The 55,404-nt window shown below is 41.1% G+C and carries 64 protein-coding genes, 1 pseudogene, 6 riboswitches and 1 other annotated feature (2 of these 72 running past the window's edge); of the genes and pseudogenes, 49 read left to right on the top strand and 16 right to left on the bottom strand.

Features of this window, described 5'->3' with window-relative positions:
* The 5 genes from V6Z54_RS01220 to V6Z54_RS01200 all read left to right on the top strand — a co-directional run.
* Nucleotides 1–444, top strand: partial view of a peptide ABC transporter substrate-binding protein gene (locus V6Z54_RS01220; protein WP_338527614.1) — the end only. It extends 1,179 nt beyond the left edge of the window; 444 of the gene's 1,623 nt are visible here — the last part of the coding sequence; its start codon lies beyond the left edge, outside the window; its stop codon occupies nt 442–444.
* Nucleotides 445–554: 110 nt separating this feature from the next.
* Entirely contained in the window at nt 555–1,496 is a 942-nt protein-coding gene (locus V6Z54_RS01215) for an LD-carboxypeptidase (RefSeq protein ID WP_041085070.1), read from the top strand.
* The gene (locus tag V6Z54_RS01210) at nt 1,493–2,572 is read left to right on the top strand and encodes a dipeptide epimerase (protein WP_073979383.1); all 1,080 of its coding nucleotides are present in this window, start codon (nt 1,493–1,495) and stop codon (nt 2,570–2,572) included. Before V6Z54_RS01215 ends, V6Z54_RS01210 begins: the two co-directional genes overlap by 4 nt.
* Nucleotides 2,572–3,489 carry a C40 family peptidase gene (locus V6Z54_RS01205; RefSeq protein WP_073979384.1) on the top strand — a complete coding sequence of 306 codons (918 nt, stop codon included), beginning with the start codon at nt 2,572–2,574 and terminating at the stop codon, nt 3,487–3,489. Before V6Z54_RS01210 ends, V6Z54_RS01205 begins: the two co-directional genes overlap by 1 nt.
* Nucleotides 3,479–4,447, top strand: coding sequence for an oligopeptide/dipeptide ABC transporter ATP-binding protein (locus tag V6Z54_RS01200; RefSeq protein WP_073979385.1), 969 nt, complete (start codon nt 3,479–3,481; stop codon nt 4,445–4,447). Before V6Z54_RS01205 ends, V6Z54_RS01200 begins: the two co-directional genes overlap by 11 nt.
* A gap of 39 nt (nt 4,448–4,486) precedes the next feature.
* On the opposite strand, the gene V6Z54_RS01195 is transcribed toward V6Z54_RS01200, so the two are convergent.
* Nucleotides 4,487–5,368 carry a dimethylarginine dimethylaminohydrolase family protein gene (locus V6Z54_RS01195; protein WP_073979386.1) on the bottom strand — a complete coding sequence of 294 codons (882 nt, stop codon included), beginning with the start codon at nt 5,366–5,368 and terminating at the stop codon, nt 4,487–4,489.
* Nucleotides 5,369–5,547: 179 nt separating this feature from the next.
* On the opposite strand from V6Z54_RS01195, the gene V6Z54_RS01190 reads away from it, so the two are divergent.
* The 5 genes from V6Z54_RS01190 to V6Z54_RS01170 all read left to right on the top strand — a co-directional run bounded on the left by V6Z54_RS01190 (nt 5,548) and on the right by V6Z54_RS01170 (nt 8,431).
* Nucleotides 5,548–6,069 carry an acyl-CoA thioesterase gene (locus V6Z54_RS01190; protein WP_008346212.1) on the top strand — a complete coding sequence of 174 codons (522 nt, stop codon included), beginning with the start codon at nt 5,548–5,550 and terminating at the stop codon, nt 6,067–6,069.
* Nucleotides 6,070–6,183: 114 nt separating this feature from the next.
* Nucleotides 6,184–6,510, top strand: a complete 327-nt coding sequence (locus tag V6Z54_RS01185; protein WP_073979387.1) for a PadR family transcriptional regulator — start codon at nt 6,184–6,186, stop codon at nt 6,508–6,510.
* A gap of 4 nt (nt 6,511–6,514) precedes the next feature.
* Nucleotides 6,515–7,273 carry an NADH dehydrogenase gene (locus V6Z54_RS01180; RefSeq protein ID WP_073979388.1) on the top strand — a complete coding sequence of 253 codons (759 nt, stop codon included), beginning with the start codon at nt 6,515–6,517 and terminating at the stop codon, nt 7,271–7,273.
* 105 nt (nt 7,274–7,378) lie between these two features.
* Complete coding sequence (locus V6Z54_RS01175) at nt 7,379–7,867, top strand: small multi-drug export protein (protein ID WP_041085062.1); 489 nt, start codon at nt 7,379–7,381, stop codon at nt 7,865–7,867.
* A gap of 18 nt (nt 7,868–7,885) precedes the next feature.
* The gene (locus tag V6Z54_RS01170; RefSeq protein WP_041085061.1) at nt 7,886–8,431 is read left to right on the top strand and encodes a GNAT family N-acetyltransferase; all 546 of its coding nucleotides are present in this window, start codon (nt 7,886–7,888) and stop codon (nt 8,429–8,431) included.
* Between the two features lie 19 nt (nt 8,432–8,450).
* Here the strand turns inward: V6Z54_RS01170 and V6Z54_RS01165 are convergent, their stop codons facing one another.
* Both V6Z54_RS01165 and V6Z54_RS01160 read right to left on the bottom strand, forming a co-directional pair.
* Complete coding sequence (locus tag V6Z54_RS01165) at nt 8,451–9,494, bottom strand: trifunctional transcriptional activator/DNA repair protein Ada/methylated-DNA--[protein]-cysteine S-methyltransferase (protein ID WP_338527613.1); 1,044 nt, start codon at nt 9,492–9,494, stop codon at nt 8,451–8,453.
* Nucleotides 9,495–9,695: 201 nt separating this feature from the next.
* Complete coding sequence (locus tag V6Z54_RS01160) at nt 9,696–9,812, bottom strand: YrzI family small protein (protein WP_075611302.1); 117 nt, start codon at nt 9,810–9,812, stop codon at nt 9,696–9,698.
* A gap of 222 nt (nt 9,813–10,034) precedes the next feature.
* Nucleotides 10,035–10,143, top strand: a riboswitch (guanidine-I (ykkC/yxkD leader).
* Between the two features lie 67 nt (nt 10,144–10,210).
* Here V6Z54_RS01160 and V6Z54_RS01155 point away from each other — a divergent pair.
* Complete coding sequence (locus tag V6Z54_RS01155) at nt 10,211–10,540, top strand: multidrug efflux SMR transporter (RefSeq protein ID WP_041085059.1); 330 nt, start codon at nt 10,211–10,213, stop codon at nt 10,538–10,540.
* Complete coding sequence (locus tag V6Z54_RS01150; protein ID WP_024424636.1) at nt 10,537–10,851, top strand: multidrug efflux SMR transporter; 315 nt, start codon at nt 10,537–10,539, stop codon at nt 10,849–10,851. The genes V6Z54_RS01155 and V6Z54_RS01150 overlap by 4 nt, the downstream gene beginning before the upstream one ends.
* Before the next feature lie 32 nt (nt 10,852–10,883).
* On the opposite strand, the gene V6Z54_RS01145 is transcribed toward V6Z54_RS01150, so the two are convergent.
* Nucleotides 10,884–11,069 carry a hypothetical protein gene (locus V6Z54_RS01145; protein ID WP_024424637.1) on the bottom strand — a complete coding sequence of 62 codons (186 nt, stop codon included), beginning with the start codon at nt 11,067–11,069 and terminating at the stop codon, nt 10,884–10,886.
* 161 nt (nt 11,070–11,230) lie between these two features.
* On the opposite strand from V6Z54_RS01145, the gene purU reads away from it, so the two are divergent.
* From purU to V6Z54_RS01115, 6 genes are all read left to right on the top strand, one after another.
* Nucleotides 11,231–12,133 (top strand): formyltetrahydrofolate deformylase, encoded by a 903-nt coding sequence (gene purU, locus V6Z54_RS01140; RefSeq protein WP_075611304.1) that lies wholly within the window; start codon nt 11,231–11,233, stop codon nt 12,131–12,133.
* A gap of 43 nt (nt 12,134–12,176) precedes the next feature.
* Nucleotides 12,177–12,395, top strand: a binding site (T-box leader).
* A 55-nt stretch (nt 12,396–12,450) separates the two neighbouring features.
* Nucleotides 12,451–13,548: a glutamate 5-kinase gene (gene proB, locus V6Z54_RS01135; protein WP_041085058.1), complete on the top strand. Its 1,098-nt coding sequence runs from the start codon at nt 12,451–12,453 to the stop codon at nt 13,546–13,548.
* Between the two features lie 12 nt (nt 13,549–13,560).
* Nucleotides 13,561–14,808, top strand: coding sequence for a glutamate-5-semialdehyde dehydrogenase (locus tag V6Z54_RS01130; RefSeq protein WP_041085057.1), 1,248 nt, complete (start codon nt 13,561–13,563; stop codon nt 14,806–14,808).
* Between the two features lie 124 nt (nt 14,809–14,932).
* Nucleotides 14,933–16,069 carry a Rap family tetratricopeptide repeat protein gene (locus V6Z54_RS01125; protein WP_024426809.1) on the top strand — a complete coding sequence of 379 codons (1,137 nt, stop codon included), beginning with the start codon at nt 14,933–14,935 and terminating at the stop codon, nt 16,067–16,069.
* Complete coding sequence (locus tag V6Z54_RS01120; protein ID WP_041085055.1) at nt 16,059–16,193, top strand: hypothetical protein; 135 nt, start codon at nt 16,059–16,061, stop codon at nt 16,191–16,193. Before V6Z54_RS01125 ends, V6Z54_RS01120 begins: the two co-directional genes overlap by 11 nt.
* Before the next feature lie 170 nt (nt 16,194–16,363).
* Nucleotides 16,364–16,792 carry an organic hydroperoxide resistance protein gene (locus V6Z54_RS01115; protein WP_024424643.1) on the top strand — a complete coding sequence of 143 codons (429 nt, stop codon included), beginning with the start codon at nt 16,364–16,366 and terminating at the stop codon, nt 16,790–16,792.
* Nucleotides 16,793–16,825: 33 nt separating this feature from the next.
* On the opposite strand, the gene V6Z54_RS01110 is transcribed toward V6Z54_RS01115, so the two are convergent.
* Nucleotides 16,826–17,272, bottom strand: coding sequence for a MarR family transcriptional regulator (locus V6Z54_RS01110; protein ID WP_041085053.1), 447 nt, complete (start codon nt 17,270–17,272; stop codon nt 16,826–16,828).
* 161 nt (nt 17,273–17,433) lie between these two features.
* On the opposite strand from V6Z54_RS01110, the gene V6Z54_RS01105 reads away from it, so the two are divergent.
* Complete coding sequence (locus V6Z54_RS01105; RefSeq protein ID WP_034281509.1) at nt 17,434–17,850, top strand: organic hydroperoxide resistance protein; 417 nt, start codon at nt 17,434–17,436, stop codon at nt 17,848–17,850.
* A gap of 206 nt (nt 17,851–18,056) precedes the next feature.
* Here the strand turns inward: V6Z54_RS01105 and V6Z54_RS01100 are convergent, their stop codons facing one another.
* From V6Z54_RS01100 to V6Z54_RS01090, 3 genes are all read right to left on the bottom strand, one after another.
* Nucleotides 18,057–18,527: a nucleoside deaminase gene (locus V6Z54_RS01100; RefSeq protein WP_041085051.1), complete on the bottom strand. Its 471-nt coding sequence runs from the start codon at nt 18,525–18,527 to the stop codon at nt 18,057–18,059.
* A 138-nt stretch (nt 18,528–18,665) separates the two neighbouring features.
* Entirely contained in the window at nt 18,666–20,954 is a 2,289-nt protein-coding gene (gene metE / locus V6Z54_RS01095) for a 5-methyltetrahydropteroyltriglutamate--homocysteine S-methyltransferase (protein WP_338527612.1), read from the bottom strand.
* Between the two features lie 149 nt (nt 20,955–21,103).
* Nucleotides 21,104–21,295: riboswitch (cobalamin riboswitch) on the bottom strand.
* A 113-nt stretch (nt 21,296–21,408) separates the two neighbouring features.
* Nucleotides 21,409–22,368, bottom strand: a complete 960-nt coding sequence (locus V6Z54_RS01090) for a S8 family peptidase (protein ID WP_041085049.1) — start codon at nt 22,366–22,368, stop codon at nt 21,409–21,411.
* 451 nt (nt 22,369–22,819) lie between these two features.
* On the opposite strand from V6Z54_RS01090, the gene V6Z54_RS01085 reads away from it, so the two are divergent.
* The 9 genes from V6Z54_RS01085 to V6Z54_RS01045 all read left to right on the top strand — a co-directional run bounded on the left by V6Z54_RS01085 (nt 22,820) and on the right by V6Z54_RS01045 (nt 29,573).
* On the top strand, nt 22,820–23,119 hold the full coding sequence (locus V6Z54_RS01085) for a hypothetical protein (protein WP_075611308.1): 300 nt from the start codon (nt 22,820–22,822) through the stop codon (nt 23,117–23,119).
* Nucleotides 23,120–23,323, top strand: a complete 204-nt coding sequence (locus V6Z54_RS01080) for a helix-turn-helix transcriptional regulator (protein ID WP_039178022.1) — start codon at nt 23,120–23,122, stop codon at nt 23,321–23,323.
* Nucleotides 23,324–23,536: 213 nt separating this feature from the next.
* Nucleotides 23,537–24,223, top strand: a complete 687-nt coding sequence (locus V6Z54_RS01075; RefSeq protein ID WP_073979401.1) for a response regulator transcription factor — start codon at nt 23,537–23,539, stop codon at nt 24,221–24,223.
* 3 nt (nt 24,224–24,226) lie between these two features.
* Nucleotides 24,227–25,576, top strand: coding sequence for an ATP-binding protein (locus V6Z54_RS01070; protein WP_073204928.1), 1,350 nt, complete (start codon nt 24,227–24,229; stop codon nt 25,574–25,576).
* Nucleotides 25,577–25,642: 66 nt separating this feature from the next.
* Nucleotides 25,643–26,332 carry a PepSY domain-containing protein gene (locus V6Z54_RS01065; protein WP_073204932.1) on the top strand — a complete coding sequence of 230 codons (690 nt, stop codon included), beginning with the start codon at nt 25,643–25,645 and terminating at the stop codon, nt 26,330–26,332.
* A 93-nt stretch (nt 26,333–26,425) separates the two neighbouring features.
* Nucleotides 26,426–26,944, top strand: a complete 519-nt coding sequence (locus tag V6Z54_RS01060; protein WP_039178030.1) for a PepSY domain-containing protein — start codon at nt 26,426–26,428, stop codon at nt 26,942–26,944.
* A gap of 76 nt (nt 26,945–27,020) precedes the next feature.
* Entirely contained in the window at nt 27,021–27,161 is a 141-nt protein-coding gene (locus V6Z54_RS01055) for a hypothetical protein (protein WP_003212346.1), read from the top strand.
* Nucleotides 27,162–27,294: 133 nt separating this feature from the next.
* Nucleotides 27,295–27,459: riboswitch (M-box (ykoK) riboswitch) on the top strand.
* Between the two features lie 208 nt (nt 27,460–27,667).
* A complete protein-coding gene (gene mgtE, locus V6Z54_RS01050; RefSeq protein ID WP_039178033.1) occupies nt 27,668–29,026 on the top strand; it encodes a magnesium transporter in 1,359 nt (452 codons plus the stop codon).
* Between the two features lie 148 nt (nt 29,027–29,174).
* Nucleotides 29,175–29,573: a hypothetical protein gene (locus V6Z54_RS01045; RefSeq protein ID WP_041085044.1), complete on the top strand. Its 399-nt coding sequence runs from the start codon at nt 29,175–29,177 to the stop codon at nt 29,571–29,573.
* Between the two features lie 34 nt (nt 29,574–29,607).
* On the opposite strand, the gene V6Z54_RS01040 is transcribed toward V6Z54_RS01045, so the two are convergent.
* Nucleotides 29,608–29,937, bottom strand: coding sequence for a MerR family transcriptional regulator (locus V6Z54_RS01040; RefSeq protein WP_024424656.1), 330 nt, complete (start codon nt 29,935–29,937; stop codon nt 29,608–29,610).
* A 192-nt stretch (nt 29,938–30,129) separates the two neighbouring features.
* Here V6Z54_RS01040 and V6Z54_RS01035 point away from each other — a divergent pair, with 192 nt between their 5' ends.
* From V6Z54_RS01035 to V6Z54_RS01025, 3 genes are all read left to right on the top strand, one after another.
* The gene (locus V6Z54_RS01035) at nt 30,130–30,285 is read left to right on the top strand and encodes a hypothetical protein (RefSeq protein WP_099663201.1); all 156 of its coding nucleotides are present in this window, start codon (nt 30,130–30,132) and stop codon (nt 30,283–30,285) included.
* A 38-nt stretch (nt 30,286–30,323) separates the two neighbouring features.
* Nucleotides 30,324–30,488: a hypothetical protein gene (locus V6Z54_RS01030; protein WP_024426818.1), complete on the top strand. Its 165-nt coding sequence runs from the start codon at nt 30,324–30,326 to the stop codon at nt 30,486–30,488.
* A 356-nt stretch (nt 30,489–30,844) separates the two neighbouring features.
* Nucleotides 30,845–31,309 carry a MarR family transcriptional regulator gene (locus tag V6Z54_RS01025; protein ID WP_095408317.1) on the top strand — a complete coding sequence of 155 codons (465 nt, stop codon included), beginning with the start codon at nt 30,845–30,847 and terminating at the stop codon, nt 31,307–31,309.
* A 234-nt stretch (nt 31,310–31,543) separates the two neighbouring features.
* Here V6Z54_RS01025 and V6Z54_RS01020 read toward each other — a convergent pair whose 3' ends face one another.
* Nucleotides 31,544–33,964: an EAL domain-containing protein gene (locus V6Z54_RS01020; protein ID WP_305960395.1), complete on the bottom strand. Its 2,421-nt coding sequence runs from the start codon at nt 33,962–33,964 to the stop codon at nt 31,544–31,546.
* A gap of 246 nt (nt 33,965–34,210) precedes the next feature.
* Here V6Z54_RS01020 and V6Z54_RS01015 point away from each other — a divergent pair, with 246 nt between their 5' ends.
* The 4 genes and pseudogenes from V6Z54_RS01015 (at nt 34,211) to V6Z54_RS01000 (ending at nt 38,042) form a co-directional block, all read left to right on the top strand.
* Nucleotides 34,211–34,825: a DedA family protein gene (locus tag V6Z54_RS01015; protein WP_041085042.1), complete on the top strand. Its 615-nt coding sequence runs from the start codon at nt 34,211–34,213 to the stop codon at nt 34,823–34,825.
* Nucleotides 34,826–34,902: 77 nt separating this feature from the next.
* A riboswitch (yybP-ykoY riboswitch) is annotated at nt 34,903–35,009 on the top strand.
* Nucleotides 35,005–35,896 (top strand): annotated as a pseudogene (locus V6Z54_RS01010) (TerC family protein). Its footprint overlaps the riboswitch before it by 5 nt.
* Nucleotides 35,897–36,111: 215 nt before the next feature.
* Nucleotides 36,112–36,867, top strand: coding sequence for an RNA polymerase sigma factor SigI (gene sigI / locus V6Z54_RS01005; protein WP_305960396.1), 756 nt, complete (start codon nt 36,112–36,114; stop codon nt 36,865–36,867).
* On the top strand, nt 36,864–38,042 hold the full coding sequence (locus V6Z54_RS01000) for an anti-sigma factor domain-containing protein (protein WP_338527611.1): 1,179 nt from the start codon (nt 36,864–36,866) through the stop codon (nt 38,040–38,042). Before sigI ends, V6Z54_RS01000 begins: the two co-directional genes overlap by 4 nt.
* A 36-nt stretch (nt 38,043–38,078) precedes the next feature.
* Here V6Z54_RS01000 and V6Z54_RS00995 read toward each other — a convergent pair whose 3' ends face one another.
* Both V6Z54_RS00995 and V6Z54_RS00990 read right to left on the bottom strand, forming a co-directional pair.
* Nucleotides 38,079–38,276, bottom strand: coding sequence for an alpha/beta-type small acid-soluble spore protein (locus V6Z54_RS00995; protein ID WP_034281522.1), 198 nt, complete (start codon nt 38,274–38,276; stop codon nt 38,079–38,081).
* 124 nt (nt 38,277–38,400) lie between these two features.
* Nucleotides 38,401–39,114, bottom strand: coding sequence for a DUF1836 domain-containing protein (locus tag V6Z54_RS00990; RefSeq protein ID WP_269103726.1), 714 nt, complete (start codon nt 39,112–39,114; stop codon nt 38,401–38,403).
* Between the two features lie 278 nt (nt 39,115–39,392).
* Here V6Z54_RS00990 and htpX point away from each other — a divergent pair, with 278 nt between their 5' ends.
* From htpX to V6Z54_RS00965, 5 genes are all read left to right on the top strand, one after another.
* A complete protein-coding gene (htpX, locus tag V6Z54_RS00985; RefSeq protein ID WP_024424664.1) occupies nt 39,393–40,292 on the top strand; it encodes a protease HtpX in 900 nt (299 codons plus the stop codon).
* A gap of 147 nt (nt 40,293–40,439) precedes the next feature.
* Entirely contained in the window at nt 40,440–41,786 is a 1,347-nt protein-coding gene (locus tag V6Z54_RS00980; protein WP_041085038.1) for a TrkH family potassium uptake protein, read from the top strand.
* Nucleotides 41,787–41,890: 104 nt separating this feature from the next.
* Nucleotides 41,891–42,409 carry a YetF domain-containing protein gene (locus tag V6Z54_RS00975; RefSeq protein WP_041085037.1) on the top strand — a complete coding sequence of 173 codons (519 nt, stop codon included), beginning with the start codon at nt 41,891–41,893 and terminating at the stop codon, nt 42,407–42,409.
* 6 nt (nt 42,410–42,415) lie between these two features.
* Nucleotides 42,416–42,580, top strand: a complete 165-nt coding sequence (locus V6Z54_RS00970) for a hypothetical protein (RefSeq protein WP_087975542.1) — start codon at nt 42,416–42,418, stop codon at nt 42,578–42,580.
* Nucleotides 42,573–42,746, top strand: coding sequence for a hypothetical protein (locus V6Z54_RS00965; protein WP_175297136.1), 174 nt, complete (start codon nt 42,573–42,575; stop codon nt 42,744–42,746). The genes V6Z54_RS00970 and V6Z54_RS00965 overlap by 8 nt, the downstream gene beginning before the upstream one ends.
* A 226-nt stretch (nt 42,747–42,972) precedes the next feature.
* Here the strand turns inward: V6Z54_RS00965 and V6Z54_RS00960 are convergent, their stop codons facing one another.
* Complete coding sequence (locus V6Z54_RS00960; RefSeq protein WP_338527610.1) at nt 42,973–43,992, bottom strand: acyltransferase family protein; 1,020 nt, start codon at nt 43,990–43,992, stop codon at nt 42,973–42,975.
* Nucleotides 43,993–44,285: 293 nt separating this feature from the next.
* On the opposite strand from V6Z54_RS00960, the gene V6Z54_RS00955 reads away from it, so the two are divergent.
* The 3 genes from V6Z54_RS00955 to V6Z54_RS00945 all read left to right on the top strand — a co-directional run bounded on the left by V6Z54_RS00955 (nt 44,286) and on the right by V6Z54_RS00945 (nt 47,216).
* Nucleotides 44,286–46,496, top strand: coding sequence for a PAS domain-containing sensor histidine kinase (locus V6Z54_RS00955; protein WP_041085035.1), 2,211 nt, complete (start codon nt 44,286–44,288; stop codon nt 46,494–46,496).
* A 1-nt stretch (nt 46,497) separates the two neighbouring features.
* Complete coding sequence (locus V6Z54_RS00950) at nt 46,498–46,989, top strand: methylated-DNA--[protein]-cysteine S-methyltransferase (RefSeq protein ID WP_041085034.1); 492 nt, start codon at nt 46,498–46,500, stop codon at nt 46,987–46,989.
* A gap of 89 nt (nt 46,990–47,078) precedes the next feature.
* Nucleotides 47,079–47,216 carry a hypothetical protein gene (locus V6Z54_RS00945; RefSeq protein ID WP_162860203.1) on the top strand — a complete coding sequence of 46 codons (138 nt, stop codon included), beginning with the start codon at nt 47,079–47,081 and terminating at the stop codon, nt 47,214–47,216.
* Between the two features lie 25 nt (nt 47,217–47,241).
* On the opposite strand, the gene mtnA is transcribed toward V6Z54_RS00945, so the two are convergent.
* Both mtnA and mtnK read right to left on the bottom strand, forming a co-directional pair.
* Nucleotides 47,242–48,303 (bottom strand): S-methyl-5-thioribose-1-phosphate isomerase, encoded by a 1,062-nt coding sequence (gene mtnA / locus V6Z54_RS00940; RefSeq protein ID WP_073979408.1) that lies wholly within the window; start codon nt 48,301–48,303, stop codon nt 47,242–47,244.
* A gap of 6 nt (nt 48,304–48,309) precedes the next feature.
* Nucleotides 48,310–49,503, bottom strand: a complete 1,194-nt coding sequence (gene mtnK / locus V6Z54_RS00935) for an S-methyl-5-thioribose kinase (protein WP_338527609.1) — start codon at nt 49,501–49,503, stop codon at nt 48,310–48,312.
* Between the two features lie 79 nt (nt 49,504–49,582).
* Nucleotides 49,583–49,742, bottom strand: a riboswitch (SAM riboswitch).
* A gap of 163 nt (nt 49,743–49,905) precedes the next feature.
* On the opposite strand from mtnK, the gene V6Z54_RS00930 reads away from it, so the two are divergent.
* From V6Z54_RS00930 to V6Z54_RS00905, 6 genes are all read left to right on the top strand, one after another.
* Nucleotides 49,906–51,096: a pyridoxal phosphate-dependent aminotransferase gene (locus tag V6Z54_RS00930; RefSeq protein WP_338527608.1), complete on the top strand. Its 1,191-nt coding sequence runs from the start codon at nt 49,906–49,908 to the stop codon at nt 51,094–51,096.
* A 44-nt stretch (nt 51,097–51,140) separates the two neighbouring features.
* Nucleotides 51,141–51,242, top strand: a riboswitch (SAM riboswitch).
* A 102-nt stretch (nt 51,243–51,344) separates the two neighbouring features.
* Nucleotides 51,345–52,565: a 2,3-diketo-5-methylthiopentyl-1-phosphate enolase gene (gene mtnW / locus V6Z54_RS00925; protein WP_269103721.1), complete on the top strand. Its 1,221-nt coding sequence runs from the start codon at nt 51,345–51,347 to the stop codon at nt 52,563–52,565.
* Nucleotides 52,566–53,261 (top strand): 2-hydroxy-3-keto-5-methylthiopentenyl-1-phosphate phosphatase, encoded by a 696-nt coding sequence (locus tag V6Z54_RS00920; RefSeq protein ID WP_338527607.1) that lies wholly within the window; start codon nt 52,566–52,568, stop codon nt 53,259–53,261.
* Nucleotides 53,225–53,863 carry a methylthioribulose 1-phosphate dehydratase gene (locus tag V6Z54_RS00915; RefSeq protein WP_041085029.1) on the top strand — a complete coding sequence of 213 codons (639 nt, stop codon included), beginning with the start codon at nt 53,225–53,227 and terminating at the stop codon, nt 53,861–53,863. Before V6Z54_RS00920 ends, V6Z54_RS00915 begins: the two co-directional genes overlap by 37 nt.
* 16 nt (nt 53,864–53,879) lie before the next feature.
* Nucleotides 53,880–54,410: a cupin domain-containing protein gene (locus V6Z54_RS00910; protein ID WP_073979412.1), complete on the top strand. Its 531-nt coding sequence runs from the start codon at nt 53,880–53,882 to the stop codon at nt 54,408–54,410.
* A 300-nt stretch (nt 54,411–54,710) separates the two neighbouring features.
* Nucleotides 54,711–54,953 (top strand): aspartyl-phosphate phosphatase Spo0E family protein, encoded by a 243-nt coding sequence (locus V6Z54_RS00905; RefSeq protein ID WP_073979413.1) that lies wholly within the window; start codon nt 54,711–54,713, stop codon nt 54,951–54,953.
* Between the two features lie 46 nt (nt 54,954–54,999).
* Here the strand turns inward: V6Z54_RS00905 and V6Z54_RS00900 are convergent, their stop codons facing one another.
* A protein-coding gene (locus tag V6Z54_RS00900) for an ATP-binding protein (RefSeq protein WP_073979414.1) crosses the window boundary here: on the bottom strand, nt 55,000–55,404 show its end. Its footprint extends 1,101 nt past the window's final position; only the last 405 of its 1,506 coding nucleotides appear in the window; its start codon lies off the right edge, out of view; it ends in the stop codon at nt 55,000–55,002.

The raw sequence follows: 55,404 nt of genomic DNA, 5'->3' as shown, positions 1-55,404 counted from the left end.
GAGAACAAGAAAAAAGCTGAAGCCATCCAGCAGCAATTAAAAGAAGCGCTAGGTGTGGACGTAAAGCTTGCAAACATGGAAGCCAATGTATTTGCAGAAGATCAAAAGGCGCTGAAATTTCAATTCTCGCAAAGTTCATTTTTAGCAGACTATGCAGATCCGATCAATTTCCTAGAGAGCTTCCAAACAGGGAATGCGATGAACCGGACTGGATGGTCAAACGACACCTATGATCAGCTGATTAAAAAGGCGAGCCAGGAAGCAGATGAACAAAAGAGAAACAGCATCCTTCATGATGCAGAGGCACTTCTCATTGAAGAAGCACCGATCATTCCAATTCATTTTTATAACCAAGTCCATTTACAAAAAGAGGGCGTGAAGGGAATTGTCCGCCACCCTGTTGGGTATATCGATTTGAAATGGGCGCAAGTAGATGGAGAGTAGTAAATGAGAAACACGGACGCTTTGGAAAAAAGCGTCTGTTCCTTTATTCGTTCATGTTATGGAGAAGATGCCCATAGATTGAAAGAAACAAAGAGAAAGAGGGGATTGGCATGAACCAGCTGCCAGCAGCGCTTCAAACAGGGGATACGGTGGGGATTATTGCACCAGCAAGCCCGCCTGATGAATTGAAATTAGCAAAAGGGATTGCTTTTTTAGAAAGCCTCGGGCTGAAGGTGAAAAAAGGGAAGTATCTCGATTCTCGGTACGGGTATTTAGCGGGGCGTGATCATGAAAGAGTGGAAGATCTTCATGGCATGTTTCAAGATCCAGAAGTCAAAGCAGTTATTTGTGCCTGCGGAGGGTACGGAACTGGAAGACTTGCGGAAGTCATTGACTATGATCTCATTCGCAGGAATCCAAAAATCTTTTGGGGTTATAGTGACATTACGTTTTTACATACGGCCATCCAGCAGCAGACCGGACTTGTGACCTTTCATGGTCCAATGCTTTCCTCTGATGTGGGACTTGAAGAGGTTCATCCGTATACGAAGGATACTTTTTTGCAGCTGTTCACGCCGAAGGCCTTTACGTATACGCATCACTTTTCACCTCTTCATACCTTCTACCCCGGCACTGCTTCAGGTGACATCATAGGAGGGAATCTTGCCCTCATCGTGACAACACTTGGTACACCTTTTGAAATTGATACGAAGGGTAAGCTGTTGTTCATTGAAGATATTGACGAAGAGCCGTATAAAATCGATCGCATGATGCAGCACCTCACCTCTGCTGGAAAACTGGATGATGCGGCAGGATTCATCATTGGAGATTTTCATCAATGTGAACCAAAAAAGAAAGACCAGTCCTTAACCTTGGAACAGCTGTGGGAAACCTATATTGTGCCGCAAAAGAAACCTGCACTCGGCGGCTTTCGGATCGGTCATTCATCACCGAACTTTGCCATTCCGATGGGCGTTCAGGCTTCACTAGATGCGGCAGGGAAAAAACTGCACATTTCTCCAGGCGTTGCTGCGAAAGAGGCGATCAAATGAAAATCGTGGATGTTCGTACATGCAGAACGAGTGTACCGCTAAAAAAGCCTTTCAAAACCGCTTTAAGAACGGTGTATGACGCAGCATCTCTGATCGTCATCATCACATATGATCAAGGTGACGTCAGCTACGGAGAGGCAGTTCCCACGTCGGTGATTACAGGAGAAACGCTGGAAAGCATCGACTATGCCATCTGTGAAGTGATCAGACCCATTTTGCTCGGGGCTTCCTTGGCAGAGTATGAACAAATCTTTTCTGCTATGAACCGCGTGCTCGCAAGCAACACAAGCGCAAAGGCTGCAATCGATATGGCCATTTATGATGGGTTAGCAAAGCAGGCAGGGCTTCCGCTTTATCAATACCTTGGCGGATATCGTCATCAGCTCGAAACCGACTATACGGTCAGTGTAAACCGTCCGCTCGAAATGGCGGAAGATGCGAAGCAATACGCAGCCGAAGGCTTTCAGACGTTAAAGGTGAAAGTGGGGAAAGATGACATACACACGGATATTCAGCGTATCAAGCGGATTCGAGAAAAAGTCGGACCAGACATTCAGATCAGGCTCGACGCAAACCAAGGATGGACGTGGAAGGAAGCGATCACAGCCATTCGAAAAATGGAAGCACTGAATATTGAATTAATAGAACAGCCAGTGCCGAAAGAAGATATCGAAGGTCTGCGCCGTGTGACAGAAGCAACTGATACATTGATTATGGCAGACGAAAGCATTTTTAGTTTTCATGATGCAATCAAGGTGCTTGAAACGAGAAGCTGTGATCTCATCAATTTAAAATTAATGAAATCGGGCGGCATAAAAGAAGCACTAAAAATCAATGTCCTAGCTGAAGCATACGGTGTTCAGTGCATGGTTGGCAGTATGATTGAGTCAAAGCTTGGCATTACAGCAGCGGCACATTTCGCCGCAAGCCAGCCGAATATCACCCGCTGCGATTTTGATGCCCCGCTTATGCTGAAAGAAGACATGATAGACGGAGGAATCGTGTACAAAGGAAAAGACATATTGTTACCGCTGCATCATGGGTTAGGCATACAAGGGGTGAAAGGAGTCTCGTGATGATATATGAATCAAAGGTTCCAGTCGCTAACGTATGGACAGCACCGCAGTCTCCGCGAGAAATCGATCGAAAGGTACTTCAGGACTCCATCAACATCAAAGAGTGGATTGACCAGCAAACATATGAAGAAAAATTGGCTTTATGTGAAGAAAATTTGATTCAATCTCAAATACTGCTCGGAGAACGAGTGATTGGATTAGAAGAGACAGATGGCTGGATGAAAGTCGTCATACCTCAGCAGGCCAGCCGGAAACATCCGCAAGGTTATCCAGGCTATATACCTGTTGAGCAATTAAACCAAGTAACAGGGGGAAATGGATCAGCAGCATCTCTTATTGTTTCTCAGAAAAAAGCCACGCTCTATCAAAACGGGGAACCCGATATGGAGATTAGTTTTTTAACAGAGCTGGCAGCAGCTAAAGAAACAGATGATCAATTTTATGTTGTCACCCCAGTAGGAATAAGAGAAATCAACAAAGCGGATGTACGCCCAGTTTCACATGCTTACTCTTTGACCGGCAAAGATGTCGTAGACGCAGGAAAACAATTTATTGGACTTTCTTATTTATGGGGAGGTATGAGCAGCTTTGGATATGATTGTTCAGGTTTTGCTTACAGCATGTACAAAGCGTGCGGATATCTTTTGCCGAGAGACGCAAGTGACCAAGCAGTTCAAGGAACCCCGGTGGCATCAAGCCATTTAGAACCAGGCGATTTGCTGTTTTTTGCAAATGAAAACGGAAAGGGAGCGATCCGCCATGTAGGGATCTACGCTGGAGACGGGAAGATGCTTCATTCGCCTAAAACCGGCAGACAAATTGAACTGCTTTCCCTTTCTGGCACTTCATATGAAAAGGAATGGGCAGGTGCAAGGCGGTATTTACCAAGCGAGAGGAGGAGCGATCATGGTAGTTGAACCACTTTTACAAGTAAACAACCTCAAAAAACATTTTCACCTATCAAAAGGGAGAACGTTAAAAGCGCTGGATGGTGTCTCTTTTCAGCTGAAACAAGGTGAAACCTTTGGTCTCGTTGGTGAATCTGGCTGCGGCAAATCCACACTTGGAAAAGTGCTCATGCGTCTTTATGAACCAACAGATGGTGAAGCCTTATATGAAGGGAAAAGTCTTCACCACCTTTCTAAAAAAGAATCATTTGATTTCAACCGGCAAATGCAAATGGTCTTTCAAGATCCGTATTCCTCCTTAAATCCGAGACTGTCAGTAAAAGATATTATGCTAGAGCCAATGGAGATTCATCAGCTTTATGGCAGTCAAAAGAAAAGGATTGCCCGCGTAAAAGAACTGCTCGAAGCGGTAGGGTTAAGCTATGATTTTGCCACCCGCTATCCGCACGAATTTAGCGGAGGACAAAGGCAGAGAATCGGCATTGCAAGAGCACTTGCCTTAGCGCCAAAATTTATTGTGGCAGATGAGCCGATTTCTGCACTAGACGTTTCCGTTCAAGCGCAGGTGGTGAATCTGCTGAAGAAACTGCAAAAAGAGGAAGGATTAACATTTCTCTTTATTGCACATGACTTGTCAATGGTGAAATATATTAGCGACCGGATCGGTGTTATGTATTTAGGCCATCTCGTTGAATTGACGACAAGTGATGCATTATATCAAACACCGCTTCACCCATATACACAAGCCTTGCTGTCTGCTATCCCCATTCCAGATCCTGACGTAGAGGACAAGCGCAAAAGGTTTATTTTAAAAGGAGAAATTCCAAGTCCAGTCAATCCGCCAAGCGGCTGTGTATTTCGAACAAGATGTCCTGCCGCGATGGATGTATGTGCTGAAAAAAAGCCGACATTACAAACGGTGGAAGAAGGACATGAAGTTGCCTGTCACTTATATAATAGAAAATAGGACAAGCTAGACAAAAAGCCAGCAAGTAGACAAGCTGTTCTACACGCTGGCTTTTTTAATAGATGAACGCCGAATAGGCAATGTGCAGCATCTGAACGAGCCACCAGATTTAATAATTTCAGAAAAGTCCACTTCAATAACGGTGTATCCGTGAGCGGTTAACGCAGCATTTGTTTCTTGGTTGCTGGGCAAGCTGATCACTTTTTTCTGCCCAATGGATAAAACATTTGGTCCAAGTGTGAATTGCTCTTGTTCGCTGATTTCAATCAAATCATAATACGTTTTGAGCAGCTGGAGATCCTTTTGCTTGAACGCTTCAGGATAAATGATTATTTCGTCATGAGACAGAATATTCATCACACAATCAAGATGCAAAATGTGAGGAGGAAGGTGAATAGGAATGATGTCATGATCCGGCAGTTCCTTTTTTAGCTGGTAGATAGCGGCTGGACTAGTTCTTTTGCTCGTGCCAACAAACACACGCTTCTGATCCACAAGCACATCGCCGCCTTCAATTGTTCCGTCTGTCAAAGTGACAGCTGACCACCCTTTTGCCTGTGCCCAATCTTTTAGACACTGTTCTTCCCCTTGCCGAACCGGAGCGGCCATCTTTGAAACAAACAGTGTATGTCCAATCGTAAACCCAATATCCCGAGTGAAGACTTGCTCAGGGAAGCGGTCATTCGCTGGGAGCAGGATGGGCCGTACTTGATGATCTTTAAGGGTTTGGATCAATTGCTTATGCTGAGCGACTGCTCTCATTTGAGAAATATTTTCTTTCGCAAAATGTTTCTGGGTTTCGTTGATAATTTGTTTGATTTCCATATAAATAGGACTGCATAAAAGAACTTCTTCTAAATCGTCGTATTCACTCATGCATTGCGGCATTTTGTATAATTGGTCTGCTCTCATCGAATCCATCAAATGGCCTCCTTGTTCGTTCATAGTTCTATTATTCCTTCTTCTTGTCATGGTTGAAACATTTCCGAAAGAAAATCTCTCACATAAGACTAAAGCAAAAAGTTTAGACAAACCTAAAAGAATAGTGTTTAATAAAAGTCGTTCCGCATCTACGAAAACAGCAAGAAGGAGCTATGATGATGAGTGAAGAAAATTTCAAATACTGCAAGGAATCGAAAGTTGTTAAAACCAGCAGGGTATTCCCTCTCGATACGAATAACCACCAAACGTTATTTGGCGGGAAATTAATGAGCTATATAGATGACATTGCCTCCATATCGGCAGCAAGACACAGCCGCAGTGAAACGGTCACAGCTTCAATGGATTCTGTTGACTTTTTAGAGCCGATTGGACAAAAGGAGTCAGTATGCTTGGAATCCTATGTCACATGGGTCGGCACGTCTTCTATGGAAGTGTTCGTCAAGGTCATTAAAGAAAACTTGATGTCTGGAGAACGCAGGCTCGCAGCGACTTCATTTCTGACATTTGTCTCATTAGATGAAAACGGAAAGCCTAAACGAGTCCCGCAGGTGATGCCGGAAACAGAAGAAGAGATCATGCTTCATCAAACAGCGAAGCAGCGGGCAGAGGAAAGAAAAAGCCGTCGAAAACATAGTAAGGCGCTTGCTGACGCACTTGGGACAGATAAACCTTGGGCGTAAAAATCACCCTTTAAGCGGTGATTTTTTTCTATGTCAGTATCTTGCATGGCAAGATAGTGTATGGTAAGATGAAACTATCTTGTGATGCAAGATACTGAAATCGGAGGAAGAATCATGACAACATCCACACAAATGCTAAAAGGAATTTTAGAAGGCTGTCTGCTGTCGATTATTTCTGAGGGCGAAATTTATGGGTATGAAATGACGAAGAAGCTCGCGCATTATGGGTTTGATCAAATAAGTGAAGGCAGTATCTATCCGATTTTGCTGCGTATGCAAAAGGAGCAGCTGGTGACCACCGTCACAAAAGCGTCAGCGAGCGGTCCGAAAAGGAAATACTATACGCTCACACAAGGGGGAGAACAAGCGCTCAAAGAGTTTATTGCCCGCTGGAATGAGCTCTCGAAAAATGTAAATCGCTTATTACAAAAAGGGAAGTGAGATTATGGTATCAAAAGAAACAAGACACATTCTACTAGAGCTGCAACTTTATCTCATATCAAAGGGAAAAAATCAGGATGAAATCGATGAGCTGATGGACGAACTGACAGCACATGCGGTTGAGGCTGAAAAAGACGGCAAAACAGGTGAGGATGTGTTCGGCGGAGATCCACGGAGCTATGCTGATGAACTGGCAAAAGAGCTGTCAGGAAACCATAAAGACTGGGTGCCATTTGTCAGTGCTTTCTTAATTGGATCACTTTTTTACATGATTTTAGCAGATGCAATCAGCCAAAACTTATCCTATTCTTTTTTTGCTTTGATTGGATATCCGCTCGTTTTAGTGGCCAATGTCATCATGATCATTTTGATGTTTAGAGCGTCCGCCTTTCAAACAAGCGGCCGGGTATTTCTCTACTTTTGGATGTTAGGAATCTTTCAGCTGACAGCGATGGTCACAATCAAACTATTGGATCAAAAACTTGGCACGCCATTACTTGTACTTACTTCAGGACAAAGATGGGGCGTCATTTTGCTTATGCTGCTATGTATCGTTGTATTCAATGCAATCTTAAAGGCGAATGTCGTTTCATTGATTCCGCTCATCTTTTTCGGACCGCAGCTCATATTCGAATGGATTGGCTGGACGTCACCAAGTGTGATTTTACTGCAAAGCCTGCTGTCTATTGTGATTTTAATAGGGCTTATGCTCATTGTCCTGCGCCGGGCAAATAAGAAAAATGAAAATACGAATGTAAACTGAGCACATCCGATCCGATGTGCTTTTCTTTTTCTAAAAAAATGTAGAAATGGAATTGTGTTTTTCATTACAATGGGGAGAGGACAAAAATGAAAAGGGGTTCTGTTTTTGGATATCGTATGGGGATATGTACTCGTTTTTGTATTGGCTGCTTTGCCTTTTTTTGAAGTGATTGGTGTCGTTCCATTCGCAATCTTAAGTGGACTGCATCCTGTGACAACAGCTGTGATTGGATTCATCGGCAACTTTCTCACAGTCTTGTTTCTCATTGTGTTTGTGGACCGGTTTAAAGCATGGTGGTTAAAGAGAAAAGAAGAGAGAGGTGATGAAAAAGGAGAGAAAAAGCAGCTGCGGGCGAGAAAAATTTGGGAACGATACGGTCTGCCTGGATTAGCGCTCATTGGTCCTTTTATCATCGGCAGTCATTTAGCGGCCTTGATGTGTATGAGCTTTGGAACGAAAAGAAAGCAAGTCGCGGTGTGGATGACCGTCAGTTTAATGATGTGGACAGCGCTGGCTGCTAGTTTAACCGGTGCCGGCTTCCATTACTTTGCCCCAGATTCAAATGGTTTGTTCGGAGATATTTTTAGCAAGTAAAAAAAGGGAGGGTCATCAATGACAGTTCAAACAAGGACAGTATTTGAAACAGAGCGCCTGAAACTGAGAACGATGAATGAACATGATGCGTCATTTTTATATACCAAGCTGTTCCAGGATGAAGAAGTGATGAAGTATTATCCTTCTTTGAAGGATGAACAGCAGACAAAAGAGTGGATTGCATGGAATCAAAAAAATGACCGCACGTACCACACCTCGCTATGGATCATTGAAGATAAAGAAACAAATGAGAGACTTGGACAAAGCGGAATTGTTCTGCAAAATATCGAAGGACAAACGGAGCTTGAGATTGGCTATATGCTTAAGAAAGCGGCGTGGGGGAATGGCTATGCTGCTGAGGCTGCAAAAGGCTGTCTAACCTATGGATTTGAAGAAATGAAGGTCAGACGGATGGTCAGCCTAATTCGTCCTGAGAATGAAGCGTCGGTGAAGGTCGCTTTAAAAATGGGCATGAAAAAAGAAAAAACCATTTCAAAATGGGACCAAATCATTGATGTATACAGCATCACCCGTGACGGAGAAAATGGCTCGCTTACTGAATAAGCAGAGCCGTTTTTTTCTTTTATGCACGTTGTTCTAACTGAAGCAAATATTTCTTTCGTTCAATCCCCCCGCCGTAGCCTCCAAGTTCACCACTTGTTTGAATCACGCGGTGGCAAGGAATGATAATCGCCAATTGATTCGCACCATTTGCATTACCAACGGCACGAACCAAATGCGGATCGCCCAGTATTGTGGCTAGATCACGATAGGATCTCGTTTCGCCTGATGGAATGAGTGAGAGCTGCTCCCACACCTTCATTTGAAAAGGGGTGCCATGTAAGGAAAGGGGTACAGTAAACTTTGCCAGCTTTTTCTCAAAATATAAGGCCAATTCCTTTGCTAATTGCTGATGGACGTTTGTTTCTCCAACTAAAATACGGGCATGATGCTTCTTTCTTAATGTTTCGATTTCTTTTTCGAGTCCCCGCCTGTCCATAAACTCCAGTAAATACACATGTGTGGCATCTGTCACGCTGATCATCCGCCCGATCGGTGTGGAAATAAAATTAGCATAGAGAATGTGAATCTGCGCTTTTTTAGGGGGATTTCCCATGATTTTCGTAAATGCATCATTGAAGGCGCTTGAAGATTCATAGCCAAAGGTGACCTGCTGATCGATTACTTTTTTTCCGTTCAAAATTTCTTTAAAGGCAAGTCCCATTCTACGTGATCTTGCATATTGAACAAAGGTCATGCCGTAAATGTCTTTAAATTTTCTTCGAGCTGTGGCAGAGTGAATCCCTAATTGACGGAAGTCCTCTTCCTTCCAGCGTTTCTCAGGATTTTTTTCTACTGCTGAAACGAGTGTTTTGACTTCTTCAGGGATGCTGTTAGGGTATGTTAACGGTGTGCAGCGCTTGCATGGGCGATACCCTGCCAGCAGTGCCTCCTCCGCTGTAAAGAAAAACTCACAGTTTTCATATTTGGGCTTTCTTGCCGTACATGTGGCATGACAGAAGATGCCGGTTGTCTTAATACAGGCAAAGAATGTGCCGTCATATTGCGGATTCTTGTCAACAAGTGCTTGATAAAATTCATGTTTTTGTTCATCGGTCATCATCATATGAATCCACCTCTTGATTTTCTATAAAATGTTTTTCAGCATTCTAAAGTTGAGCGTTCATCACATCAATCTTAATTCATTATATCAGCGATATGATCGTTGCCATACCCGCGCTTTAACGAAGGCGGAATGATCCTTCTTTCTCGTATGCAAGTATGATAAATATGTCGATCTCCTCCTGTTTTAGTTCATATACTTTAGTTACTTCTGTTTCATTTCTTCATAAAATGCTTCAACTTTTTGTTCGTAAAGTACGGCCTCCATGTCCTTGTATTTACGCTTGATCGTCAATGTCATAAAAAATAAATGGATTGTCATATACGCTCATTTCCCTTCAATCCGCAGCAAGCGAAACAGCCCACAAATCTTCTTGATCAGTTGACCTGTTTCTAACACTTAGTATACGGCGGTCCCATAAAAATTCTTTCGAAAAATGAACAAGTATATTTGCAAGAGGAAAGCAAAGTGATAGACCGGTATTTAGGGGTGTGATACAATTTTGGCACACAGAATCTGCTCTAAGTCAGATCTGCTTATCATGAATTGGTTTTCTAGGGTTCCGTGCGGGTGGCGCAGTCTGGACCGAGAGAAAACACATAGGGTCTAGACAAAAGACCGTATGACACGGAGGGATAAAAGCCCGGGAGATTTGATCAAACGATCGATTTCCGGGCTTTTTTTTGTTGGTTGGAATCGTTCAGAAAGGAAGGGATCTAATGAAATGGGGAAATGTTTTGATTGCGGCGGTTTTTGAAGTCGGCTGGGTGATGGGATTGAAATATGCTGACTCTTTATTCGAATGGGCCGCAACCATCGTTTGTATTGTCGTCAGCTTTTATTTACTCCTGAAAGCCACGACTGTACTACCAGTTGGCACACTTTATGCCGTTTTTACCGGACTTGGGACAGCAGGTACTGTCATAGTAGGTATGGTCATGGGGGAGCCGGTACAGCTAGTGAAATTACTTTTAATCATGGTGCTTTTAAGCGGTGTATTAGGGCTCAAACTGACCACAGGAGAAAAGAAAGGAGAGACTGAATCATGAGCTGGCTTTTACTCATTGGGGCAGGCATTTTAGAAATGCTTTGTGTCACCATGATGAATCAATTCCAGAAAGATCGGCATGTCAAATGGATTTTATTCATTGCAGCTGGATTTTCTCTGTCCTTTCTCATGCTCTCTCTTGCAATGAATACAATTCCGATGGGAACGGCGTACGCCATTTGGACTGGCATTGGAGCTGCTGGAGGAGCCATTGTCGGCATGCTGTTTTATGGTGAGTCGAAAGACGCAAAACGTATTTTCTTTATCGCATTGATTTTATCTGCGGCGGTCGGGTTAAAGATTATTGAATAAGAAAAGGGCTGGCATCTGTCTGCCAGCCTTTTTTACATCGAATGATGATTGGAATCGTTTTCATTTTTGCGGTAAAGCTGACTCACTAGCAGAAAACAGACACCAAATGTGAGCAAAGGAATGAGTCTTTCACCGGCCATAAATAGATAAATACCTGTGATCAGACATACGATGCCGAGCCAAAAGCTCACTTTACCAAACAAAGTCATGCTTTTCATCTCCATCACTCCTTTTGTGATAAAAGGTCTACTCACATTATATCACGCTAGGTGCAGAATTGAATGAATATTCAATAAAAAATGGACTCTTCATTGCTTTTTCTCTTTCCAGTCCAGTATAATATTTCATTAGAATGAAAACGTAAATGAGGTCATGATACATGAGAACATTGATTACAGAGAAACTTGAATTACACAGACAAAAGCACGAGCAAAAAGGCAGACTGCTTGTCAGCTGTCCGGATCAGCCTGGTATTGTATCAGCTGTTTCTTCCTTTTTATTTGAGCACGGAGCGAACATCATTGAATCCAGCCAATACACAACCGATCATGAAAGCGGCCGGTTCTTTTTAAGAATTGAATTTGATTGGAAAGACATTTCGGCGAATATGGATCAATTGAAAAATAGTTTTGAGCCAATCGCAGCATCATTTCAAATGACGTGGAGCATGTCGCGTGCAAGTGAGCTTAAAAAGCTGGCAATCTTTGTCTCAAAAGAGCTTCATTGTCTGCATGAACTTCTATGGGAATGGCAAAGCGGAAATTTAATGGCTGAAATCGCAGTTGTGATCAGCAATCATGAAACGGCAAAAGATACAGTAGAAGCGCTTGGGATCCCATTCCATTATGTAAAGGCGAACAAAGACATTCGCAAAGAAGCTGAAAAAGAGCAGCTCGCCTTATTAGAAGAGTACGATATTGATGCGGTTGTACTTGCTAGATACATGCAAATTTTAACGCCTGGATTTATTGAAGAGCATCCGAACAAAATCATTAATATTCATCATTCCTTCCTGCCGGCGTTTATTGGTGCCAACCCATACAAGCGGGCATATGAACGGGGCGTCAAACTAATTGGTGCGACTTCTCATTATGTTACAAATGATTTAGACGAAGGACCGATCATTGAACAAGATATTGAGCGTGTAGATCACCGTGATGATGCGGAAGCCCTAAAAAATATTGGCCGGACAATTGAGCGCAGTGTGCTTGCGCGTGCTGTCAAATGGCACTTGGAAGATCGAATTATTGTTCATGAGAATAAAACGATTGTCTTTAATTGACCGCTTGACTTTTCTTTAGCAATTGGTGATAATATAAAAAAATTAACGAGCGTTGAAAAGGAATAGTAAGCAGGAACTGGTGCGTAAAGAGAGCAAATGATATGCTGAAACATTTGCCGCAGACAGCTGCTGAACCTGCCCTTTGAGCCTTAGAGGAAAAATCTAAGCGCGTGCCTGGCGTTACAGGAGTTGAGTGGAATAAGCATTTCGTATGCTTATTCAATGAAGGTGGTACCACGGAAAATCCCTTTTCGTCCTTTACATAAGGAGAAAAAGGGATTTTTTTGTGCCTAAAGGTATAGCGGAGGGAATCAAGAATGAAAAAGCAAAGGATCGTCATAAAAATTGGCAGCAGTTCATTAACAGAGCAAAAAGGAGCCATTGATGAACAAAAGATGCAGGATCATGTAAGAGCCATAGCAAAGCTCAAAGAAGCAGGGCATGAAATCATTTTAATTTCATCAGGAGCCGTTGCGGCAGGATTTGGAAGCCTAGGCTATCCATCAAGACCTGTGACCTTAAAGGGGAAACAGGCAGCCGCTGCCGTTGGTCAGGGCTTGTTAATGCAAAAATATACAGAGCTTTTTTCACAGTTTCACATGACACCTGCTCAAATGCTTTTAACACGTAATGACTTTTCAGATCGAACAAGATATCGAAATGCTTACGCAACGATGATGGAGCTGCTGGAAAGAAAGATTTTGCCGATCATAAACGAAAATGATTCAGTCTCCATCGAGGAGCTTACCTTTGGGGATAATGACATGCTGTCAGCTCTTGTCAGTGGATTAATCCATGCAGACCAATTGATCATATTAACAGACATCAATGGCATTTATGATGCAAATCCAAATGAGCATCCTGAGGCGAAGCGGTTTGATGTCCTGACTCACATTTCAGAAGAATTGTTTTCATATGCAAAGAGCACTGGTTCAAAGGTTGGCACAGGCGGAATGAAATCGAAGCTGTCTGCTGCACAAACGGCACTTTCACTTGGTGTGAAAGTATTCATTGGCACAGGCACTGGGGAAGACAAGCTGCTTCGCATTCTTGCGGGTCAAGGTGACGGAACGTATATCGGTGAACAGGATTTATCAGCCGTGAACAACCGCCGTCAATGGATTCAATTCCACTCACCGGTCTCTGGAAAGATCATGATTGATGCAGGAGCGGAAGCGGCGATTTTGCATAATGGCAGAAGCCTTCTTCCGGCAGGAGTCATTGATGTCGCTGGTGACTTTTCTAAAGGAGAGGTTGTAGAAGTCGTCGGGCCAAATGGATTAGTTGGTAAGGGACAAACCTTGTACGCATCCGATGAGCTTCTCGGCATTAAAGGAATGCGAAGTGACGAGCTTTCAAAAGAGAAGCCTGAGGTCATACACCGAGATCACTGGGTACAGCATGTACAAAACTGAGGAGGGAATACGATGAATGAAGTTCTTGAAAAAGCAAAAAAAGCAAGTGTAGCTAAAGATCAGTTGCTTCTAAAAACGACGGAACAAAAAAATGCTGCCCTGCACGCCATTGCGAGTGCACTAAAAGCATCTTCAGCTTATTTAATAGAGGAGAACCAAAAGGATGTTCAAGCGGCTGAGGAAAAGCAGTTCACGCCATCTGTCATTGACCGGATCACACTCACGGAAGAGAGAATTGAAGCCATTGCAGACGCGACTCTTCAACTCATTCAGCTAAAAGACCCAATTGGTGAAACGTTAGAAACCATTCAAAAAGAAAACGGTCTATTCATCGAAAAGGTCCGTGTACCGCTTGGAACGGTTGGCATGATTTATGAAGCAAGACCAAATGTGACAGTCGATGCTGCGACCCTTTGCTTGAAAACTGGGAATGCTGTGATTCTGCGCGGAAGCTCATCTGCTATTCATAGTAATAAAGCGATTGTAAAGGTGATTCATGAAGCGCTTTATACAACGGATATTCCAGTAGACAGTGTGCAATTGATTGAAGATACTGGCCGTGAAACGGCGAAAACGCTGTTCACCTTAAATGAATACCTCGATGTCCTCATTCCGCGCGGCGGGAAGAATTTAATTGATCTTGTAGTGAGAGAGTCAACTGTGCCGGTGCTTGAGACAGGTGCAGGAAATTGTCATATCTACATTGATGAAACAGCGAAAAACGAAATGGCTGAGCGGATTGTGCTGAATGCCAAAACCCAAAGACCATCTGTTTGTAATGCGATTGAGAGCATTGTCATTCATGAAACATGGGCAAAAACATACGGCGCTTCGTTATTTGAAGCCCTTCAATCAAATGGGGTAGAAATACGCGGTGATGAAGCTGTTTGCGCGCTTGCTCCTAGTGCTGCATTAGCGACAACTGAGGACTATGCAACGGAGTTTTTAGCACCGATTGTCAGCATTAAAATAGTAAAAAACATAGAAGAAGCGATTCAGCATATTCAAACATATAGCTCTAAGCACTCTGAAGCGATCATTACAGAAAATGATGAACATGCAGCCCTTTTCTTAACAGCTGTCGATGCAGCCGCTGTTTATCATAATGCTTCTACTCGTTTCACAGATGGCTTTGAATTTGGTTATGGAGCGGAAATAGGTATTAGTACACAAAAACTTCATGCAAGAGGGCCAATGGGTCTGCCAGCCTTAACGTCTGAAAAATTTGTCATTCGTGGACAAGGACAAATAAGAGAATAACGAATTCAAAAGAGAGTCTTGTGACAACAGGCTCTCTTTTTCCTTTCATTTTTGTATTTCTCCGGTCAAGTATGATAAAATATGGTAATGTTTTATATTTTGAGAAGATTGGAGAAGGCAACGTATGGCGAAAATCATTCCCTCTTCGGATATTGGAGTGAAAATCAACAAGTGGTATGAATTAATCCGCAGATTTGATTCAGAACAAGCAGAACAGTTAAAACAGGAAATTCGCACCTCTCTTGATTCAATGGAAGAAGATCAGAATTTGCTTCTCTATTTTTCTTTAATGGAATTTCGGCATGAGGTCATGCTCGATTATTTAAAGCCATTAAAGGAAGGAAAGCTTCGCGCCAACTTTTCCGAGCTTTCGAAAGAAATAGATGAGCATCAAACGCATGTCACAGGCATGCTTGAATACTACTATCATTTTTTCAGAGGCATGTATGAATTCGGACGTAGGGAGTATATTGCTGCCATATCGTCTTATCAAAAGGCAGAGCATAAACTTTCTTTTGTATCAGATGATATTGAACGTGCTGAATTTCATTTTAAAATGTCAGAAATATATTATCACATGAAACAAACACATATCTCGATGCACCATGCTAAACTAGCGCTGGATGTTTATGTTCAGCATGAACTGTATGCGCTTCGCACGATTCAGTGTGAATTTATTGTGGCCGGTAACTACGATGATATGAGAAGGCATGAAAAAGCATTACCACATCTCGAAAGAGCACTTGCGAGGTCAAGAGAGTTTCAGAATGTGCGTTTTATAGCCTCCTCTTTATTTAATATGGGCAACAGTTATTACCGAATGGGAGACTTAGGCCGCGCACTCGAATTAATGAAAGAATCCATCTCGTTATTTGATCAAAATCAATCCGATCATCTTCGTCGATCTATAGACCCTCTTTATACAGCCGCTCAGATATTATACAAACAAGGAAAACACGAAGAAGCATTACACTACAGAGAAGAATGTATGAAGCGAGCAGAAGCTCTTCAGGATGACATTCATATTCAGAAAACCATATTTCTAGAAGCATTGTATTTAAGACAAGATGCTGAGCATATTAAACGAATTTTCCATTTTTTAGAGTCTGCCTATGCATATCCTGATATAGAGGAGCTGGCATTAGATACCGCAAAGTATTATAATGAAATGGGGGATTATGAAAAATCTTCCATGTTCTATGGGGAAGCGGAACATGCTCGAATCTATATTCAGAGAGGGGATTGTTTATATGAATTTTAAAAAATGGGCAGTCGTCTGTACAAGCATCACCATCATGGCATTGTGGCTGGCAGCAGCAAATGCCGATCCAGATAACAGAAACCATACGCTAGAACAACTGAATCCGCAGCATGACACGATCTAAAAGCCCTTGTTAAAGGGCTTTTTTTACTGTCTAACAATTTACGGACATGCTCATAAAAAGAGGTCAGGGAGGAAAACTTAAAAAAGAATATTTATTGATTGACTCCACAATTTAAATTGTGTACAATTTAATTGTAGAAAATATTATTGGAGAGAAAGAGGGTTATATTCATGTCAGACGTTTTATTTACAGCAACGGTATCAGCTGTCGGAGGAAGAGAAGGAAAGGTTGTTTCAACAGATGGTGTACTTGAGCATGATGTAGCAATGCCTGGAACACCAAGAGCAAAAAAACTTGAAAAAGCAACAAATCCAGAGCAATTATTCGCAGCAGGCTACTCTGCATGTTTTGATTCAGCCCTTCAAATGGTAGCAAGACAAGAGCGTATCCGTTTTGAAAGCGAAGTAACAGCACATGTCAGCTTATTAAAAGACAGTTCAGATGGCGGCTTCAAACTAGGCGTTCAATTAGAAGTAAAGGGAACTGGCATTGAGCAGTCAGCATTAGAAGAACTTGTTCATAAAGCACACGGTGTATGTCCATATTCAAAAGCAACTCAAGGAAACATCGAAGTAGAACTAGTAGCTGTCGCACAATAATAGACATCAATAAAAGGCTGAGGGAATGTTCCCTCAGCCTTTTGGTTGTGTTAAATTTTGCAAAAGCTCATGTAAAGAGGCGCGCAGTATTTTTAGCTCTTCTTCTGATCTGCCTGTCCCAGTCAGCATGTGAAACGGAATCGCAGTGGCCTTTTCTTTTAGCTGTTCTCCATATTCCGTTAAACGAATTTGCACAGACCGCTCATCCTCTTTCGAGCGTTCTCGGATAATGAGTCCGTTTTGCTCCATTCGTTTCAGCATGGGTGTGAGTGTACCGGAGTCTAAATAGAGAAGCTCTCCCATCGTTTTCACATTTAATGATCCATGCTCCCACAATAAAAGCAGTGCCAAATATTGCGGATACGTAATGTTTAATTCTTCTAATAACGGTTTATACTGCTTCGTCATCTCTCGTGAACTTGCATATAACAAGAAACAAAGCTGATTTTCCAGCTTCATATGCTCAAATTCATTTGTCATGTCAGTCACCAACTATTTTTTGTCATACTTATCATTGTATAAGATTTTCTTCCTTTTTAAAATAAATACAGACGAAAAATGAAAAATTCTTCAATGTGCGATAAATGTTTGAGAAATGAATAGAACGTGAAAAGGATCAATAGATAAAGGAGGAGATGAAGATGAAACCATTATTCACAGCAAAAGTAAAGGCGCAGCATGGAAGAGCTGGACATGTTCGTTCAGAAGATGGTGTGCTCGATCATAACATTGTCATGCCTAACGCAAAGAAAGATGGAGAGACTGGTACAAACCCAGAGCAATTATTTGCAGCAGGCTATGCAGCTTGTTTCGGAGGAGCACTTGAACAGGTAGCCAAGAAGCAAGGGATAGAAATTGAATCGGAAGTAGAAGGACATGTCAGTCTTTTAAAAGATGAAAGCGACGGCGGCTTTAAGCTTGGCGTAAAGCTGATTGTGTCTGCGAAAGGTCATGATCATGACAAAGTGAAAGAGCTTGTCCATGCTGCACATGAATTCTGTCCATATTCAAAAGCAACAAGAGGGAACATTGAAGTAGAGCTTGAAGTGGCGGAGTAATAGTAGAAGACACCTGCTTACTAGCAGGTGTCTCAGCGTGTAGACAAACCCTCGCATTCGTTGTCAGGTCTGCGCTCCGGTGCTCGTCCTTTCTAGACTTCAAAGGTTTTCTATCACACTGAATAGAAGACAAAGGGCTAAAATAAAAACCATTTTAGCCCTTTGTCAACAATCCGCAACACCTGCTTACGAGCAGGTGTCTTTTTTTAATATTCTTTCTTTTTATCGTATGCTTCCCATGCTTCAAATGGTGCAAGGGTTTTTTGAGGTGTCAGCTTGTAAAATGGTATATTTCTTGATTCGTATTCTTTGTTGATTTCTTCATAAATAAACGAGTCATCAAAACCAGCATCCGCTGCATCCTGATGTCCAGCAGCAAAATACACCGCTTTTGGTCTAGCCCAGTAAATAGCGCCAAGGCACATCGGACAAGGCTCGCAGCTTGTGTATAGAGTACAATCCTCTAATTGGTATGTATGTAGAGTTTGGCATGCTTTTCGAATGGCGGTGACTTCTGCATGTGCAGTAGGGTCATTACTCGTTGTCACATTGTTGCTTCCCTCTGCAATAATCTGACCATCCTTGACAATGACTGCTCCAAAAGGGCCGCCAGTACCACTATTGACTCCTTCTACTGCAAGATCAATTGCGCGTTGTAAAAAATCTTCGTGATTCATTGTCTTCCTCCCTTTGTTCGACTGACTTCTCTAGTATAAACGAATCATGCTAGAAAAGAAATCATCATAGTAGAAGATTGAACAGGCCAATTTGCACATAAAAACCCCTGCCACGTTCAGCAGGGGAGAGGTATTCAATTATGCGTGCTGCGCCAGCTTTTTACGAGCGACTTCAGCAGCTGTAACCATGTTTTTCAAAGCAGCAATAGTTTCAGGCTCTTGTCTAGTTTTTAGACCACAATCCGGATTCACCCAGAAGCGATCTGTTGGACAAACGTTCAGCGCATCATCAATGATTTCGCTCATTTCTTCAACAGATGGAACGCGCGGGCTATGGATGTCATAAACGCCTAGTCCAAGTCCTTTCAAATACGGGTGCTTTTCTAAGTAATCGAGGAATCCGCCATGACTGCGTGAATGTTCAATTGTAATCACGTCAGCATCCAAGTCTTCGATCGTATCGACAATATCCTCGAAGTTACTGTAGCACATATGTGTATGAATTTGTGTGTCATTTTGAACGGATGATGTGGATAAACGGAATGACTCTGCTGCCCAGTTTAAATATTCTGCCCAATCACTTTCTTTGAGCGGAAGTCCTTCTCTTAGCGCAGGCTCATCCACTTGGATCACTTGAATACCAGCTGCCTCTAAAGCTTCTACCTCTTTACGCAAAGCGAAAGCGATTTGGAAAGCAATGTCTTTTCGAGAGATATCCGTTCTTGGGAAAGACCAGTTTAAGATGGTAACAGGTCCTGTCAGCATTCCTTTGACTTTTTTCTCTGTTAAACTTTGTGCGTAAACTGTCTCTTTCACTGTCATTGGCTCTGTAAACTCTACATCTCCATAAATGATTGGCGGCTTCACGCACCGTGATCCATAGGATTGTACCCAAGCAAATTTTGTAAAGGCAAATCCGGCTAGCTTTTCACCGAAGTATTCAACCATGTCTGTCCGTTCAAATTCTCCATGCACGAGCACATCCAGGCCAATTTCTTCTTGAATATCAATCCATCGTTTTGTTTCTTTCTTAATAAATTCATCATACTCTGCATCTGTCCACTCATTTTTGCGCCACTTTTGACGAGCACTGCGCACTTCAGCTGACTGCGGGAAGCTGCCAATCGTTGTGGTTGGAAGAAGCGGGAGCTCAAGAGATTCGTTTTGGATACGCAGGCGTTCTTCAAAGGCAACTGGACGTTTAAAATCTTTCGATGAAAGATTGTTGCGTTCCGCTGTCAGATCCGCATTTGTTCCTTTTGCGAACTCTTTTAAGGTAAGAAGTGCTTGTGCTGCTTCGTTAATGTCGGCATCAATGGCAGCTGCTCCTTTTGTTAAACCTTCTTTTAATAATGTCAATTCAGCCAGCTTTTCAGTGGCATAAGACAGTCCGTTTAATAGTTTTTCTTCAAGCTGTTCACTTGGGTGTTTGGCAACTGGTACATGCAGTAAGTTGCTTGATGGCTGCAGCCACACTTCTTTCGGCTGAGCCTCAGCAATGACTTCAGAAATAAAGGATAATCTTTCCCCAAGATCTGATCTCCAAATATTTCTTCCATCAATGATGCCAGCTGCTAAAATTTTATCTTTCGGGAAGCCGTGCTTTTTCACTTGATCCAGGTTGCGCCCTTGATCATGGACAAAATCAAGACCGATTGCTTCAACAGGATATGTGACAAGCTCTTCATACGCATCAACTGAATCAAAGTAGGTTTGAAGAAGAATGTTCAAGCCAGGTACGGCTTCTTTGATCGTTTGATAAATTTCTTTTACAGATTTTACGTCTTCACTTGAAGCTGTGACAAGTGCAGGTTCATCAATTTGAACCCATTTGACGCCGGCTTCTTCAAGTTCTTTTAAAAGCTGAGTATAAAGCGGCACTAGACGCTGCTGAATTTCTTTCACTTCATTTGTTTCATAACCTTTAGAAAGTGAGACAAATGTATAAAGACCGAGTACAACCGGTTTTGTTTCAACACCAAACGCCTTTTTCACCTTTTCGTAAGCTTCAAGCGGTTTGTTGTGTGTGAGTTTAAATTCTGTGCTTTTTTCGTATTCTGGAACGATGTAGTGATAGTTTGTATTAAACCATTTTGTCATTTCACTTGAGACGGCATCTTTTGTTCCTCTTGCCATCGCGAAGTATGTATCTAGCGGGTCTTTTAAGCTGCGGAAGCGCTCTGGAATCCAATTGAACATAACAGCAGTATCCAGCACGTGATCATAGAAGGTAAAGTCTCCAGAAGGAACAACATCAATTTGTTGATCGATTTGTGTTTTAATGGCAGTTAAAAATTGTTCATCCAGTGTGCCTAAGAGGGTTTCGCGGTCTGTTTGACCTTTCCAGTAAGACTCAAGTGCTTTTTTCCATTCTCTGTTTAAACCAATTCGCGGAAAGCCTAGATTACTTGTTTTAACAATTGTCAATTCCCATTCCTCCTCTAAATATAAAAAGACATTTACGCTCATGATCAAGATTGATGAGGTAAATGTCTGGTTTAAAAGACAAAATGTGTGTGCGAAATAAGGCGTGAGTATCACTGACGCTTTTCCGACATCTCCTATCAACCGTAGGGGGTTTGATGTGATAGAGCGGCTGGTATCCTGGCTGGTGAATCTGCAAGCTTTTCATCCTTCCCATCCTAATGACAGTGGATTCATGAGAAAAGCTCTCCTCACTCACAGTGGCGGGACCGCGCCGGATTTTCACCGGTCTTCCCAATTAAAATTCGACGTGTAATCGAATTACCGACTCTCAAACTATGAATTTATTGTGTTCGATTATATAACGTTCACTTCATTTCGTCAAAGTAAATTTTGAATAATTTTAATTAAAAAAATCCTGAGAAAATTCTATCTTTTCTCAGGACCTCTATTTAAGCTATAGAGATAAAAGATCTGCTTCCAATGTTTTTTCTAAAAGGACATCAGGCGCAGTTAAATATAAAAATCCATTCCCCACAAGGGCTTTCGACTGTTTTAATGGAAGGGTTCTTCTGACAAGCTGAGCATAGATTTCAGGCTCTGTCAGCTTGCGCTGGAACGCTTCTTCTTCAGCATTTTTGATAATGGCTAGTGCACCGCTTACGTGAGGGGCAGCCATTGAAGTCCCTGTGAGTCTGCCATATTTATGGTTAGGGAGAGTGGATAAAATGTCTTCTCCTGGAGCGACGAGGTCGATTTCTTTATTGGCATTAGAAAATTCAGAGGATTCTCTAGCAAGGGAAACAGAACCGACGGCAATGACTTCATTGTATGCTGCTGGGTAGGAGAACTCTTCCGTACGCTCGTCCCCGTCCCCTTCATTTCCTGCTGCGCATACAACAAGCACACCGCTTTTCACCGCATTTTGAATGGCTTCCTGCAGGGCAGGCTCATTGCTTGGACCACCGAGAGACATGGAGATAATATCAACCTTCTGCTCTGCAGCATAGTTGATGCCATCAATGATCCATTCATATTTTCCGCTACCATTTTCACCGCCAAGTACTTTCACGATGAGCAGCTTGGCTTCAGGGGCAACCCCTAAAATTCCGCCATTTTGATCTGTTGCGGCAATCGTTCCTGCTACATGGGTACCATGCCCATTGTAGTCTTTGACATTTTCAGCATCTCCATTGTCATCATCGGTAAAGTTCTTTCCTCCGATAATCTGATCTTTTAAGTCGGGATGCTCTGTGTCACAGCCTGTATCAAGGACAGCAATGGTTATGCCTTTTCCTTTGAAGCCACTTGACCAAAGTTCGGGTGCTTTAATCTCCTGAATACTTTCCGGCGTCTCTTTCGCTTCCATCACATTGGCTTTTACTTCATACGGAATTAAGCGAATTTCACCTTTCATAAGAAAGCCCTCCTTATTTTGTTTTCAAAGTAGATTCAGGCTGCGTAATATTATTGTATAAAAGAAACTTTTGATCGGAAAGGGTCAATTGTAATAATTTTTCAAATAATCAATCTATTATCAAAAGTGCAGTTCTCCTCACTTATTGACGAAAGAGCTCACCTTTTGAAGAAAACTCTTGATATCATATGAAAAAGAAGGAAATGCTGCATAGTGAGGTTGCACCTGTTCAGATGAAAATGGGTGAATAGAACTAAAATAGGCAGATTGAAAAATAATCAATAGATGAAAGAAGAAAAGAAAATAGATAAACCATGAGAGCAGATTATTGCTTTTCAATGATAATTTATAAAGAGTAAGAAATGTAAAAAGTATTTGACATTTAAGGGGCTGATGCTATGATTATAAATGTAAAGAGTATTTGACATTTTATTTGGAAGGGGACTAAAGATTGGATTACGTAAAGGTTGTCTATTCAGTTATAATATTATTGATTGGATTGTTCATTTTGATCGCTTCGATGATTCAAAAGGGTGATGAACGAAAGAGATTTATTTACTCGAAAGCTCAATCTTATGCGTTTATTGTGGTTTTCGGTATGCTTTTATTAGAAGTCGCACAAAATATCTTTCTAACGATTCAAGGGAACTCAAATCAGGGCATTGGGATTTCACCTATCGCCTTCCTGTCTGTGGTTATAATAATATATGTATTCACATTCCTCATTTACAGAAAAAAATATGGTGATTAAATGCAGAATCATATTAGAGAACTAAGAAAATCTAATAAATTGTCTCAAGAAGAATTAGCTAAACTTTGTAAGGTGTCGAGACAAACCATTAATGCGATCGAAAATGATAAATATGACCCCACTTTGCAATTAGCTTTTGACATAGCTTTTGTTTTAGGAACTTCAGTAGATCAGCTCTTTGTCAGCAGACCTATAAAGAAGTAATCAACAGGCCTCAAGATGAGGTCTTTTTTTGAGTGGTTAGCCGTTTTATTTTCCTTTCAATTGATGTGCGGTTACTGTGTTAAAAAACAACTTCATTCAATATATTTCTTCTTTCATGAAAAAATAGATGTGAAGATTGTGACTGTTCCAAATGAGAAAGGCAACATATAATAATGGAAAGACAAGCTTGCCTTTCAGATAGGAGAGATAGAGATGAACAAAGGGAAGATACTCGTAGTCGAAGATGAAAAGAAAATAGCGAGGGTGCTGTCACTTGAACTTGAATATGAAGGATATGAGGTGACAGTCAAAGAGACAGGAATGGACGGCCTTCAGGCTCTTGAAGAAGACAGCTTCGATTTGGTGCTGCTTGATGTCATGCTTCCAGAGTTAAGCGGTCTTGAAGTGCTGAGAAGGGTTCGAAAGACAAATACAGCGACACCTATTATTTTGATTACAGCAAGGGGAAGTGTCCCTGATAAAGTAAGCGGGCTCGATCTTGGGGCAAATGATTATATAACAAAACCTTTTGACATAGAAGAATTATTAGCACGAATTCGCGCGCAGCTAAGGTTGAATATATATGCACAAGAAGAAAAGGAGACAGAGCTGAGCATAGCAGATTTAACGGTCAACGAGAAAACAAGAGAAATACAAAGGGCTGGGCAAATGCTTGAACTCACGCCGAGAGAATATGATCTGCTTGTCCACTTACTGAACCATCAGCAGCAAGTGCTCACAAGAGATCAGCTTTTAACAGCGGTTTGGGGTTTTGATTATTTCGGTGATACAAACGTGGTAGATGTCTATATCCGTTATTTAAGGAAAAAAATCGATTACCCATTCGAAAAACAGCTGATTCACACAGTGAGAGGTGTGGGTTATGTGATGAAAGGATAAAGAATGAGATTAAAAAATAAGATTCAGCTTTATACGTCGTTGTCTTTGTTTTTAATGGTGCTCTTGTTTCATACAGCCATTTATTTTATTTTTTCGATGACCTTGACGCAAAAAGATATGTCCCGTTTGTCTGAGGTGGCTGAAAATATTGCCATTGCTTTAAAAAAATCAGAGGAAGAAGGTCTTCCGTCCTCGGAGCTGCTGAAGGCGTACCTGCCTCAAAATGGCATGATCCGTGTCGTGACAGAATCGGGAGAGTCAAAACTGACTGTCACAAAGGAATCAACGTTTAGCTCACTGCCTTTTACATACGAATCTGGCCAGACGGCTGAAATCAAAGAATACAATAAGCATATGGTTGCGTTCGCTGCTATTCCGGTCATTTGGACAAATGGTGAGATTATGTCGCTTCAATTATATGAAGAAATCGAAAATACGGAAGAGAACTTAGCCTTATTAAAAATGATTTTAATCGCTACCGGCGTTTTGTTTATTGTGCTTTCCTATTTTGCAGGCCACGTGTTAACAAAGCAAATTGTCCGGCCGATTAGCAGAATAACGAGTACCATGAAGGCAAGTATGAAAGAGAAGGCGTTTAAACGAATTGAATTAACAGGCGATTCAAAGGATGAACTATATCAAATGGGACAAACCTTTAATGAAATGTCCGAGATTCTCGAGAAGCATTATGAAAAAGAACAGCAATTTTTGCATGATGCCTCTCATGAATTGAAGACTCCGATTACCGTCATTATGAGCTACAGCAATTTACTCAAACGCTGGGGGCAAACACGTCCAGAGGTTGTAGAAGAATCCTCCCAAGCGATTCATGATGAAGCGAAAAAAATGAAAAGACTGACAGATCAATTACTGACATTGGCGAAAAACGGTCAGCCGTTATACTTGGATATGAAGCCGGTTGATCTTGGTCATTTGTGCAAGCAGCTATGTCATACACTTGAAGTGGCCACCAATCGAACGATTCAATCCCATGTGCAGTCAGATCAGCCGCTGATCGCAGAAGGAGACGAAGAGAAAATCAAACAGCTTTTGACCATCTTAATTGATAATGCGGTCAAATATAGTAGAGAGCCAGTTGATGTGACCTGCGGATGGGCAGGAGACAAGCCATTTATTTCAGTGATTGATCAAGGAATCGGTATAAAAGAAGAGGATCTGCCGAAAATCTTTGACCGCTTTTTCCGTGTGGATGAAGCGAGAAACAGCGAGACGGGCGGAACCGGACTTGGTCTTTCAATTGCGAAGCAAATTGCAGAAGAACATGGGGCCGAGCTGAAGGTAGACAGCCGTATCGGTGAAGGGACAGCCATGACCATTCTTTTTCAGAAATAAATAGGTCTTTTCTCATCAATTTCTCATTTCCTCCTTATAAAATAGGAAATAGGAAGGAGGCGCTGCATGTCTAGAAAAACGAAAATGGTGCTTGCGCTCGCAGGATGTCTTGCGATTCTTGCTGCCTTTGCAATGCTCATGATCCAAACCATTGATCATAAAATATTAAGTGAAGCAGAAATGAAAAAAATGATCTCAAAAGACTACAATGGAAACATTACACATATTGATCTAATCAACCATAAACAGGACTACACATTGACGCTGGAAAATGCAAATGGCATCTACCAAATCATTGCATCTTCTGCAAGCGGTCAAATGAAAGAAATTAGACAGTTAAAAAGCTATCAGAAGCCAAATGAAAAAAATGCTGAGCTCCAGGCAGAAGAGGCGGCTGTTAAAAAGGTGAGCGGAACCGTCATTCAAAAGAAAGAGACATCAGATCGTTTTATTTTTACCATCCAATCAAAAAAAGAATTATATCAAGTCGAAGTCGACAAACAATCATTTAAGGTGCTTGAAGCAGAAAAGAAAAAACCAACCTCTAAAGAAAAGAAGCTCACAAAAATCACCGTCGAGGAAGCGATCCAAATTGCCGTCAAAGAGGTTGGCGGAACAGTGGATGATGCCGATCTTGAAACATTCAGCGGTATGCTCGTATTTGAGGTGGAGCTGGATTTGCCTGACGGCAGAGAGGCAGAGGTGCTTGTGAACGCCTATACAGGAGACATTGAGGGCATTACGTACGAAAACTAATCCTTTTCTCATGATATTCTCATGTTTCTTTCCTTCCTTTATCATCTTGTTTTCTTAAGATATAGAAGAAATCAAAAAGAGGAGGAAATGAACATGATGAAAAAAGTACTAGTAGCTACAGCATTAACGGGAACTCTTGTCGCAGGTGGTTTCACACTTCAAGCGCAAAATACAAATCAAACAGCAAACGCCGAGCAAGTCGTGCAAAAGAAATCGTCTTTTGTTTCAAAGAAACAAGCTGAAAAAGCAGCCTTAAAAGTGGTGAAAGGCTATGTAGACGATGTGGATCTTGAGCGTAAAAAAGGAAAATGGGTGTATGAGGTCGAGATTAAAAAAGGCGGCTTTGAATATAAAGTATATGTCGATGCAAAAACTGGAAAAGCGCTGAATGATCCAGTCAAAGAAAAGAAACAGAATGTGAAGATCACGAAAAAACAGGCTGAAAAAATTGCTCTTGCAAAAGTAAAAGGCACAGTCACCGATTCTGATCTAGATAAAGAAAATGGTGTGTACATCTATGAAGTTGAAATCACAACACCAAGCGGCGAGGAAGTTGATTTTGAGATTTCCGCTAAAACAGGCAAAATCCTGAAGCAAGAATGGGATGATTAAGCCATCTCTAAACCTTACACTTTCATGTGTAAGGTTTTTTCATTGGGACAAACTACGGGAAAGGAGGCGAGAGAATATGAAGAAAAAAGAAGAAGAGCAGACAATGGATCATGCGGAATATGTTCCGCATCCTGATGGAGAAGGATATGCTTTGTTTTTGCATGATTCCTTTCATCTCCTCTCCCAAGAGGATATGAATCAGCCAGAGGAGGAATAAAAAGACATGAAAGGGCGATGGCAAGAGCTGTCCATCGCTCTTTTTTTAAAAAGTAAGCGAATACATAAGGATACTTGGCATCTTGCTTATTGACATCATTCCGCTTTTTCTGTAATCTCAGTGTGTTAACAATATGAGACTTCGTTAGGTGAGGCTCCTGTATGGAGATACGCTGCTGCCCAAAAATGTCCAAAGACGCCAATGGGTCAACAGAAATCATCGACATAAGGTGATTTTTAATGCAGCTGGATTTTATCCTATGCCATACAGTGCTAAAGCTCTACGATTGAAGGAGCAAGTGTTTATTTTGTCATGCTTACAAAGCGCCTTCATTTGGTTGAAGGTGCTTTTTTATGAGAAAAGGAGGTGTGGGGATGGATCATCCCGATTCGAGACACATAGAGAGTATGTCAAAAGATCAGATTGACGCATCAGACAGAGGAGATCCTGACCCCCGCACATTCTAAGGGATTCGGGTATCTCCTGACTTTGGGGAGGTAACAGCGATGATACAGAACATTACGTACGATGAACTCATTTTAAGAATCATTATTTTATTAAGAGATGGCAAACGCAAAGAATTTAAAAACATTATGGAAGAACTTCAGCCATATGATATGGCCTATTTATTTAAAGAACTTCCAGAAAAACACCGAGGCCGCTTCCTCAGCTTTTTAACAGTCGATGATGTGACGGAAATGATGGGTGAGCTTGAGCGCGAGTACCAAGAAATTGTGCTTGAAAAAGTAGGGAAAGACAAAGCCACCTTCGTCACAAACAAAATGGATAACGATGACCTAGCCAACTTGTTTGATGAAATGGATGATGAGCTGAAAGATCAGCTTTTGTCAAACATGGAGGCAGAGGAATCAAAGGCCGTCCAGCTTCTCATGAATTATCCTGCTGAGACAGCAGGCCGAATCATGACCAACCGGTACGTATGGATTCCTCAGCACTATACGGTTCAGGACGCAGTTGTAAAGCTGAAAAGTTTTGCTGAAATTGCTGAATCGATCAACTATTTATATGTCATTAATGATCAAAAGCAGCTTGTAGGGGTTCTTTCGTACCGCGATCTCATTTTAGGTGAACCAGATGAAAAAGTGCAGGATCTTATGTTTACAAGAGTCATTGCCGTTGGAGCCTTTCAAGATCAGGAAGAAATCGCAAAACTGATTGAACGGTATGATTTTCTTGCGATTCCTGTTGTGGAAGAGAACAATGTCCTGGTCGGAATCGTCACAGTCGATGATATCATTGATGTCGTCATTCAAGAGGCAGGAGAAGACTATGAGAAGTTCGCTGCCTCTGGTAAAGATATTACATTCGACACGCCCGCTTTTGTTGCAGCATACCGACGTCTCCCATGGCTCATATTGCTTTTATTCATAGGGCTGATTTCAGGCAGTATTTTAAATTATTTTGAAGATACCCTTCAGCAAGTCGTTGCTTTAGCCTTCTTCATGCCAATGATTGCTGGGATGACAGGGAATACAGGGACACAGTCACTTGCGGTCGTCATTAGAGGACTTTCAAAAGAAGAATTAACGAAAAAAACCATTATGCGCTTGATTTTTAGAGAGCTGCGAACAAGTATTTACATTGGGATTGTCTGTTCCATTATTATTACTGTCGTCGCAATGGTGTGGCAGGGCAATATGATTTTAGGATTTGTTGTCGGTTCCTCACTACTTGCCACACTGATTATTGGAACGATGGCAGGTACGATCGTGCCTATTATTTTACACAGACTAAACGTCGACCCTGCTATTGCATCCGGGCCGCTGATTACAACATTGAATGATATATTATCACTGCTCATCTATTTTGGAATTGCGACAGCATTCCTTCATACACTTATGTAGCAAGAATACTGTAAAAAAGGTAGACAAAGGACCATCCTTTGTCCACAACCTAAGACTGTAAAACATGATGTTTTACAGTCTTTTTTGTATAAAGATTGCATATAGCGCTTCCATCCTTTACATTTTAAGGAGAAGGTGGGAGAGAAATATGAAGAAGTTCTTATTCATTTTGATGTGTATGCTTTTGCTGAGTGCATGTCAAAGGGAAGACGAGGGGAAAGACCGGAGGCTAGTGGCGGCAGAGCATATGCTTGAAGCCATCACCGAAGGAAATAAAAGAAAAATGGAAGAAGTCTACGTCGAAGGTGCGGTCCCGAGCCCGAATGATATTCTGAAACTGAAAAAAGAATGGGGCATAGACACGCTTTCTTATGAGGATTTTCATTTGGAAGAAGCCAGCATTCATGTGTTCCATGCGAATTATGAAGATGCAAAAACCGGGAAGAAAAAGGCACTTGCCCTACGGGTGAAAGAAGACCCTGAAAGAGGCGGCGTGCTGATTGACTTTGTGGGGGTTGTTGAAGGAACTGAAGCTTCCTCTAAATAAAAAGAATCGTTCAAAAGAGCGATTCTTTTTTTGTTTAACGATTTTTATACCGAAAGTGTGCATTAATCTGGCCTTCCAGCATTTTTTTCTTAAATTGTCCGCTTTTAAGCGCTTGTTCTTTTTTCTTCATGTCTTTTAAAATTTCAGCTGTCTGCACACCGTCTTCCCGTTTATTGGCGATGTCCATCAAACGTTCAACATCTGCAAAAGAATATTTCCGTGTGCCTCTTGTTGAGCGCTGGGGGTAGATGAGTTTACGTTCCTCATAATATCGGATTTGCCTGACGGAAAGCCCTGTTAACTCACTGACAATCCCGATTGAAATGACTTTTTTATCTTTATAAGATACATCTTCCTGCGTCATATACTCACCCCTGCAAGTCTTTTCTTCATATTATATAGAACGAGAAGTAAAAAAACCTATCGTTTGTTAGAAAATATAACACAAAAACGAAAAAAATGAAAAAACTATGGAAGGAAAGATAACAGGGAGTGTGCAATACATCTTACGGCGGCATATAATCATGGTGAGTTGACTTAGGAGGAGGAGCATATGATGGAGCAAGCACAGATCATTCGTATGGCAAAAGAAATCATCGCATTAGATGTGAAGAGGGATGAATTGCTCGAGCAATTCATGCAGGCTGCAGGTCAGAATGCACATGCGCTTCTAAGAGCCATGCAAAATGATTTGTATAAGAGGTCTTCATGAGCACCCGATCCAAATCACTTGATAGGAGGGGATAATCGGTGCGGCGTATATTAAAAGAAGCTTTAGCAAAAGAAAGACATTATTATACGAAGCAGCTATGTTCATTAGGGGTTTACAGCCCTGATGCGGCCAAGAACATGACAATTAGTGACTTAAAAAAAGAGTATCATTTCTTTTTCAACAAAACAGAACGCTGTTTGTAAAAATCCCTTGAAATGTGCGTATGTCACATAAAGGGTTCTTTTTTTGTGTTTAATATTATAGCAATATTGAATTTTGTAGAAATTTGGCGAATGAAGTGCAAGAAACCATAGATTCTTTACAGATTATGTTAAAGTGTGTCGCATCTTGATGGTTTGCTGAAAAAGCTTTTTTTCGAGATGATTGTGAAAAATAAGAAGGATTTTAAAAGTTTATATCGAAAACTTATACATAACACGAATGGAGTCACTTATGTGGTTGAAAGGGTTTTCAAAACGTACTTCTATTTTTTACGAAAGGCTCCAACTGCACCGCAAGACAGCCTTGAAGTTAAAAAAATATTATAAGAGGTAGATATGTGATGAGACTATCGTTTAATGAAGAAGAAGTAGAACGCTCAATGACGCTTTACAAGGTTTTTGCAAGAGCATTTAAAAGCGTTTCAGAACACAGTATTAGAGACAGCAAAGAGCATGGGTTTAATCCAACTGAATTTGCCGTACTTGAATTACTGTACACAAGAGGTGCTCAAAAGCTTCAGCAAATCGGCTCAAGACTCCTGCTTGTCAGCGGGAATGTGACGTATGTAATTGACAAATTAGAACGAAATGGTTTCATTGAAAGAGAACAGGACCCCAAGGATAAACGGTCAGTTTATGCCCATTTAACGGATAAAGGGCGAAGCTATCTTGACAAGATTTATCCGATCCACTCTCTTCGGATTGCGCGTGCATTCTCTGGTCTGACGCGTGAAGAACAAGAGCAATTGATTAGTCTATTGAAAAAAGCAGGTATTCACAGTCAGCATTTATTATTTAGATAAAACGAAAAGGTGCCATGATTGGCACCTTTTCGATTGTTGACAAAGGGCTAAAGTGATCCTTATTTTAGACCTTTGTCTTCTTCTCAGCTCAGCGTGACAGAAAACCTTTGAAGTCTAGGAAGGACGAGTACCGGAGCGGAGCGAATTGAGCATTCGTAAGCACCAGCACGTAGGACTGACACCGAATGCGAGGGTTTGTCTGCACGCTGGAAGGTGCCATGATTGGCACCTTTTTTATGTATCAAGATGCGCCGGATAGGCGATGAATTTTTCAATATCGCTTGCTGGTAGCGGCTTGGCATAATAAAACCCTTGCAGGTCGTCACAGCCCTGGGCAGATAATAGCTGGGCCTGTGCAAATGTTTCAACACCTTCTGCTATCACTTCGAGAGATAATTGGTGTCCCATCGCTATAATAGCCCCAGTAATCTGTTCAGACTTTGAATCACTTAAAATATCCTCAATAAAGGATTTATCAATTTTCAGTCGATGAATAGGTAAATCCTTTAAATAGCTTAAGGAGCTGTGGCCTGTACCGAAATCATCAATACTAATGCGGACGCCAAGCTGTTTTAGCGACGTTAGCACTTGTTTTGATTGCTTGATATTGTCCATTGTCATACTTTCTGTGACTTCAAGCTCCAAGAGTGACGGTTTCAGGTCGTATTTTTTCAGTGTCAGCTTGATCAAATCAATTAAGTCTTCAGAATTAAATTGTTTCGCAGATAAATTGACAGCCACAGGGATCTTTAGCCCATCATCATACCACCTTTTTGCCTGCTTGCCAGCCGTATCAATGACCCATCTACCAATATCGATGATCAGGCCTGATTCCTCTGCCAGTTCAATAAAAGCCTCAGGTGACTTTAAGGAACCATCTGGTGCCTTCATTCTTAAAAGGGCTTCAACCCCAGTCATCTTTCTTGTTTTGGCACTGACTTGCGGCTGGTAGTGAAGGACAAATTGTTCTCTTTGAATGGCATCCCTCAGCTCCAGCTCTCGGTTTAACCTGTCCTCACTCAATCTTTCCATGGATTCGGTAAAGAACTCATAACGGCTTTGCTTATGTTTTTTGGATAAATACATGGCCATATCGGCTTTTCTCATCAGCTCCATTCCGTCTTTGCCATTTTGCGGAGAGATAGCGATCCCGATGCTGATCGATGTAATGAGCTGATGGTTCTGGATGAAAAAAGGACGTTCAAATTGATGGATGATATTTTTAGAAAATTGTTCGACTTTATGTGTATCATGATCCATGTGAGGAAAGATCATTAAAAATTCGTCGCCGCCAAGTCTTGCGATAAAGCCATTGTCCGGTAAACATTGTGTCAGTCTATTTGCGGCAGCTTTCAGCAGTAAATCTCCGATGTTATGCCCAAGTGCATCATTAATAATTTTAAAACGATTTAAGTCAAGAAACAGAACCGCTGTTGATGTTTTTGACTTGTCTTGAGAGGAGAGGACATCATTTAAATGATTGATGCCATGGCGGCGGTTAGGAAGCTCTGTTAATGCATCATAATGTGCCATCACATGAATTTCTTTTTCTGCAATCCGCTGCTGTGTTAAATCTTTTAAAACAAGATAAATGCTGTCGAGTGAATTATTCACATGAACAGGTATGTAAGTGACATGATAATAATAAAAACGATCTGCTGCTTTCAGTTCTGCTTCGCGTGTGATGGCTTTTTTTGACTGAGAAATAAATTCTTCCCACAACTCAGTCGGCATCACATATTGGCTGACATCATCACCAATCTTAGAATTGCACAACTCTAAGATTTGTTTACCTGAGTCATTTGCAGAAAGCACCTTTCGATCGACAGATAACACGATAATGCCGTCTATATTATGTTTAATGAGCGATTGAAACCGCTGTTCATTTTCTTTCAGCTGATCTGACTGCGTCATGATCCGGTGATCAATATAGGCACCAAATATCATCAGCGTTTGGACAATAAGTGTCATCAATCCGATGAAAAGCGACAGGCTAAATGGCGACATTTCAAGAAAACCACCTGCATCGGCCTGTCCATTTGAATGATAAAACATGGTAGAGGCAGCCATACCAGTATAATGCATACCTGCTATAGCACCGCCCATCAACATTGAACCAAGACCCTTTAAAAGATAATTCTCCCGTTTACTTTTAGTACGGTCAACACGAAAGAAGAGTTTCAATGAGAAGTAGGAGGTAATGGCAGCAATGAAAAACGAAAGAAAAAAGAGGACTGGATCATAGCTGATTGAGACCTTGGCCATTGATTCCATTCCAAGATAATGCATGCTGCAAATAGCTGAACCCATGGTGATTGAACTAATGAGCAGCCGTCTTCTAGAGAGCTGCTTTTGAATGCATATTGAAAAAGCGATCAAGGATCCAATAAATGAGGCCAAAATCGATAAAATCAGTAAGGATGTATCATATGTGATGCCAACACGCATTTGAAATGCCATCATGCCAATAAAATGCATCGACCATATCCCCATTCCCATGATCATTGCACCAATGAGCAGCCATACCTTTTTCTTTGCACCGCTTGACTGTGCTACCCTGCTGGCTAAATGAAGAGCTGAGTAGGAGGCGACAGCGGCGACAGCGATTGACAGAAAGACAAGCCATCCATTGTAGCTTCCTGTTAAATGGGTCATGTAAGAAAACCTCCTGTATCTTAAAACAGACATATACTTAATATATCGGATCGAATGGCTTCTGTGTTCACCTTTCCTTCACTTAAATACAACAATCAACGTTTTTTTCACCCTTCTTTTATAGTAAAATCAAATTTAATGTAAAAAAACGATCAAAAGCGAATCGTTTCTTCGGTTTTATTCGTTTAATATATGGTGTGATTCTAAAAGAGATAGAATCAGTCAAATGATTATGTGTGAAAGGGATTGATAAACATCGAAGATTTTATTATTTCTTTAGCTGATGCCTTTAAGAACTTGTCATACTTTGGCATCTTCCTCGCATTATGCATTGAATTTGTACCTGCTGAAGTGGTTTTGCCTCTTGCGGGTTACTGGATCTCAAAAGGGGACATGGCCTTTATAGGTGTTGTGGCGGCCGGCTCCATTGGCGGCGTGGCTGGTCCTTTGACCTTGTACTGGTTAGGACGTTACGGCGGCAGACCCTTTTTAAATAAATATGGAAAGTATATTTTTATAAAACCTGAGTCGCTTGATAAATCTGATGCTTTCTTTGAAAAGCATGGCGGATTCGTCGCATTCAGCGGCCGGTTCATACCAGGAGTCAGAACGCTTATCTCCATCCCGTGCGGTATTGCCAAGATGAATGTGTGGGTCTTTTGCCTGTATACGTTTTTGGCAATTACACCAATTACGTTTGTGTATGTGTATCTTGGGTTTGTGCTCGGAGAGAACTGGAAAGAGGTTGGCGCCATCTTAGATCCATATCTTTTACCAATTGGCATCGGTGTTGTGTTATTGTTTGTTCTCTACTTATTTCTAAAACGAAGAAAAAGAAAAACAGAAACGCCAACTGCCTAATCAATGGATCGAAGCGAAAGTCACCTGTTGACAATCCAGTGTCTATTGATTATGATAGAAGTAATCTAAATATTCTAAATCCCGCCAAAGGGGAGTAGCGTCCGGTTTTTATCGGAAACAAAGTCGTCATTACATGGACTAATGTTCATCGGCTTTGTTGGCATGATTCTACATATCACATGTCTAGCAAGACCTTTGCCATTACAGGCAAAGGTCTTTTTTGCATTCATAAGCCTTTGTCTGTTGTGGGACAATAGATAAAAACAAGGAGGAATGATGATGGATGCAACCATTATTTTAGAGTACGGGTGGGTTCTGCTCGTACTGATTGGATTAGAAGGGATTTTAGCAGCTGATAACGCGCTGGTCATGGCCGTTATGGTCAAACACCTTCCTGAAAAACAAAGAAAAAAGGCACTGTTTTACGGACTTGCAGGTGCGTTTGTCATGCGATTTGGTTCTCTGTTTCTTATTTCGTTTTTAGTGGATGTGTGGCAAGTTCAAGCCATTGGCGCAATTTATCTTCTTTATATTTCCATTCACCATATTTTAAAATCGCACGTATTTAAGAAAAAGGAAACTGAAACAAATATGAAACAAAGCGGTTTCTGGGCAACAGTCGTGAAAGTAGAGCTTGCCGACATTGCTTTTGCTGTTGATTCCATTTTAGCGGCCGTCGCTTTAGCTGTGACACTGCCGAAAACAAGTCTTCCGCAAATCGGTGGACTCGATGGCGGTCAATTTATTGTCATTCTTTTAGGCGGTATAATTGGTCTTGTCATTATGCGATTTGCAGCAACGGTCTTTGTGAAACTGCTCAAAACAAGACCGAGCCTAGAAACAGCAGCATTTGTCATTGTCGGATGGGTTGGTGTGAAGCTGACGCTTTATACACTGTCACATCCAGCCATTGGGGTCGTATCGTCTCATTTTATCCATTCAGCATTATGGAAAGTGATTTTCTGGACAGTGCTTCTCGCAATTGCAGCATTTGGCTGGTTTTTATCAAGTCCATCAAGAAAAGGCGGGCAGGAAAACGAGGAGAAACAAGAGGCACGCCTGGGAGAGTAGGTTTTTTGAAAGAAATATCATTTCATTTTCATAACACGTATATTACAAATAAGGGGGAGATACCCCCTTATTTCTTTGCTTTTAGACGAAACATTGTAAAGTAGATGATGACATACATGTCATAATTGAGTAACAGGAAATGAATTCCTCATTTCTTCCTTTGCGCTTCCCTCATAAATTAGCTATCATAAATGAGTAATATAGGGAGAACTGAGGTGAAACCATTGCTTAGCCTTTTGTTTAAAAAAGGAAAGAAAAAGCAAACATTAGAGCAGTCGGCTATCAGTATTCAACAAGGTGATATCGAACTGCAAAATGCATTAATAGAGCAATACAAACCATTTGTCGCTAAGACGGTTTCATCCGTTTGTAAACGATATATAGATGAAAAAGATGATGAATTCAGCATAGGCTTAATAGCCTTTAATGAAGCGATAGAAAAATACTCTGCCGAAAAAGGAAACTCACTGCTTGCGTTCGCAGAATTAATTATTAAAAGAAAAGTGATTGACTATATTCGAAAAGAAGCAAGAAATGCACCAACGGTTCAAATGGACCTGCAAGAAAGTGAGAATGGCGAATACTCTCAAAGCATGATTGAAGCAGAGCTCTCTGCAAATGAATATAGGCGTTTAATTGAACAAGAACATAGAAGAGAAGAGATTGAACATTTTAAAGAACGACTGAAAGTATACGGTCTCACGTTTCAAGAGCTACTTGAGCATTCACCAAAGCATGCAGATGCCAGGCAAAATGCCATTAAAGTAGCCCATACACTCGTTGAACACGAGGAGCTGAGAACGATTTTATTTCAGAAAAAACAATTGCCGGTCAAACAGCTGGAAAAGCTAGTGGAAGTCAGCCGCAAAACGATTGAGAGAAATAGAAAATATATCATTGCAATGGCGATCATTATGACAGGTGATTATGTGTATTTGAAAGATTACCTTAAAGGGGTGCTTAATTCATGAGAAGAGGCATTATAGTAGAGAAAAACAAAAAATATGTCACGCTGCTGACCCCTGATGGACAATTTCTGCGGACAAAATATGAAGAGCAAAACTATGAAATCGGCCAAGAAGTGACATTTCCAAATGAATCACGTCTCGAAAGAAAAAGAGCCGGTTTTTTTGACCTGCTTCGTTTACGTCCGTTAAATGCAGGAATCCTATCAATAGCAGCGATTATTGTCGTGATTTTTACTATGATGCCATCTTTCTCAAGTCAAAAAGCATATGCGTATATGACAATTGACATTAACCCAAGCTTTGAGCTGAAGCTTGATCACGATTATCAAGTGATCGGTGTCACACCGCTGAATAAAGATGCGAAGCAAGTACTGGCGAGTATGAAGGATTTAGAAAAAAACGACATGACCAAGGTCGTGCAGGAAATTATAGATGACTGTGACAAAAAAGGATATGTGAACGACTCTAAAAGTATTTATATTTCAACCGTTTATGAAAACAAGCAGGACAATACATATAAAACAAACGTAAAAAGCAAAATTAAGACCATTTCTGGTGAATATCAAAAACGCAATTATAAGCTGGAAACTGTCGAAAGTGACCTGGAAACAAGAGAAAAAGCTCAAAAGGCAGGCATTTCAACAGGAACCTATATTAGAAATCAAGAAATGCAAGACAAAGAACATGGAGATATCAAAAAGGATGAAGACGCAGCAGAGAACGATGCTGTGAAGGAAGAAGATCCTAAGAAACATGATGAAGAACAAGTAGATAAAGACAAACAAGAAGACGTAAAAACAGACGATAGCAAAGAGTTGCAGCCAGATCAAGAAGCTCCAGAAGCTGAGGACAAAGAGCAGAAGGAAGCAGAGAGGGAAGAGCAAGGGTCTGTTCAAAAGCCTCAAAAACCTGAGGATGAAAGCAAAGACAACAAAATAAAGGAAGAAAAGGTTCCTTCTTTCGATAAAGAGCAAAAAAAAAATCACTCAACTGATCCTGATGAAAGAAGACACTGGAACGGCTCAACACGTGGTGATGCGGAAAAACACGCAAAAAAAAACGGCAGGGATCAGAACAATCCTTCCGCTGAACAAAAAAGAGAACATGCGAAGCAAAAAGGGAAAGGTGCACCGTTTCCTTATCGTGAGAACAGGTATAAGCACACATATGAACAATAAAAAAACGCCAGAATAGCTCCGGCGTATTTCACCATGTCATGATTTAGATTGATTGCCCATTTGTGATTGAGCCTGTTGAACGAGTCTTTTTGTGATTTCACCGCCAACAGAACCGTTAGCACGTGAGACTGTATCTGAACCGAGAGTGACGCCAAATTCTTGAGCGATCTCGTATTTAAATTGATCTAAAGCTTGTTCTACTCCAGGAACAAGAAGTTGATTTCGATTTGCCATGTCCATTCTCCTCCTTTCACCTCATGTTTGTTGCGCCTTCTTATTTTGAAAAAAAAGCCGTGCATTTATGCTGGCAATTGCTGTACAAAAAAACCGAGATGATGAAGGTCACCTCGGTTCTTTTTTATCTCTTATTCAGTTGCAGCGTATTATACATCATTTCTTGAGCTGTACTTTGCAAATGTGAAGTAAAGACAGAGAAGACGGTAGAACTGATAATCCCTTTAATCAAATGCCATTGACTCTTCGCCAATTCTGTAAATTCGTCATGGAGCTTGTCTGTCTGCTCCTCGGTTATTTCTCGCAAATTTGTTTCCTTTAATGGGAATTGTGTATGGTGATAAATAAAATCAAGGACGTGCGCATATGCTTCATAAAAACGGATTGGACTAATAATATCATCTGTTCGATCTGTGATGGTGTTAAATAAGGCAGATAAGATCATACGAATGGTATCGAAGTCAAAAACTGATTTTAAATCCCTGACAATTAATAAAATAACGACCTGATCAATAGAGTATTTTTTGCCAAGCTCTGGATGGCCAATCATATCTTTAATATCTCGTTTGATCCAATTTTGAATCGCCGTCGATTTAAGAGAAGTCAGCTCACACAAGTTGCCAAGCTCAACAATTTCATTTGTAGAAAGACCATGCTCTGATTTTTGCTTCCGCCGTTCAAGCTTCTCAAAAAAAGACGGGATCTTTAATTCATCATAGTGATCCTTGCCATTTTTTACAGATAGTTTCAAAAGCTGAAGCGGAGTCAGATCTCCCTCTCCTTTTAGAGAATACAGAAGTCTTGTCATGTCAATTCTCGTTAATTTAAAAGTAACCATGTTCCACCTCATTTGTACGTCAAAACTTGATTATTGATCTAATTCAACATCATAGTCTCTTTTTGATGAAAATGCAAAATAAACTAAAAAGCAGGCCGGCACGTCACAATTTGTTCACTTTTCTGCTGGGGCAAATGTCTTAAATATTGATGTGACGGGGTTTTAGTCGTTATGATAAACAGAGGAAGTGATTCCTTTTTCCTTGCAATTTGAGACGTTTATTTTTATAATTTTATTAATAAGTTCATTTGAACTTAATATGACAGCGGAGGTTATGTATGGGTAAGAGAATATTTCTGTTTATATTAACGAACATTCTTGTTATCACTACGATTGGTATTGTACTGTCGGTTATTAGTGCAGCAACTGGTGTTGGTTCTTATATAGGAGCAGACGGAAGACTTAATATCCTTTATCTTCTTGTATTCAGTGCAGTAGTTGGTTTTGTTGGCTCGTTTATGTCACTTGCGATGTCTCGCTGGATGGCAAAAATGATGATGGGTGTACGTGTGTTAAATCCAGAAAAGGATTCATTAACATATGATGAGCAGCAGCTTGTTGACCGCGTGCACAGACTATCAAGAGCTGCAGGTCTTTCTAAAATGCCTGAAGTTGGTATTTATCAATCATCTGAAGTAAATGCATTTGCAACAGGTCCTTCTAAGAGAAGATCACTTGTTGCAGTATCAACTGGATTGCTTCATGAAATGGATGATGCAGCAGTTGAAGGTGTCATCGCCCACGAAGTTGCTCACGTTGCGAATGGTGACATGGTCACGATGACGCTGCTTCAAGGAATCGTCAACACATTCGTTGTCTTCCTTTCAAGAATTGCGGCATGGATCGCAAGCCGTTTTGTTTCACGTGAAGAGCTTGTACCGATTGTTCACTTTATCGCTGTGATTGTTTTCCAAATCATTTTCTCTATCCTAGGAAGCCTTGTCGTGTTTGCATATTCTAGACACCGTGAATTCCATGCAGACCGCGGCGGAGCCGACCTTGCGGGTAAAGATAAAATGATTCATGCGCTTCGTTCACTTGAGGCGTACACGTCAAGAATCAAAGATGATGATCAAACAGCAGTCGCTACGCTAAAAATCAGCGGTAAACGAAAAGCTTCTCTTTTCTCAACACACCCTGATTTAAACGAAAGAATCAGAAGACTAGAAGCAAAATAAGAAAGAGGAAAAGACATTCTTTTATTACTGGGTGTCTTTTTCTTTTTGATGAAAAAGAAAATAAAGCATAAAATAGCTTTAAAATCATGTCTCTTTTCATTAAAATGATAAAGGTATTCGAAAAGATAGATAAAAGAAGGAATGATAATGAATCCTATAAAAAAGCTAATTGACCGGCTGTCAGCGTTTCAGTTGATTGCCCTTTATTATTTTCTTGCTGTAACCGTGTCGCTTATTCTTCTCAGCCTTCCAGTGGCTCATCAAGAGGGAGTCAAATGGACATTCATTGATGCCTTATTCACAGCGGTGAGTGCTGTAAGTGTCACGGGACTGACTGTTGTCGACACCTCCCAAACATTTAGTGTGACAGGGATGTGGATCCTTGCGTTTGTTCTGCAAATTGGAGGCATCGGCATTATGACGCTCGGTACCTTCGTATGGCTTGTCATGCGAAAAAGAATTGGAATTAAAGAAAGAAAGCTCATCATGGCAGATCAAAACCAAAGCAATTTATCAGGAATAGTGAAACTAATGAAGCAGGTTTTATATTTAATTTTGCTGATTGAGTTTGTCGGCGGGCTGATTTTAAGCATGTATTTTCTCAAATATTACGATGTGCAAGGAGCTTTCTTACATGGCTTCTTCTCGAGTATTAGTGCGACAACCAATGGGGGCTTCGATATTACAGGAAGCTCTCTTATCCCTTACAAAGATGATTATTTCGTCCAGTTTATTACGATGCTGTTGATCATCTTTGGTGCGATTGGTTTTCCTGTGCTCGTGGAAGTGAAGGATTATTTGTTCAATCAGGACCGTAAGCACGCATCGTTCTCATTGTTTACAAAAATCACAACGCTCACGTTCGGCGGCCTTGTCGTTGTTGGAGCGATTGGAATCTATGCACTTGAAGCCGGTTTTAGCTTTGTAGGGAAAAGCTGGCATGAAATTTTGTTTTATTCTTTGTTTCAATCGACTGCAACAAGAAGCGGGGGGCTGACAACGTTAGACATTACGCAGTTGACCGAACCGACGCTTTTATTTTTATGTATGCTCATGTTTATCGGGGCTTCCCCAAGCTCTGTGGGGGGCGGAATTCGGACAACTACGTTTGCCCTTAATTTACTCGCATTGTTTCATTATGCTAGGGGAAATAAGTCCATAAAAATCTTCAAGAGGGAGCTTCATCAAGCGGATATTAATAAATCCCTTATGGTGACAATGATGGCTTTTATTTTGGTTTTTGGCGCTACGTTCCTGTTATCCTTAACACAGCATAATACACTTCTTGAAAATTTATTTGAAGTTTGCTCTGCTTTCGGAACAACGGGACTGTCGCTTGGGATCACCTCAGATCTCACTGTGTTTGGTAAATGTATCATCATGGTTGTCATGTTTATTGGACGGATCGGTATTCCAAGCTTTTTATATTTAATCGGCCGAAGGGAAAGCGAAGCAAATTATCATTATCCGAAAGAGCGCGTCATCATTGGCTAAACAGCATTCAATTTGAATGCTGTTTTTTTTATTTTTATTTCCATTATCTAACTGGCTAAATCACATGGGATGTTCGCAATCTATAGGTAAGAGGTGAACGAGACGTGCTGGATGTGTTATGGAAAGCAATTGTCATGCTGCTAGTTGGTACCTTGCTGCTGAGAATAGCAGGGCCTAAATCCATTAGTCAATTAACTGTACAACAAACAGTGATTATGATTTCAATCGGATCGATTATTATCCAACCCTTTATTGAGCATAATTTACTTGAAACCATTTCTGCAGCCGCTATCTTTATTGTGGCACTTGTTATTATGGAAAAGCTGTCAATTCAATCTGATTTCTTTGAAAAATTGGTTTCAGGGAAATCGGTCGTGATTTTACAGGATGGCCAAATGCTTGATCATAAGCTGAAGAAAACAAGGCTCACAAGGGACGAATTTAAAATGCGTTTAAAGCAGCAAGGCATCACTGACATCAGCAGTCTCAAAATAGCCACGCTAGAAGCCAATGGACAAATTGGCTATGAGTTAAAACCTGAGGAAAAGCCAGTGACGGTCAAGCAGATGAAGGAATTCCTTGACCAATTAAGAGAAGAACTAAACCTGTCAAAAAAGGACTGAATTCACATGAAAAGAAAAGCAGCGAAAAATGAAGCATTAACAAATAATATGACGCCGACTGAAAGCATGGCACATGATCAAGGACAAACCCAATTTGACGAACAATCAAGAGATCGTCAGGCAAATCGAAATTCTCATAAAGGGAAACAAGGGGGAGCATCTCGTGACTAAGAAGCATATGAAGAGCAAAGAGATGAAGGACCATAAAAAGCCAATGGACCCAGATATTTTAGAAGAGGAATTTGGCAGTGAGCTTGGAGATATCAACAGCAGCAAATGGATTGATACGTTGATGAAGCCAAAGAAAGATGCTGCATGTAAGCAGAATAAGAAATAGAAAAAACGATCCAATAAGGATCGTTTTCAGCGTGTAGACAAACCCTCGCATTCGTTGTCAGGTCTGCGCTCCGGTGCTCACGAATGTCAAATTCGCTCTGCTCCGGTACTCGCCCTTCCTCGACTGCAAAGGTTTTCTATCACGCTGAAAGGAAGACAAAGGGCTAAAATAAAGATTATTTTAGCCCTTTGTCAACAATCTGAAACGATCCCATAAGGATCGTTTTTTATTTTATATAACTGCTTTGCCTGCCGGTGATCGTTCGCATGAAGTTGTTCATTTTGAGTTCAATCACTGGCTGTGCAACGGTTTTAACAAAAGTGCTAGACAGTGTAAAGGTTAACAGAATGGTCAGCAGCAATAAAATGAGTACACTTGCTGCATTTAGCGCCCAGTCATCAAACCAAGTGGTTCTTAGCAGCTTGATCACAAAGCCATGTAATAAATAAACATATAACGTTCTTGTTCCCCATTTTGTAAAGAAGAAACGGCGTGTTGGAACTAATGCAAAGAAGCTGAATGTAGCGCCAAATGCAAGCAAGTACCATGCCATTCGTTTCATCGCCGCAATCATTCCTTCATCTCCTAGAGAAGCATACGACTTTGAACCAAATAAGAAGGAATAATCAAATTCATAGAAGTAGCAAAACAGGAAGACAGCCATTAATACAAAAAGTGCTGCCATTTTTCCTTTGCTTGTACGGATGAATTCAAAATGCTGCTTTTTTAAATAAAATCCAGCTAAAAACATAGGCAAAAAGACAAACGTACGTGATAAGCTGAGTGTATTGCTGATGCTGTCCACATAACCGACAAGTAATGCAATCGATAAACTGACGATCATCGCCCAGTGGAACGGCAGTTTTGAAAAAGGAATGAGCAGCAAGTTCCAAAAGAATAAACTAATTAAAAACCATAAGGACCATTGCGGATCAATTGGATTTAAATTGGCCATGCTTTGTTCCTGTAATAGGTAATAGTAAACCGAATAGATCACCTGAAAGATTAAATATGGGATGATCAGCTTAACGGCGACTTTTTTCATAAAGCCCGGTTTTCTAAACCCTTTTGCAAAAAAGCCAGAAACTAAAATAAAGGCGGGCATGTGAAAGGTATAAATAAATTTGTATAAATAGAGCATCCAATCATTATCATGAATGAATGATCGTAACAAATGACCAAAAACAACTAGAAAAATCAGAAGGAATTTCGCATTATCAAAATAACTGTCTCGTGAAGATGCCATAACATCACCTTTCCTGCTCGATTTCAAACATAAATGTTCTAAGTGCACTGTTCCCTTATTTGCCCCATTCTAAAATACATTTTTGCTTAATTCGCTATTTGATGTGAAATTGTAGAATGGTTGTAAAAGAAGCGTAAGAAAAGTGAATCGTTATACAATCCTGTCATCCAAATGAAATAAATGAGACAGTCTTCGTGTGAAAAGTTATCTTTTTTTATGAGTCGAATGAAGGAACAATGAAAATATTGTAGAAATATTGTAGAGGAATGAGGCTGGAAAAGGAGTGTAAGAGAATGACTGAAACGCTCGATGGCAATAGGTTAATCCCTGCGGGAGATATCAGAAAATTAGAAAAAGAGAACGAATATTTGCGAACTGAGTTGATGCAGCAAAAAATGCTGTTAAATAAGACGCTAGATGCCATTTTTATATTTGATCAGCACCTCAACATCATCCAAGCCAACGAAGCAACATGCAGGCTTGTACAGACACCGAAAGAAGACCTCCTCAATAAATCCGTTCTAGATTTCCTATACGGCATCCCGAAAGATAAAATTGAATGCTCACTCGATCTATTTTTTCGAAAAGGTACGTTAAAAAGAGAAATCTCCATTCAGCTAGAAAATGGCGAAACAAAATACATTGAATTTGTCGCAGAGCATGACACCATGAATCAGCAATATATAGTGGTCATGCGAGACATTTCTTCAAAGAAAATATTAGAACGAGAACGTTCCATGAATGAGCAGCTGTTCAAAGATTTGTTTGACCGGGCCATTGACGGGATGGTCATTTTTGATCAGGATGGCTGCATGATTGATGCGAATCATTCTTTTTGTCAGAGCTTTGAACTGCAAAAGACTGATTTAACCGATCGATATTTACATGAATTTGTCGAAGAAGGAAATCTTCCCGCCTTGCAGCACCTTTTAACGTCACTTAAAGAAACAGGGAAAGCAAAGGGAGAGCTTCCTGTTACTCTTCAATCTGGCCAGCAAAAATTATTTGAACTCACCATTACATCAAATGTGATGAGTGGTTTTTATATGTCCATCATGCGGGATATTACAGAAAAAAGGCTGATGGAAGAGAAGCTGTTAAAAAGTGAAGAACGCTTTAGAGAAATATTCGAAAATGCAATGGATGCCATCATCATATGGGCGGATGATGGAGAGATTGTGAGAGCCAATGAATCAGCCTGCCGAATTTTTGAATTACCGATGCACTCGCTGATTGGCAAAAAACTCACCGATTTTCTCGTCAAATCTGATAAGAGATATAGACCAACAAGAAGACGTTATATCCGGAATCATGAAATAAGGGAAGAGTTATTGTTTAAAATGGCAAATGGGCAATATAAAGAGCTTGAGTTTACTTCAAAGCATGCGGTATTAGAAGGACAGCACTTAACCATTTTACGTAATGTAAGTGATCGAAAAAGAATGGAGCAGGAGCTGCGCGAAAGTGAGCTCAAATTCCGTAAAGTATTTAATGGGTCAATGGACGGCATTGTTCTTTTTGATAATCAATACCGAATCATTGAAGTCAATCCATCTGCAAGCGAGCTGCTTCAATTGAAGGACGATCATTTAACAGAAATGAATCTTTTCCACATCCTTGCCCCTTATCAAATTGAAAATTTGGCTCAGCCTGCCGAGGCGATGTCATTAGATGAAATGGACAATGAGGTTCCATTTGTGTTGAACCATCCAGACCAGCGTATACTGGAATTCTCTTTTAAACGCAACATTATCCATAATATGAATTTGGCCATCTTTAGAGATGTGACAGAGCGGAAGGAATTAGAAGAGCGGGTGAGAAAATCAGATACCCTTCATGTGGTCGGAGAGCTTGCCGCTGGAATTGCTCATGAAATTAGAAACCCGATGACAGCATTAAAAGGCTTCATTCAGCTGTTAAAAGGAAATATAGAAGGGGAGTATTCGCTCTATTTTAATGTCATCACATCAGAGCTGAAAAGAATTGAATCCATCATCACCGAATTTTTGATTTTAGCGAAACCGCAAGCTATTGTATATGAAGAAAAAAATGTGGTGCAAATTGTGAAGGACACGATGGATCTTCTGCACGCACAGGCGAATCTTGGTAATGTTCAAATGCATCTCAATGTGCTGGACGAGATTCCGCTCATTTATTGTGAACAAAACCAATTAAAGCAGGTCTTTATTAACATTTTAAAAAATGCAATTGAAGTCATGCCGCGTAAAGGAAATGTCTATGTGAGTATTCAGCGGAAGGGCGAGGAGCATATTGTCATTTCATTGCGTGATGAAGGCTGCGGAATGGCAGAGGATAAGCTAAAGCGTCTAGGTGAGCCTTTTTATACCACGAAAGAAAGAGGAACTGGACTTGGTTTAATGGTTAGTTATAAAATTATTGAAGAGCATCAAGGAACCATTGAGGTAGAAAGTGAGGAAGGCGTAGGAACCGTCTTCCATCTCACACTGCCACTTAGGCAGCAGAAACAAGAAGGAGAGCAGTAACGTGTATTATACCGTCTATCACGCACCCATCGGGGCACTATACATACTAGAAAAGGACGGTGCCATCATCGAGGTGATGTTTGATGATGAGCCGTTTTTAGCAAAAAAGCAGGCAGTAAATCTAAAGCAAGTAGATACCTCTGTCTTACAAGAAGCGAAAAAGCAGCTGGATGAATATTTTAAGGGTGAGCGTCAAGTATTCGATCTCCCGCTCAAGCAAACAGGTTCTCCGTTCCAAGAGCAGGTGTGGGAAGCATTGTCGGACATTCCATATGGTGAATCAAAAAGCTATGCAGACATTGCAAAAGCGATTGGCAATCCCAAGGCTGTAAGGGCGATCGGACAAGCTAACAGACGAAATGCACTACCAATTTTTATCCCTTGTCACAGAGTGATTGGAAAAGACCGCTCTCTGACGGGCTATGCAGGATCGAAGACAGACATGAAAGCGATCCTCCTTGAATTAGAAGGCATCCCATTTGTTCAAAAATAAATCGATTGACCTGTTCCAAATGTTTGTCAAGCGACATATCCTTTTATTAAGCTAAAAAAGTTGGTTGAGGGAAAAAGGAGGGCGCTGGGATGTTTTGGGGCAAAAAAGGTAAAATGTATGCCGTTACGTCACTATGTGTCAAAATGAACGTTTTGACGGAAGAACAAAAAAAAGAAATCTTAACAAAAACGAATCAAGAAACAAAAAAGCGCGGTGCTCTTAAATGACAAGAACACGGCGCCTTTTTGCGATTCATTGAGAGATGCTTTCGGCGAAAAGAGCATCAATCTCTTCTGCATAGTTCGATGTGATAATTCCCTTTTCTGTAATGATGCCTGAAATAAGATGATGAGGAGTGACATCAAAGGCGGGATTGAATACTTGAACATCGGGCGGTGCAATGGGGACACCATTTAATTCCTTTACTTCCAGCGGGTCGCGCTCTTCAATTGGGATATCTGACCCGTCGCGGGTGGATACATCAAAAGTGGATAGCGGTGCTGCTACAAAAAATGGAATGTGAAAATGCTTGGCTAGAACGGCAAGACCTAACGTTCCAATCTTATTCGCTGTATCTCCATTCCGGGCGATACGATCAGCTCCAACAATGACAGCAGAAATTTGCTTTTCTTTCATCGTATGGGCGGCCATGTTATCTGTAATGAGCGTCACATCCACGCCGCCTTGCATGAGCTCCCATGTTGTCAGACGAGCGCCTTGAAGAACAGGGCGTGTTTCACATGCATAAATGTGAAGATCAAGATTTTTCTTTTTGGCTAAATAAAAGGGAGCAAGAGCTGTTCCGTACCGGCTCGTTGCGATGGAGCCTGCATTACAAATGGTCATGATACGGTCACCTGATTTAAAGAGCTGAAGTGCATTTTGACCGATTTGTCTGCATGTTTCTTCATCTTCAATTTGAATTTGAATGGCTTCATGGACAAGGTCTGTTTTGGCTGCATTCACTGATGCTGCACGCTGAATGCGCTGTAGCAGCCGGTCTAATGCCCAGGCGAGGTTCACAGCGGTTGGACGAGCACTATTTAAATATTCTTTTATCCGAATGACTTCTTGTTTAAAAGCATCGATTTCTTCTGTCTCAATGGCTTGCGCACTAAGCGCCAATCCAAATGCTGCTGTAATGCCAATCGCAGGCGCTCCGCGTACTTTTAATGTCACAATTGCATCATACACATCCTCTTTCGTATATAAATGCTCAAAGACGGTTTCGGCCGGTAATTTTTGCTGATTTAAAATGTTAATACGGTTTTCTTCCCATTCGACAGAACGGGGGACTTCAAATTCTTTTGACAAAACCCGTCACTCCTTTACAGATGGCTGGAATAATGCGACGAGGTCAGACGCTGTTTCCACTGCATGATATTGTTTGATAAATGTTTTTCCAAGTGTCAGTGCTGCTTTTTTCTGCTGAATCCGTCTAGTTGGTGATGGAATCGCATCAAGATCAGCGGCATGAGCAAGACCGATTGTTCGGCGGACAAGCTCACAGCCGGCAAAGCCTGTCGCTTCTTTTAAAATCCGGTCAAACGTTGTTTCTAAAAAACTGTCCGATACACTAAACGCTTCAATGCTGTCCTCTTTCCAAGCTTTTGTGAACACTTCTTTGAATGTTGCCCATACATTGACGACATGGTCAAAAAGGTGCTGCTGCTCGTGTTCATTCTCGCGAGATAAAGCATTCAAGAACAAATTGGCGATAAAGTGGCCGATATCGAATCCGAAGGGACCGTAAAATGCGAATTCTGGATCAATGATTTTCGTTTCAGTCTCATTTGCAAAAATACTGCCTGTATGAAGATCTCCATGAACCAATGTTTCAGCTGATGTCAGGAAGATACGCTTCAACTCTGCTGCTTTGGCTTGCACTTCAAGGTCTGCCCAAAGCGCTTCTGCTGATTCTCTTAATTCTTCTTCGAAGTCATTTGTTTCACTATCAAAGAAAGGGTCTGTGAAGACGAGTTTTTCTGTGATATCACACAGGTCAGGATTCGTAAATTGCTTCACAAATTGTTTTTTGATTTTAGGATTTGTGGCAAAGTCAGATGTGTAAAAGAGTGTTTTTCCTAAAAATTCTCCGACATGATCAGATAAATGCGGATATTGTTTTCCGGCAATTAGCCCTTTTCTGACGATTTCTAAGTGTGAGAGATCCTCCATGGCTGTCACTGCAAGAGCTGTATCCGAGTAATAGACCGCTGGTACGAGATGTGGCGCATATTCTGACTGTTTGATCAGGGCAGCACTTTCAATTCTTGCCCGGTCTAATGTAAGAGGCCAGCTCTCACCAACCACCTTTGCATAAGGCAGCGCCTGCTTGATGATCAATCCTTTTTCTTGTTTGTGATCATAAATATGAAAGACGTAATTTAAATTCCCGTCGCCGATTTCAGTACAAGTCAAATGACTGCTTTCTTGGATTAAGCCAAGTCTAATTGCAAGTGCAACTGCCGAACTTTCTGTTAGTTCTTCATATGATGCCGTAAGTGTAATCAATTGCTTCCCCTCCAAATCATATAAAAAAGCCTCTTTCTCCTGAGAGAAAGAGGCTTGATGGTGTGTATGCTCAAAGCCTCTCTTATCTCTCAGCACATACGTCTGATGGAATTAGCACCGTGCCCTATAAGACAATTGTCTTGGCGCGTTACTTGCTGCGCCCCACTTCACAGTGGTATTAACGGTCGGTTGCTGTTGGGGTCAAAAGGCCAAATCCCTCGCCCAACTCTCGATAAGAGAAATCAATATGTAATTGTTTCGTGTCTGTTTGCATTTCTTAATTCAAGATATTATCAGAGCTGCGCTTTACATGTCAATCTTTTTTCAAAATTGCTTTACAATTCATAAAACAATCCATTACAGTGTTTGTATTGTCACGTAACTTGAATAGAAGGTGAAGAAATGGAATTCCAGCAATCAGATGTGTTGAAACAATTACCGAAACAATTTTTTGCGTCCCTTGTCCAAAAGGTGCAGAAAAAAGTGCAGGAAGGGGCAGATATTATTAATTTGGGGCAGGGAAATCCTGATCAGCCAACTCCTCCGCACATTGTAAAAGCCATGCAGGAAGCGGTATTAAAACCTGAAAATCATCAATACTCCTCATTCCGTGGAACAGCGAAATTAAAAAAGGCTGCGGCCGCTTTTTATGAAAGAGAATATGGCGTCACGCTTGATCCAAAGACGGAAATTGCGATTTTATTTGGCGGGAAAGCAGGGCTTGTTGAGCTGCCGCAGTGCCTGCTGAATCCGGGTGATACGCTTCTCGTCCCTGACCCAGGTTATCCTGATTATTGGTCAGGTGCTGTACTTGCTGGAGCTCATATGGTGACCATGCCACTTCTTGAAAAAAATGATTTTTTACCTGACTACGATTTGCTGCCTGAGGATGATAAGAAAAAGGCAAAATTAATGTACTTAAATTACCCCAACAATCCGACGGGGGCTACGGCAAGTCGTTCATTTTTTGAAGAAACCGTTACATTTGCGAAAGATCACAAGCTATGTGTTGTTCATGATTTTGCATATGGCGGCATTGGATTTGATGGGGAAAAGCCGATCAGCTTTCTGCAAATAGATGGAGCGAAAGAGACAGGAATAGAAATTTACACATTGTCTAAAACGTACAATATGGCAGGGTGGAGAGTAGGATTTGCAGCAGGGAATCCGTCTGTTATTGAAGCGATTGAGCTTTATCAGGATCATTTGTTTGTCTCGTTGTTTAAAGCCACGCAGGATGCAGCAGCGGAGGCCCTATTAAGCGATCAAACGTGCGTACGGGTGCAAAATGACCGATATGAGAAAAGGCGGAATGTGTGGATAGCTGCCTGCAAAGAAATTGGCTGGGAAGTCAGTGCACCAAAGGGATCATTTTTTGCTTGGTTAAAGGTGCCAGAAGGATATACATCTGAAGCCTTCTCTGATTTATTATTAGAAAAAGCGCATGTTGTTGTAGCGCCAGGTAATGGCTTTGGTGCTCACGGTGAAGGGTACGTGAGAGTAGGGCTTCTAACAAGCGAGGAGCGGTTACAAGAAGCTGCTCAGCGCATCGCTGCCTTAAAGCTGTTTGAAAAAAAGCCATTGACAACATAAAAAAATGGTGCGATAATTCAGGCAATATTTAAGAAAATTGAATATTCTTATCAAGAGTAGGCAGAGGGACTAGCCCAATGAAGCCCGGCAACCGACTTCCATGAAGCACGGTGCTAATTCTTGCAGCAAGCGCTGAGAGATAAGATTCGGATGAATGACACGAAACAACCTCTTTAAGGCGCTCAAGAAGCACTTGAAGAGGTTTTTTTATTGAACATATGCATGACGCAATCGAAAGGGGATTCCTAGTGAGTGAATTACTGGCAACATACGTATTAACACATCGAGAGGATGAACAAATAAATCGAAAAGCGGAGCAGATCGCACTTGGTTTAACAGTTGGATCATGGACGGATTTGCCGCAGCTCAAAAAGGAGCAGCTTCAAAAGCATAAAGGCCGAGTTGAAAAAGTATTAGAAAAGGCTGCTCCAGTCGAAAATGGTCTTTATCAATCAGAGGTGACCATTGCTTATCCTGATGCAAACTTTTCAGCAGATTTACCAGCTGTTTTCACGACGATTTTTGGAAAGCTTTCACTAGACGGAAAAGTGAAGCTAGTCGATATCCAATTTTCTGAAGAATTTAAAAAAAGCCTGCCAGGACCGGTATTTGGAATTGATGGCATACGTAAAAAGGTAAATGTATTTGATCGTCCATTATTGATGAGTATTTTTAAAGGTGTTATCGGCCGTGATATGCAGGATTTAAAAGAGCAGCTCCGTTTACAGGCATTAGGCGGGGTTGACCTCATCAAAGACGATGAAATTTTATTTGAAAGTCCATTAGCTCCTTTTGAAGAGCGAATCAAAGAAGGAAAAGCGATTTTAAAAGAAACCTATGAAGAGACAGGACACCGCACGCTGTATGCTGTCAATTTAACGGGCAGAACCTTTGACCTGAGGGATAGAGCGAGAAAGGCCGCTGAACTTGGAGCAGATGCACTCTTATTCAATGTCTTTGCTTACGGTCTTGATGTCATGCAAAGCTTAGCTGAGGATCCAGATATTCCACTGCCTATTATGGCGCATCCCGCAGTGAGCGGTGCATTGACATCCTCTCCTGAATATGGATTCTCGCATTCTCTTCTTTTAGGCAAATTAAATCGATATGCTGGCGCTGATTTGAGCCTTTTTCCCTCACCTTATGGATCGGTTGCACTTCCGAAAAAGGATGCCCTTGGAATCTATGAAGCTTGCGTAAAAGAGGATACGGTTCAAAAAACATTCCCTGTCCCGTCAGCAGGCATTCATCCTGGAATGGTTCCAGTATTAATCAAAGATTTTGGAGTTGATCATGTGATTAACGCAGGCGGAGGCATTCACGGACATCCGCGGGGAGCCATCGGTGGAGGGAAGGCATTTCGTTCGATCATTGATGCAGTGATTCAAAAAGAGTCGATCGAAGATAAGGCATCTTCTTGCCAAGACTTAAAAGCGGCACTTGATCTTTGGGGAAGGGTAGCAGAATAAATGAAAAAACCAATTGTATGTTGTGATTTTGATGGAACAATTACAAAAAATGATAATATCATCCGCATCATGAAACAGTTTGCACCGAGTGAATGGACGAAGCTGAAGGATGGTGTCCTGTCAAAGGAAATTACCATTCAAGAAGGCGTCGGGCAGATGTTTCAATTACTGACAAGTGATCAGAAGGAAGCCATTCAATCATTTATTTTAGAGGATACAGAGATTCGTGAAGGATTTAAGCAATTTGTGGATGAGGTAAAAAAAGCGGACATTCCTTTCTATGTACTTAGCGGGGGGATGGACTTTTTTGTATACCCCATCCTCGAAGGTATTGTCGATCGAGACGATATTTATTGCAACCATGCGTCATTTGGGGAAGACCATATTCAGATTGAATGGCCGCATGCCTGTGATTCACAATGTCAAAATGGCTGCGGATGCTGCAAGCCCTCGATCATTCGAGAGCTGACTCATGAAAATGACTTTATCATCATGATCGGAGATTCAGTGACCGATGTAGAGGCAGCGAAACATGCGGATCTCACGTTTGCGCGAGATTACTTGCTCAATGAATGTAAAGAGCTTGGGCTCGTACATAAGGAGTATGACACATTTGTTGATTTACACACGCAATTTGTTCAAATAAAGGAAGTGAAGGAATGGCAGACGCAAAAAGCAAACGCTGGCAGGAGCTAGCAGACGTTAAACGTGAACTGGCACAAAGAGACTGGTTTTTCGGAACAAGCGGAAATTTATCGATCAAGGTGTCGGATGATCCAATCACGTTTTTGGTGACGGCAAGCGGCAAAGATAAACGAAAAGAAACAAATGAAGATTTTGTGCTAGTAAATGCGGCAGGCCAGCCCGATGATCCGAACGAGACGCTTAGGCCATCAGCTGAAACACTGCTTCACACGTACGTGTATGAGCGGACGAAAGCAGGCTGCTGTCTGCATGTCCATACAATCGATAATAATGTGATGTCAGAGCTGTATGGGGATAAGGGAGAGATTCGTTTTAAAGGCAACGAAATCATCAAAGCGCTTGGTTATTGGGAAGAGGATGCAGAAGTGTCGATTCCGATTATTGAAAATCCAGCTCATATTCCGCATCTTGCAGAGCAATTTGCAAAACACCTGACATTAGAGACGTCATCTGGTGCTGTACTCATTCGCAATCATGGCATCACGGTCTGGGGAAACACAGCCTTTGAAGCAAAACGAGTATTAGAAGCATATGAATTTTTATTTAGCTATCACTTAAAATTAGCGCTGTATCAACAGCAGCTTGTAAGATAAAAAGGAGGAAAAGCACATGGCGACGATTTTAATTCACAATGAAGAGAACACATTACTTGAGAACGAGCAAGAGGTTGCATCATATTTAGAAAAACAAGGGGTTATTTATGAGCATTGGGATATTGAAAAGCTGCCAAACCGTTTATCAGAAAAGTATGATTTAACCGATGAGGAAAAGGAAGAGATTTTGACTGTTTTCCAAAAGGAAATCCAAAGTATTTCTGAAAAAAGAGGATACAAAGCACAGGATGTGATTTCATTATCTGATGCTACGCCAAATCTTGATGAGTTGCTCCAAAACTTTAAACGTGAGCATCACCATACAGATGATGAAGTGCGCTTTATTGTGAGCGGGCACGGAATCTTTGCTATTCAAGGCAAGGATGGCGTCTTTTTTGATGTGAGATTGAACCCAGGTGATTTAATTTCTGTTCCGCCAAACATCCGTCATTACTTTACACTTCAAGAAGATCGCAAAGTGGTCGCAGTTCGCATATTTGTCACAACTGAGGGCTGGGTGCCAATTTACGAAGAAGAAACGGTTTAATGATAGAGCTGATCATTCCGCATGAGGCGGAAGATCAGCTTTTTTTTAGGAGATTAGACATAAAATGAGAAAGAAAATAGTTGATTTTGATCTTCTGTATAGGATAAAATTCTGTTTAATCAATGTGACAGTCCTGTCCAAATTTGAAGTTTACCCCCAAATTTGATTGGGTAAAAGGTCTTTAGGCTGTAAAAAATTAAATAAAATAAGCATATTTAATTTAATTTACAAATAAAGTATAATTTTGGTGTCGGATCATTTTGAGCATAGACAGTCGAATTCATTGCGGGAGCTGAGATCATGAATATTTATGTAAGGAAAGAACAATTGCTGATGTCCATTGATGAGAAGAGAAAACAAATGGTAGAAGCTGCTCAAGTGGAAGGGTACACTGGTGAGATGACAATTAAATATAGTCAAGAACTGGACAACCTGATGAATGAGTATCAGCATCTTCTTTTTCATGAGAAACAATCTGCCCCCTCCTTTCATGATCTTATGTCTCAAATGAGTCTTTTATCTGTGAACCGCCCCTCTTTTTGACATGAAAAACCGGTCTTGCATAAGCAAAACCGGCTGACATCTTCAGCTATGCTGAGTGAGCAGAAGGAAGCATGATCATAACAGTCGTTCCTTTATTCACTTCGCTATGAATATCAATTGTTCCGCCATACATCGAAATGATTCGTTTACACACGACAAGTCCAAGACCTGTGCCTTTTTCCTTCGACGTAATAAAGGGAAGGAAGATGTGCTTTAACATCTCTTCTGGTATGCCTTCACCTGTATCCGCTACTTTAATGATGACATGTTCTTTTTCAGCTTCGATCACAATCTTCAAATGACCGCCGTTTGGCATCGCTTCTAAAGAGTTCTTTGCTACATTTAAAACGACTTGTTTAATATGATCCTTCGTGCAATACACGCCAACATCTTGAATCGTATTGATTTGTAAATCTACTTCGACATTATAAAGGTTTGCTTCTGAGAAAAC

Origin of the sequence: Bacillus sp. MAG717A, from assembly GCF_036884855.1 — a bacterium.
In the GTDB taxonomy this organism is placed as follows: Bacteria; Bacillota; Bacilli; order Bacillales; family Bacillaceae; genus Bacillus; species Bacillus safensis.
This window is presented reverse-complemented; position numbering and strand designations above follow the sequence as displayed.

Excerpts from the sequence above, each read along its gene's own strand:
- V6Z54_RS01215 (WP_041085070.1), top strand. The coding sequence starts at position 555 with ATGAACCAGCTGCCAGCAGCGCTTCAAACAGGGGATACGGTGGGGATT.
- V6Z54_RS01210 (WP_073979383.1), top strand. The coding sequence starts at position 1,493 with ATGAAAATCGTGGATGTTCGTACATGCAGAACGAGTGTACCGCTAAAA.
- V6Z54_RS01205 (WP_073979384.1), top strand. The coding sequence starts at position 2,572 with ATGATATATGAATCAAAGGTTCCAGTCGCTAACGTATGGACAGCACCG.
- V6Z54_RS01200 (WP_073979385.1), top strand. The coding sequence starts at position 3,479 with ATGGTAGTTGAACCACTTTTACAAGTAAACAACCTCAAAAAACATTTT.
- V6Z54_RS01195 (WP_073979386.1), bottom strand. The coding sequence starts at position 5,368 with ATGGATTCGATGAGAGCAGACCAATTATACAAAATGCCGCAATGCATG.
- V6Z54_RS01190 (WP_008346212.1), top strand. The coding sequence starts at position 5,548 with ATGAGTGAAGAAAATTTCAAATACTGCAAGGAATCGAAAGTTGTTAAA.
- V6Z54_RS01185 (WP_073979387.1), top strand. The coding sequence starts at position 6,184 with ATGACAACATCCACACAAATGCTAAAAGGAATTTTAGAAGGCTGTCTG.
- V6Z54_RS01180 (WP_073979388.1), top strand. The coding sequence starts at position 6,515 with ATGGTATCAAAAGAAACAAGACACATTCTACTAGAGCTGCAACTTTAT.
- V6Z54_RS01170 (WP_041085061.1), top strand. The coding sequence starts at position 7,886 with ATGACAGTTCAAACAAGGACAGTATTTGAAACAGAGCGCCTGAAACTG.
- V6Z54_RS01165 (WP_338527613.1), bottom strand. The coding sequence starts at position 9,494 with ATGATGATGACCGATGAACAAAAACATGAATTTTATCAAGCACTTGTT.
- V6Z54_RS01160 (WP_075611302.1), bottom strand. The coding sequence starts at position 9,812 with ATGACAATCCATTTATTTTTTATGACATTGACGATCAAGCGTAAATAC.
- V6Z54_RS01155 (WP_041085059.1), top strand. The coding sequence starts at position 10,211 with ATGAAATGGGGAAATGTTTTGATTGCGGCGGTTTTTGAAGTCGGCTGG.
- V6Z54_RS01150 (WP_024424636.1), top strand. The coding sequence starts at position 10,537 with ATGAGCTGGCTTTTACTCATTGGGGCAGGCATTTTAGAAATGCTTTGT.
- V6Z54_RS01145 (WP_024424637.1), bottom strand. The coding sequence starts at position 11,069 with ATGAAAAGCATGACTTTGTTTGGTAAAGTGAGCTTTTGGCTCGGCATC.
- purU (WP_075611304.1), top strand. The coding sequence starts at position 11,231 with ATGAGAACATTGATTACAGAGAAACTTGAATTACACAGACAAAAGCAC.
- proB (WP_041085058.1), top strand. The coding sequence starts at position 12,451 with ATGAAAAAGCAAAGGATCGTCATAAAAATTGGCAGCAGTTCATTAACA.
- V6Z54_RS01130 (WP_041085057.1), top strand. The coding sequence starts at position 13,561 with ATGAATGAAGTTCTTGAAAAAGCAAAAAAAGCAAGTGTAGCTAAAGAT.
- V6Z54_RS01125 (WP_024426809.1), top strand. The coding sequence starts at position 14,933 with ATGGCGAAAATCATTCCCTCTTCGGATATTGGAGTGAAAATCAACAAG.
- V6Z54_RS01120 (WP_041085055.1), top strand. The coding sequence starts at position 16,059 with ATGAATTTTAAAAAATGGGCAGTCGTCTGTACAAGCATCACCATCATG.
- V6Z54_RS01115 (WP_024424643.1), top strand. The coding sequence starts at position 16,364 with ATGTCAGACGTTTTATTTACAGCAACGGTATCAGCTGTCGGAGGAAGA.
- V6Z54_RS01110 (WP_041085053.1), bottom strand. The coding sequence starts at position 17,272 with ATGACAAATGAATTTGAGCATATGAAGCTGGAAAATCAGCTTTGTTTC.
- V6Z54_RS01105 (WP_034281509.1), top strand. The coding sequence starts at position 17,434 with ATGAAACCATTATTCACAGCAAAAGTAAAGGCGCAGCATGGAAGAGCT.
- V6Z54_RS01100 (WP_041085051.1), bottom strand. The coding sequence starts at position 18,527 with ATGAATCACGAAGATTTTTTACAACGCGCAATTGATCTTGCAGTAGAA.
- V6Z54_RS01090 (WP_041085049.1), bottom strand. The coding sequence starts at position 22,368 with ATGAAAGGTGAAATTCGCTTAATTCCGTATGAAGTAAAAGCCAATGTG.
- V6Z54_RS01080 (WP_039178022.1), top strand. The coding sequence starts at position 23,120 with ATGCAGAATCATATTAGAGAACTAAGAAAATCTAATAAATTGTCTCAA.
- V6Z54_RS01075 (WP_073979401.1), top strand. The coding sequence starts at position 23,537 with ATGAACAAAGGGAAGATACTCGTAGTCGAAGATGAAAAGAAAATAGCG.
- V6Z54_RS01070 (WP_073204928.1), top strand. The coding sequence starts at position 24,227 with ATGAGATTAAAAAATAAGATTCAGCTTTATACGTCGTTGTCTTTGTTT.
- V6Z54_RS01065 (WP_073204932.1), top strand. The coding sequence starts at position 25,643 with ATGTCTAGAAAAACGAAAATGGTGCTTGCGCTCGCAGGATGTCTTGCG.
- V6Z54_RS01060 (WP_039178030.1), top strand. The coding sequence starts at position 26,426 with ATGATGAAAAAAGTACTAGTAGCTACAGCATTAACGGGAACTCTTGTC.
- V6Z54_RS01055 (WP_003212346.1), top strand. The coding sequence starts at position 27,021 with ATGAAGAAAAAAGAAGAAGAGCAGACAATGGATCATGCGGAATATGTT.
- mgtE (WP_039178033.1), top strand. The coding sequence starts at position 27,668 with ATGATACAGAACATTACGTACGATGAACTCATTTTAAGAATCATTATT.
- V6Z54_RS01045 (WP_041085044.1), top strand. The coding sequence starts at position 29,175 with ATGAAGAAGTTCTTATTCATTTTGATGTGTATGCTTTTGCTGAGTGCA.
- V6Z54_RS01040 (WP_024424656.1), bottom strand. The coding sequence starts at position 29,937 with ATGACGCAGGAAGATGTATCTTATAAAGATAAAAAAGTCATTTCAATC.
- V6Z54_RS01035 (WP_099663201.1), top strand. The coding sequence starts at position 30,130 with ATGGAGCAAGCACAGATCATTCGTATGGCAAAAGAAATCATCGCATTA.
- V6Z54_RS01020 (WP_305960395.1), bottom strand. The coding sequence starts at position 33,964 with ATGACCCATTTAACAGGAAGCTACAATGGATGGCTTGTCTTTCTGTCA.
- V6Z54_RS01000 (WP_338527611.1), top strand. The coding sequence starts at position 36,864 with ATGAGAAGAGGCATTATAGTAGAGAAAAACAAAAAATATGTCACGCTG.
- V6Z54_RS00995 (WP_034281522.1), bottom strand. The coding sequence starts at position 38,276 with ATGGCAAATCGAAATCAACTTCTTGTTCCTGGAGTAGAACAAGCTTTA.
- V6Z54_RS00990 (WP_269103726.1), bottom strand. The coding sequence starts at position 39,114 with ATGGTTACTTTTAAATTAACGAGAATTGACATGACAAGACTTCTGTAT.
- htpX (WP_024424664.1), top strand. The coding sequence starts at position 39,393 with ATGGGTAAGAGAATATTTCTGTTTATATTAACGAACATTCTTGTTATC.
- V6Z54_RS00980 (WP_041085038.1), top strand. The coding sequence starts at position 40,440 with ATGAATCCTATAAAAAAGCTAATTGACCGGCTGTCAGCGTTTCAGTTG.
- V6Z54_RS00970 (WP_087975542.1), top strand. The coding sequence starts at position 42,416 with ATGAAAAGAAAAGCAGCGAAAAATGAAGCATTAACAAATAATATGACG.
- V6Z54_RS00960 (WP_338527610.1), bottom strand. The coding sequence starts at position 43,992 with ATGGCATCTTCACGAGACAGTTATTTTGATAATGCGAAATTCCTTCTG.
- V6Z54_RS00955 (WP_041085035.1), top strand. The coding sequence starts at position 44,286 with ATGACTGAAACGCTCGATGGCAATAGGTTAATCCCTGCGGGAGATATC.
- V6Z54_RS00945 (WP_162860203.1), top strand. The coding sequence starts at position 47,079 with ATGTTTTGGGGCAAAAAAGGTAAAATGTATGCCGTTACGTCACTATGT.
- V6Z54_RS00930 (WP_338527608.1), top strand. The coding sequence starts at position 49,906 with ATGGAATTCCAGCAATCAGATGTGTTGAAACAATTACCGAAACAATTT.
- V6Z54_RS00920 (WP_338527607.1), top strand. The coding sequence starts at position 52,566 with ATGAAAAAACCAATTGTATGTTGTGATTTTGATGGAACAATTACAAAA.
- V6Z54_RS00915 (WP_041085029.1), top strand. The coding sequence starts at position 53,225 with ATGGCAGACGCAAAAAGCAAACGCTGGCAGGAGCTAGCAGACGTTAAA.
- V6Z54_RS00910 (WP_073979412.1), top strand. The coding sequence starts at position 53,880 with ATGGCGACGATTTTAATTCACAATGAAGAGAACACATTACTTGAGAAC.
- V6Z54_RS00905 (WP_073979413.1), top strand. The coding sequence starts at position 54,711 with ATGAATATTTATGTAAGGAAAGAACAATTGCTGATGTCCATTGATGAG.